This is a genomic window from Methylocaldum sp. GT1BB, assembly GCF_051027545.1.
Lineage (GTDB): Bacteria > Pseudomonadota > Gammaproteobacteria > Methylococcales > Methylococcaceae > Methylocaldum.
The window spans coordinates 2065264-2122934 of the sequence record NZ_CP194902.1 but is presented as its reverse complement, the minus strand read 5'-3'; the positions used below and the strand labels follow the sequence as shown (position 1 = coordinate 2122934).

General features: G+C 57.3%; 45 protein-coding genes and 1 pseudogene (2 of these 46 only partly in view). 30 read left to right on the top strand and 16 right to left on the bottom strand.

Annotated elements, in window-relative coordinates; genetic code table 11:
- The 10 genes from flhA to ACR2TX_RS10780 form a co-directional block, all read right to left on the bottom strand.
- On the bottom strand, positions 1-1878 hold the 5' portion of the coding sequence (gene flhA, locus ACR2TX_RS10825; RefSeq protein WP_086135000.1) for a flagellar biosynthesis protein FlhA. Its footprint begins 216 nt before the window's first position; 1878 of the gene's 2094 nt are visible here — the first part of the coding sequence; the start codon lies at positions 1876-1878; the stop codon falls past the left edge of the window.
- A 105-nt stretch (positions 1879-1983) separates the two neighbouring features.
- Complete coding sequence (flhB, locus tag ACR2TX_RS10820; RefSeq protein ID WP_434111617.1) at positions 1984-3126, bottom strand: flagellar biosynthesis protein FlhB; 1143 nt, start codon at positions 3124-3126, stop codon at positions 1984-1986.
- Between the two features lie 235 nt (positions 3127-3361).
- Positions 3362-4132: a flagellar biosynthetic protein FliR gene (fliR, locus tag ACR2TX_RS10815; protein WP_434132131.1), complete on the bottom strand. Its 771-nt coding sequence runs from the start codon at positions 4130-4132 to the stop codon at positions 3362-3364.
- Positions 4133-4137: 5 nt separating this feature from the next.
- On the bottom strand, positions 4138-4407 hold the full coding sequence (gene fliQ / locus ACR2TX_RS10810; protein ID WP_077730352.1) for a flagellar biosynthesis protein FliQ: 270 nt from the start codon (positions 4405-4407) through the stop codon (positions 4138-4140).
- 724 nt (positions 4408-5131) lie between these two features.
- A complete protein-coding gene (gene fliP / locus ACR2TX_RS10805) occupies positions 5132-5860 on the bottom strand; it encodes a flagellar type III secretion system pore protein FliP (RefSeq protein WP_077730412.1) in 729 nt (242 codons plus the stop codon).
- A gap of 35 nt (positions 5861-5895) precedes the next feature.
- Entirely contained in the window at positions 5896-6315 is a 420-nt protein-coding gene (gene fliO, locus ACR2TX_RS10800) for a flagellar biosynthetic protein FliO (RefSeq protein ID WP_434132129.1), read from the bottom strand.
- Positions 6312-6788, bottom strand: coding sequence for a flagellar motor switch protein FliN (fliN, locus tag ACR2TX_RS10795; RefSeq protein WP_086135748.1), 477 nt, complete (start codon positions 6786-6788; stop codon positions 6312-6314). The genes fliO and fliN overlap by 4 nt, the downstream gene beginning before the upstream one ends.
- Positions 6785-7819, bottom strand: a complete 1035-nt coding sequence (gene fliM / locus ACR2TX_RS10790; RefSeq protein WP_077730349.1) for a flagellar motor switch protein FliM — start codon at positions 7817-7819, stop codon at positions 6785-6787. Before fliM ends, fliN begins: the two co-directional genes overlap by 4 nt.
- A 2-nt stretch (positions 7820-7821) precedes the next feature.
- Positions 7822-8340: a flagellar basal body-associated FliL family protein gene (locus ACR2TX_RS10785; RefSeq protein ID WP_434132127.1), complete on the bottom strand. Its 519-nt coding sequence runs from the start codon at positions 8338-8340 to the stop codon at positions 7822-7824.
- 351 nt (positions 8341-8691) lie between these two features.
- Positions 8692-9435, bottom strand: a complete 744-nt coding sequence (locus ACR2TX_RS10780) for a hypothetical protein (RefSeq protein WP_086135750.1) — start codon at positions 9433-9435, stop codon at positions 8692-8694.
- Between the two features lie 194 nt (positions 9436-9629).
- On the opposite strand from ACR2TX_RS10780, the gene ACR2TX_RS10775 reads away from it, so the two are divergent.
- From ACR2TX_RS10775 to ACR2TX_RS10720, 12 genes and pseudogenes are all read left to right on the top strand, one after another.
- Positions 9630-10844, top strand: a complete 1215-nt coding sequence (locus ACR2TX_RS10775; protein WP_086135751.1) for an NAD(P)/FAD-dependent oxidoreductase — start codon at positions 9630-9632, stop codon at positions 10842-10844.
- A gap of 121 nt (positions 10845-10965) precedes the next feature.
- Positions 10966-14223, top strand: a complete 3258-nt coding sequence (gene recC / locus ACR2TX_RS10770) for an exodeoxyribonuclease V subunit gamma (RefSeq protein ID WP_434132124.1) — start codon at positions 10966-10968, stop codon at positions 14221-14223.
- Between the two features lie 211 nt (positions 14224-14434).
- Positions 14435-14875: a hypothetical protein gene (locus ACR2TX_RS10765; protein WP_434132121.1), complete on the top strand. Its 441-nt coding sequence runs from the start codon at positions 14435-14437 to the stop codon at positions 14873-14875.
- 44 nt (positions 14876-14919) lie between these two features.
- Positions 14920-15480: a hypothetical protein gene (locus tag ACR2TX_RS10760; RefSeq protein WP_434132120.1), complete on the top strand. Its 561-nt coding sequence runs from the start codon at positions 14920-14922 to the stop codon at positions 15478-15480.
- A gap of 130 nt (positions 15481-15610) precedes the next feature.
- Positions 15611-15857: pseudogene (locus tag ACR2TX_RS10755) on the top strand (REP-associated tyrosine transposase); the annotation flags it as partial.
- Positions 15858-16137: 280 nt separating this feature from the next.
- Entirely contained in the window at positions 16138-17133 is a 996-nt protein-coding gene (locus ACR2TX_RS10750; protein WP_434132118.1) for a DUF4892 domain-containing protein, read from the top strand.
- A 383-nt stretch (positions 17134-17516) separates the two neighbouring features.
- A complete protein-coding gene (recB, locus tag ACR2TX_RS10745) occupies positions 17517-21182 on the top strand; it encodes an exodeoxyribonuclease V subunit beta (RefSeq protein WP_434132116.1) in 3666 nt (1221 codons plus the stop codon).
- Between the two features lie 114 nt (positions 21183-21296).
- Complete coding sequence (recD, locus tag ACR2TX_RS10740) at positions 21297-23168, top strand: exodeoxyribonuclease V subunit alpha (protein ID WP_434132114.1); 1872 nt, start codon at positions 21297-21299, stop codon at positions 23166-23168.
- 140 nt (positions 23169-23308) lie between these two features.
- Positions 23309-23923 (top strand): methylthioribulose 1-phosphate dehydratase, encoded by a 615-nt coding sequence (locus ACR2TX_RS10735; protein ID WP_434111605.1) that lies wholly within the window; start codon positions 23309-23311, stop codon positions 23921-23923.
- Positions 23920-24480 (top strand): 1,2-dihydroxy-3-keto-5-methylthiopentene dioxygenase, encoded by a 561-nt coding sequence (locus ACR2TX_RS10730; protein ID WP_077730340.1) that lies wholly within the window; start codon positions 23920-23922, stop codon positions 24478-24480. Before ACR2TX_RS10735 ends, ACR2TX_RS10730 begins: the two co-directional genes overlap by 4 nt.
- On the top strand, positions 24477-25157 hold the full coding sequence (mtnC, locus tag ACR2TX_RS10725) for an acireductone synthase (RefSeq protein ID WP_434111601.1): 681 nt from the start codon (positions 24477-24479) through the stop codon (positions 25155-25157). Before ACR2TX_RS10730 ends, mtnC begins: the two co-directional genes overlap by 4 nt.
- A gap of 382 nt (positions 25158-25539) precedes the next feature.
- Positions 25540-26043 (top strand): YcbK family protein, encoded by a 504-nt coding sequence (locus tag ACR2TX_RS10720; RefSeq protein WP_240502509.1) that lies wholly within the window; start codon positions 25540-25542, stop codon positions 26041-26043.
- A gap of 70 nt (positions 26044-26113) precedes the next feature.
- Here ACR2TX_RS10720 and ACR2TX_RS10715 read toward each other — a convergent pair whose 3' ends face one another.
- Positions 26114-27817 (bottom strand): L,D-transpeptidase family protein, encoded by a 1704-nt coding sequence (locus ACR2TX_RS10715; protein WP_077730337.1) that lies wholly within the window; start codon positions 27815-27817, stop codon positions 26114-26116.
- A gap of 222 nt (positions 27818-28039) precedes the next feature.
- Here ACR2TX_RS10715 and ACR2TX_RS10710 point away from each other — a divergent pair, with 222 nt between their 5' ends.
- From ACR2TX_RS10710 to lysS, 9 genes are all read left to right on the top strand, one after another.
- On the top strand, positions 28040-28501 hold the full coding sequence (locus ACR2TX_RS10710) for an SUF system Fe-S cluster assembly regulator (protein ID WP_077730336.1): 462 nt from the start codon (positions 28040-28042) through the stop codon (positions 28499-28501).
- An 18-nt stretch (positions 28502-28519) separates the two neighbouring features.
- Complete coding sequence (gene sufB, locus ACR2TX_RS10705; protein ID WP_086134254.1) at positions 28520-29965, top strand: Fe-S cluster assembly protein SufB; 1446 nt, start codon at positions 28520-28522, stop codon at positions 29963-29965.
- 47 nt (positions 29966-30012) lie between these two features.
- On the top strand, positions 30013-30771 hold the full coding sequence (gene sufC / locus ACR2TX_RS10700) for a Fe-S cluster assembly ATPase SufC (RefSeq protein ID WP_434132113.1): 759 nt from the start codon (positions 30013-30015) through the stop codon (positions 30769-30771).
- 1 nt (position 30772) lies between these two features.
- A complete protein-coding gene (sufD, locus tag ACR2TX_RS10695) occupies positions 30773-32092 on the top strand; it encodes a Fe-S cluster assembly protein SufD (protein WP_434132110.1) in 1320 nt (439 codons plus the stop codon).
- Positions 32089-33402, top strand: coding sequence for an aminotransferase class V-fold PLP-dependent enzyme (locus tag ACR2TX_RS10690; protein ID WP_434132107.1), 1314 nt, complete (start codon positions 32089-32091; stop codon positions 33400-33402). Before sufD ends, ACR2TX_RS10690 begins: the two co-directional genes overlap by 4 nt.
- Complete coding sequence (gene sufU, locus ACR2TX_RS10685; RefSeq protein ID WP_347257771.1) at positions 33402-33857, top strand: Fe-S cluster assembly sulfur transfer protein SufU; 456 nt, start codon at positions 33402-33404, stop codon at positions 33855-33857. The genes ACR2TX_RS10690 and sufU overlap by 1 nt, the downstream gene beginning before the upstream one ends.
- A gap of 15 nt (positions 33858-33872) precedes the next feature.
- On the top strand, positions 33873-34193 hold the full coding sequence (locus tag ACR2TX_RS10680; protein ID WP_077730331.1) for a non-heme iron oxygenase ferredoxin subunit: 321 nt from the start codon (positions 33873-33875) through the stop codon (positions 34191-34193).
- A gap of 94 nt (positions 34194-34287) precedes the next feature.
- Positions 34288-35386 (top strand): peptide chain release factor 2 gene (gene prfB, locus ACR2TX_RS10675; protein WP_133719003.1). Its coding sequence is split into 2 segments (ribosomal slippage): positions 34288-34362 and positions 34364-35386, totalling 1098 coding nucleotides; the frame shifts between segments, so codons are not numbered across the junction.
- 101 nt (positions 35387-35487) lie between these two features.
- Positions 35488-36978 carry a lysine--tRNA ligase gene (gene lysS, locus ACR2TX_RS10670; RefSeq protein ID WP_156879663.1) on the top strand — a complete coding sequence of 497 codons (1491 nt, stop codon included), beginning with the start codon at positions 35488-35490 and terminating at the stop codon, positions 36976-36978.
- A gap of 74 nt (positions 36979-37052) precedes the next feature.
- Here lysS and ACR2TX_RS10665 read toward each other — a convergent pair whose 3' ends face one another.
- From ACR2TX_RS10665 to ACR2TX_RS10650, 4 genes are all read right to left on the bottom strand, one after another.
- Positions 37053-37925, bottom strand: coding sequence for a substrate-binding domain-containing protein (locus tag ACR2TX_RS10665; protein WP_077730328.1), 873 nt, complete (start codon positions 37923-37925; stop codon positions 37053-37055).
- 138 nt (positions 37926-38063) lie between these two features.
- The gene (locus ACR2TX_RS10660) at positions 38064-39929 is read right to left on the bottom strand and encodes a methanol/ethanol family PQQ-dependent dehydrogenase (RefSeq protein WP_077730327.1); all 1866 of its coding nucleotides are present in this window, start codon (positions 39927-39929) and stop codon (positions 38064-38066) included.
- A 295-nt stretch (positions 39930-40224) separates the two neighbouring features.
- Positions 40225-43002: a formate dehydrogenase subunit alpha gene (fdhF, locus tag ACR2TX_RS10655; RefSeq protein ID WP_077730326.1), complete on the bottom strand. Its 2778-nt coding sequence runs from the start codon at positions 43000-43002 to the stop codon at positions 40225-40227.
- Between the two features lie 27 nt (positions 43003-43029).
- A complete protein-coding gene (locus ACR2TX_RS10650; RefSeq protein WP_077730409.1) occupies positions 43030-44727 on the bottom strand; it encodes an NAD(P)H-dependent oxidoreductase subunit E in 1698 nt (565 codons plus the stop codon).
- A gap of 202 nt (positions 44728-44929) precedes the next feature.
- On the opposite strand from ACR2TX_RS10650, the gene ACR2TX_RS10645 reads away from it, so the two are divergent.
- Genes ACR2TX_RS10645 through ACR2TX_RS10635 form a run of 3 tightly spaced genes read left to right on the top strand, consistent with a single transcriptional unit; the run spans position 44930 to position 47614 of the window.
- Positions 44930-45835, top strand: a complete 906-nt coding sequence (locus ACR2TX_RS10645) for a LysR family transcriptional regulator (RefSeq protein ID WP_077730325.1) — start codon at positions 44930-44932, stop codon at positions 45833-45835.
- Positions 45835-46764 (top strand): quinoprotein relay system zinc metallohydrolase 2, encoded by a 930-nt coding sequence (locus tag ACR2TX_RS10640; RefSeq protein ID WP_156879664.1) that lies wholly within the window; start codon positions 45835-45837, stop codon positions 46762-46764. Before ACR2TX_RS10645 ends, ACR2TX_RS10640 begins: the two co-directional genes overlap by 1 nt.
- A gap of 31 nt (positions 46765-46795) precedes the next feature.
- The gene (locus ACR2TX_RS10635; protein ID WP_086134247.1) at positions 46796-47614 is read left to right on the top strand and encodes a quinoprotein dehydrogenase-associated SoxYZ-like carrier; all 819 of its coding nucleotides are present in this window, start codon (positions 46796-46798) and stop codon (positions 47612-47614) included.
- Positions 47615-47677: 63 nt separating this feature from the next.
- On the opposite strand, the gene glgX is transcribed toward ACR2TX_RS10635, so the two are convergent.
- Positions 47678-49774, bottom strand: a complete 2097-nt coding sequence (glgX, locus tag ACR2TX_RS10630; protein WP_280858750.1) for a glycogen debranching protein GlgX — start codon at positions 49772-49774, stop codon at positions 47678-47680.
- A gap of 356 nt (positions 49775-50130) precedes the next feature.
- On the opposite strand from glgX, the gene ACR2TX_RS10625 reads away from it, so the two are divergent.
- From ACR2TX_RS10625 to guaA, 6 genes are all read left to right on the top strand, one after another.
- Positions 50131-50361, top strand: a complete 231-nt coding sequence (locus ACR2TX_RS10625) for a hypothetical protein (protein WP_139841078.1) — start codon at positions 50131-50133, stop codon at positions 50359-50361.
- A 294-nt stretch (positions 50362-50655) separates the two neighbouring features.
- Positions 50656-51435: a bacterial ammonia monooxygenase, subunit AmoC gene (amoC, locus tag ACR2TX_RS10620; RefSeq protein WP_077730321.1), complete on the top strand. Its 780-nt coding sequence runs from the start codon at positions 50656-50658 to the stop codon at positions 51433-51435.
- 709 nt (positions 51436-52144) lie between these two features.
- Positions 52145-54292 carry a YgiQ family radical SAM protein gene (locus ACR2TX_RS10615; protein ID WP_077730320.1) on the top strand — a complete coding sequence of 716 codons (2148 nt, stop codon included), beginning with the start codon at positions 52145-52147 and terminating at the stop codon, positions 54290-54292.
- Between the two features lie 31 nt (positions 54293-54323).
- Positions 54324-55325 carry a hypothetical protein gene (locus tag ACR2TX_RS10610; protein ID WP_077730319.1) on the top strand — a complete coding sequence of 334 codons (1002 nt, stop codon included), beginning with the start codon at positions 54324-54326 and terminating at the stop codon, positions 55323-55325.
- 107 nt (positions 55326-55432) lie between these two features.
- Complete coding sequence (gene guaB, locus ACR2TX_RS10605) at positions 55433-56896, top strand: IMP dehydrogenase (RefSeq protein WP_077730318.1); 1464 nt, start codon at positions 55433-55435, stop codon at positions 56894-56896.
- Positions 56897-56916: 20 nt separating this feature from the next.
- On the top strand, positions 56917-57671 hold the start of the coding sequence (gene guaA / locus ACR2TX_RS10600) for a glutamine-hydrolyzing GMP synthase (protein WP_077730317.1). 823 nt of this gene lie beyond the right edge of the window; only the first 755 of its 1578 coding nucleotides appear in the window; the start codon lies at positions 56917-56919; its stop codon lies beyond the right edge, outside the window.

Genomic DNA, 57671 nt, shown 5'->3' with positions numbered 1-57671 from the left:
CGGTTCGATGCCGGCGCCCTCGTGTCCGGCCGTTTGCAGTATTTTTTGCAACAACTGTTCCAGGTCCGGATCCAGGGTCAGAACCGGGATTTCCTTCTCCATGCCACTGATTTTCTGGACGATTAGCCGTCCGAGTGCGGCACGCACCACCGCCGTCAAAACGCCGGGATCTTGGCTTCTGCCGCCGAACTCCGCCAAAGTTTCGGCGATGGTCCGCATATCGCGAATCGGCACGTTCTCCTGAAGAAGGTTTTGCAGCACCTTGACGATGACGCTGAGAGGCAGGGTTTTCGGCGTGAGATCCTCGACCAGCCGCGGCATCGATTTGGCGAGCAGGTCGAGTAACTGCTGCGTCTCCTGATGTCCGAGCAGCTGGTGGGCGTGGGACTGCAACAAATGGCTGAGATGGGTGACCACCACGGTACCGGGATCGACCACGGTATAACCGAGCGTCTGGGCGTGGTCGCGCTGATCCGGTTCTATCCAGACGGCCTCCAGTCCGAAAGCCGGGTCCTTGCCCTCGACGCCCTTCAGCGTTCCGTAAACCCGCCCCGGATTGATGGCCATCAGGCGATCCGGAAACACTTCTGCCTCCCCGACGGTGACGCCGAGCAGGCTGATGCGGTAGGCGTTGGGAGTCAGGTCCAGGTTGTCCCGGATGTGCACCGAGGGGATCAGGAATCCGAGATCCTGGGACAGCTTCTTGCGCACGCCCTTAATCTTCGACATGAGCTGCCCGCCCTGATTCTTGTCGACCAGAGGGATGAGCCGATAGCCCACTTCCAGCCCGATGAGATCGACCGGCACGACATCGTCCCAGCCGAGCTCTTTCACTTCGGGCGCGGCGGCCGAGGGCCTGGCCGCGACGCGCGCTTCCGCCAATTCGCGCTCGCGCCGCTGACGCTTGGAAATGGAATAGGACGACGCGCCCATGGCGCCGGCCAGGAGCAAAAAGGCAAGATTCGGCATGCCGGGAATCAGGCCCAAGAGTCCGACCACGCCGGCGGAAAGCGCAAGAGGCCTCGGATCGGCAAAAAATTGAGCGCTGAACTGGGCGCCGATGTTCTCGTTGCTGCTGGACACACGGGTCACGATCATGGCCGACCCGACCGACAGCAACAGCGAGGGGATCTGAGCCACCAATCCGTCGCCGATGGTCAGCAGCGTGTAATTGTGCAGGGCTTCGGAAAACGCCAGATCGTGCTGCAGCATGCCGACGATCAGCCCGCCGACCACGTTGATGAGCAAGATGAGGATGCCGGCTATGGCATCGCCCCGGACGAACTTGCTGGCACCGTCCATCGATCCGTAGAAGTCCGCCTCGCGCGAGACCTCCTGGCGTCTCGTCCGGGCTTCATCCTGATTGATAAGACCGGCATTGAGATCGGCATCGATCGCCATCTGCTTGCCGGGCATCGCATCCAGGGTGAACCGCGCGCTGACTTCCGACACGCGCCCGGCGCCCTTGGTAACGACCACGAAATTGATGATGACCAGAATGATGAACACCACCAGACCCACGGCGTAGTTGCCGCCGATCACGAATTCGCCGAATGCCTCGATCACCTTGCCGGCCGCGTCGGGACCCTTATGCCCTTCCAGCAGGACCACGCGGGTCGAGGCCACGTTGAGGCTCAGTCGGAGGAGCGTGGCGACCAGCAGGACCGACGGAAACACGGCGAAATCCAGCGGGCGCAGCGTATAAATCGTCACCAGCAGGATCAGCAGCGAAAACGCGATGTTGAAGGTGAACAGCAGATCGAGAATGAACGGCGGCAGCGGCAGCACCATCATCATCATCATGAGAAGAATGACGAGAGGAGCCCCCAAGCCGAGTTTGCCGGCGACTTTGATTCGTTCCAAAACTGTTGCGGCCATGACGAAACCCGTGCGTAACCTTCAGTGACAGCGACAGCAATCACGTTTCGTGCCGACCGGCCGCAGAGCCGGACCCTCCGAAAAAAAATACAGGCAGTATGCGGCTTACGCGTCGGCAGCCTTGCGCAAGAATTCTTCCGGGATCTTGAATTCGGTCGGCGGCGTCGGAATGTCGCCGCCGAAAACCCGGGCCGCCTTGAGTTGATAGACGTAAGCCAAAACCTGGGCAACCGCGAAATAGAGACCGGCGGGAATTTCGCGGTCGAGATCGGTGGACGCATAGAGCGCGCGGGCGAGCGGCGGCGCGGACAGGAGCGGCACACCGGCACCCACGGCCAAATTCCGGATTTGGGCCGCCACCAGGTCCGCGCCCTTGGCGACGACTTTGGGCGCTTTCATGCCGGACTGGTCGTATCTCAGGGCCACTGCGTAATGGGTCGGGTTGGTCACGATGACATCGGCCTTCGGCACCTCGTCCATCATTCGGCGCCGCGCCAGCTCCATCTGTAAGCTGCGAATCCGGCTTTTGACTTCCGGTTTGCCTTCGACTTCGCGCATTTCGTCCTTGACTTCCTGGCGCGTCATTTTCAGCTGGCGCTTGTGGTTCCAGAGCTGAAAGGGCACGTCCACGATCGCGATCAGCCCCAGCGAAGCGCATAGCCACAAAATAAACGTCATGACGAGGCGCGCGGTTTGATTCGCCGCCGGAAGCAAAGCCTCGCGACCGAGACCGACGAGATCGTCGAAATAAGCCGTCAGCAGTCCGGCGGTCACAAAACCGATCAAGAGAAATTTCAGAACCGACTTCACGACTTCCGCGAGGGCCTGAACCGAGACCATGCGAGCCAGGCCCTTCATGGGATTGAGCTTTTCCGGCTTGGGCATCAGGTTCTCGCCGCTGAAATTCCAGCCGCCCAGCGCCATGGGAGCGGCCAGGGCAGCCAGAACGGCAAGACCGAGGATCGGGAGCAGAACCTGGCCCGCGGCCAGCAAGTCTCGGCCGAGATGGGCAAGCGGCGCCGCAGGATCGAAAAGGTCGCGGCGACTCAGACGAAAGTCTCCCTCCATGATTTGCCACAGGCTTTGCGCCATGCCGCCGCCAAAGACGAATATCGCTACCGAACCGGTCAGCAGAAGAACAAGAGTGTTCAATTCGCGGGAACGCGGAATCTGACCTTTTTTCCGAGCATCGCTCAGGCGTTTACTGGTAGGGTCCTCTGTTCGTTCCTGATCGGATTCCTCGGCCATGACACCTTATTTCAAATCGCTTTCAATTACGGAATTAACTTTTGTAAGGGTGGGTTATTCCAAATCGCTTTCAACAGGAATTCATTTTTGTAGGATGGGTAGAGCGAAGCGAAACCCATCGATGGTGGGTTAGTCCGCGAGGCCGTAACCCACCGAGCGACCTCGGATCGGTGGGTTACGCTGCGCTAACCCACCCTACGATTAATGCCCATTCGAATACCGAATCGAATTAGTCCTACTGCAGAATCGCAGTCATCACTTGATACCCGTCATCGAGAAAGCCGGAAAAGAGGCTTAAAACGTCCGGCAGGCTGATGCCGATCAGAAACAGTCCCAACCCCAAGCTGACCGGGAATCCGACCGAGAAAATATTGAGCTGGGGCGCCGCACGGCTGGCTACGCCGAACCCCAGATTAACCAACAGCAAGGCCGTTACCAGCGGCAAGGAAAACAGAACTCCCGCAGCAAACAAGCGGCTCGCCCAGAGCGCCAGCCGCCGCATTCCGTCGGCACTCAAACCTTCGAACCCGACCGGCAGCATTTGAAAGCTGTCGACCAGCAGCCGGATCAGTATCAGATGTCCGTCCATGGCCAGGAACAGCAGCGTCGCCAAGATTTGGTAAAACTGGGCGATGACCGGAACCTGCACGCCGGTCTGCGGATCGACCATGGACGCAAAACCCAGTCCCATGCTGTAGGCGACGCTCTGCCCGCCGAAAACGACGGCTTCGAAAACCAGGTGCAGAACGAGACCGATTGCGAGACCAATCAGGAATTGCTGAACGGCGATCCAGAAACCGGACAAGCTGAATAGTTCCGCATCGGGCATGACCGGCAACATCGGCGAGATCAGCCAGGTGACGGACGCCGCCAGCATGACGCGGACACGGACCGGCACCATATGGCCGGTAAAGATCGGTATCGCAAGAAACAGCGCGCTAACGCGCAAGAAAGGCCATGCGATGCCGGCGACCAGAGTCAGGAGCTGGCTTTCGCTGAACTGCACAGACTTCAACCGATCAGGCTGGGTATGCTGCGAATCAACGACCGGGTGTAATCGATCAGCAGTTGCAGCATCCAGGGTCCGGCCAGCATCAGCACGATGGCCATGGCGATGAGCTTGGGCACGAACGTAAGGGTCATCTCGTTGATCTGGGTGGCGGCCTGGAACAGGGCGATCACGAGTCCGACGGCAAGGGCCACCAGCAGCATGGGCGCGCTGATCTGCATGGTGACGGTCATGGCTTGCTGGCCCAGGGCGGCAATGGTTTCGGGTGTCATTTACTGTTCGTAATGAAAGTCAAACCAAATCGTCACCCCGGCAAGGAATGCCGGGGTCCAGGTTACAGGGACGTAGACGCCTCGCCATCCTTGGCCTCTGGATTCATGCCGCACAGTCCCTGTGCGGCACCCTACGGGCGCTTCGCGTGCAAATCGGCAATCCTCTGCCGATTTGTCATGCCGGGCCATCCTGTGCGGCACCCTACGGGCGCTTCGCGTGCAAATCGGCAATCCTGCCGATTTGTCATGCCGGGCCATCCTGCCCGGCACCCTCCGAGCGGCTCTCGCCGTGCAAACCGGCTGTCCTGCCGGTTTGTCATACCGGGCCATCCTGCCCGGCACCCTCCGAGCGGCTCTCGCCGTGCAAATCGGCAATCCTGCCGGTTTGCACGGCACAAATTTGCCTGGAGCAAATTTGGACGTGCGGAGCACGGTCCGAAGGACGAGCCCCAGGGAAGGGGCGAGCAATCCGTGCCGGAATGACGGGTAATCCCGGCATCTCTTCCCTATAGCATTTTCTGATTCGGTGTAAGGGAGCCCCATAGGTAGGTCGGCAATCCCTTGCCGACGTACTGGCTCGGCAAAGGGCTTTGTCGGAAGGGCAGCTCTGGCGCTCCCAGAGATGCCGTTTGCGATTGGGAAGGGATTGCCGACCTACGTTCTTCCCACCCCACACGAAGCCGTACACCGGGATGAAAAACGCTCTAATACCTGCTGTAAAGACCTACTCGACGAAAAAACTCGCCGCGAGCGTCTCGACCACCAGCGCCCAACCGTCCACCAGGACGAACAGCAAAAGCTTGAAGGGAAGCGAAACGATCATGGGCGACAGCATCATCATGCCCATCGACATCAGTATGGTGGCCACCACCAGATCGATGATCAGAAACGGCAGGAACAAAAGAAATCCCATTTGAAAAGCCGTCTTCAGCTCGCTGGTCATGAAGGCCGGCACCAGCAAGGAAAATGGCGTCGCCTCGGGACTGGCGATGTCCTGCTTGCCGGATATGCGCGCGAAAAGCTCCAAATCGGTTTCCCGCGTCTGCTTGAGCATGAACTGGCGGAACGGAACCGCGGCTCGTTCGAGGGCCGCGCCCGGCGCCAGCTGTTCTTTCATATAAGGCTGCAGGGCCTGTTCGTTCACCTGCTCGAACACCGGCAGCATGGTAAACAGGGTCAGAAACAGCGAAATGCCGAGCAGTACCTGATTGTTGGGCGTCTGACCGGCGCCTAGTGCCTGCCGCAAGATCGCCAGGACGATCATGATGCGGGTAAACGAGGTCATGCTGAGCAACAGCGAGGGCAGCACGGTCAGCGCCGTCATCAGCGCCAGAACCTGTATCGTGACCGTGTAGGTCTGGCTGCCCTGGCCGTTGGCGGCCACGGTGAAAGCCTCGATGCCGGGAGCGCCTTGCGCCGAGGGAATCGACAACGCAAATAGAGCCGCGATCATCCCGAGAAACGTCAGAGCGAAGTACGGCCGACGGTTCATGATCGCCGCCCCGTCAACTCGTGCAAGCGTTCGGCGAACGAGGCCCCGGCCGACGGCATTCCGCTCTCGACCGGGATGATTTCCGAATTTTCCAGGATGCACAGGGTCTCGACCCGTCCTGGCGCTACCCCCAGCACCAGTTGTTTCCCACCTGCCTGCAACAACACGACCCGCTCCCGAGATCCCAGCGAAACCGCGGCCAACACGCGAAAGCTTCCCGGCGCGAGCCGGGAAAAGCTGCCGAATCGCCGCAGCAGCCAGGCCAGAGTGAAAATGACCGCCAATACCGCCAGCAATCCGGTCAGACTCTTCGCCATATCCACCGAAGGCAAGGCCTTGGGTACGGCGGAAGCGGCGTCGGCCAGCAGAACCGGCGACATCAGCGACGAAACCACCGCAAAGACATGGGCCTTCATTTCAGCTTTCTCACCCGCTCCGCGGGACTGATGACATCGGTGAGACGAATACCGAACTTGTCGTTCACCACCACCACTTCGCCGTGAGCGATCAGCGTGCCGTTCACCAGCACATCCATGGGTTCGCCCGCCAGCCGGTCCAACTCGACGACCGAGCCCTGGGTCAGCTGCAACAAATTGCGGATGTTGATCTTAGTGCGCCCTATCTCCATCGCGATGGTCACCGGAACGTCCAGCAGCACGTCCAGGTTGATGTCCTCGATTTTTGCCACGTCGGCCGCCGGCGGAGATCTCCCGAGATCTTCGAAGGTCGCGGGTTCGGGTTTCGGAGCCGCCGGCTGGCGGGGAGGCTCCGCCATTTTTTTGGCAGCCTCTTGCTGCTCCAGCAGGGCGGCGGCCCAATCGTCGGCTAGATCTTCGGATTCGTCGCCCCCGTCAGCGCCTTCGATCGATTCTTCCAATTCGTCGCTCATGCTCGTTCAACTCCGCTTCCCAATACCCCGATTAAGCGTTCTTTATCCCCGCTTGCGCGGCTGATCTTCTCCAGAATCTGCACTGCGTAATTGCCCCGCGAGATCCCGACCTTGCCGCGAAATACGGGGATGTCGTCGACGACGACCGTAATGGTCTCCGGCATTTCGATCGGAATCACGTCGCCGGCTCTCAACCGCAACATGTCCTCCAACGACAAGGTCTTTTCGACCAAGGTGCTGTGCATCTCGATTTCGGCATCCAGGATTTCCGCTTGCAGAGCCGTGCGCCAACGGTCGTCCGAATCATCGCTTCTATCCCCCTGAATACCGGCATCCAGAAGTTCCCTGATCGGCTCGATCATGGAATACGGCAGGGTAATGTGCAGATCGCCTCCCCCGCCTTCCACTTCGATATGTATGGTGGAGACCACGACGACCTCGGCGGGACTCACGATGTTGGCGAACTGCGGGTTCACTTCCGAACCCAGATACTCGAACTCGATCGGCATGACCGGCGCCCAGGCTTCTTTCATGTCCTTGAAAATCAGCTCGAGCAGCATCTGAATGACCCGCATCTCGGTCGGCGTGAACTCGCGTCCCTCGATCTTGTTGTAGAACTGACCGCTGCCGCCGAAAAAATTGTCCACGACGGTGAACACCAGGGTCGGCTCCATGACCATCAAACCACGCCCACGCAAGGGGTTGAGCCGGATGACGTTCAGATTGGTCGGAACGAACAGGCTGTGCACGTATTCCGAGAACTTCAGGACCTGAACGCCCAATACCGAAATCTCCGCGGAGCGCCGCAGCAAATTGAACAGACTGATGCGGAAATGACGGACGAAGCGGTCGTTGATCATCTCCAGAGTGGGCATCCGCCCGCGCACGATGCGGTCCTGACTGGTGAAGTCGTAGGTCCGTACCTCGCCGCTTCGAAAATCGATCTCCGATTCGGTTCCGATATCTCCGTCGTCGACGCCGTGCAGAAGCGCGTCGATTTCTTCCTGAGTCAAAAGATCATGAACGGCCATGGCTATTGCATGATGAATCCGGTGAAAAAAACCTCTTCGGCGCCTTCCTTGTGGCCCGTTTGCTTAGAAACTACCGCGTTGATTTCCTCGAGCAGCTTGCCCCTGAGCGCCTCTTTGCCTTCGGCCGTCTTGAGCCCCGCCGGCTCCTGGCCGCTCAGCAGCAAAAGCACGTTGTTGCGGATCATCGGCGAATGCTTTTTCACCGCGTCGATCACGGCTTGATTTTTCGAAGCGACGCTAAGGCCAACCTGGAGCAGGCGGGCATCCGGATTGCTCTTGAAATTGACCACGAAAGCCGGGTCGATAGCGAAATAGATCATCGGCAGCGTGAGCGCCCCGCCGTCACGGGATTCCGCAGCCGCCTCATTCTCGTTCTGCTTCGGTGGGAAGATCCCCCAAAAATAAAGCGCTGCGAACACGGCAAGGAGCGTTCCCAGCATCGCTCCGAGAACGATAAAAATAACGCTCTTGGATGACTTCTTCTTTTCTTCGCCTAAATCCAGTTTGTCTTGTTGCGCCATCGCGGTTTTCCAAAGTTTTCTGCTGCCTTCAGCAACAATGATGCCCACAAAAAAAGCTTAGCACCGACAAGGCATTAGCAAGCCCTGAACGCTTTTCGTCGCACTACGGCAAGACAAAAGCCAGCAAGGCGCCAAAATTCGGACGCTTGGAAACGAAAGGAGACTGATGGCTGAATGCTCCAAGAGCGAGATCAACGCCGGCAGCACTACGGCCGATACGCGGAGAGAGCAACTGCGGCAAGGGAACGGGTATTCAGATACAGAGCCAGAAAAGGGGGGATCGGCATAATCTGTATCAGCCGGCTAAGCCGATCCCTTAGGCATTATGAAATCGAGATTAGTAATCCATGCTTAATTGGCAAGCGTTCCGGTAATACTCGTGAATACATTTTGGCCGGTACAGGCATTGATCGTACCCTTTACAGTAAGGGTGCCGCCTGTAACGCCACTGAACATTCCAGTATTTCCGGGAGCGGTAATTGGCCCCACCGTGAGCACGGGCGCCTTGACATACATGATTTCCGTGACCGCCCATTTACAAGGATATGCTACCGGAGAAAAGCTGACAGGCGTATCGCCATCGGTGCTCAACCGCGACAGTTCCGAACCCGACGAATCGGTACACGTGATGACATGGCGAAGATGGCCGGGCACCACGAGAGGCTGTCCTGTCGGAAGCATGACGGGCGCTCCGGAGCCGTCCGTAAAAACCTGTAGATCGTATCCTTTCCCCAAGACGGCGCATACCAACGTAGTCTTGTTATCTACTTTTACGGCCATTTCTCCGAGCTGGGTATCTCCCTCGTAATTCGGCGCTATCGCCGGCCAATCGATATCGTCATTTCCCAAATCGTCGTAATGAATCGAGGCTTCCATAACCGTTTGAGTGCGCCCTACTCCCGATTTGATCACGATATCCGCAGAAGCAGAGGCCGAAAAGATCATCCCGGTAGCGACGCAAACGGTAATTACAGACGGTTTCTTAAACATTATTGTTTCCTTGTAATTGATGAACAAACTAAAGCGCGACTGAACTCCCAAAGCGTGTTGTTCCTCCGCTACATGAAGATAGCAGGTTAAATTGGCCTCAGCCATTACAAAGACTTACCTAATCCGGGCGGGGCGACGTTCGCGCAGGCCGACAGCCGGTCCAAAACCGGAATACATTGTCAAAGGACCTCCATGCAAGGCAGAATTGGGCGGACAAGCCAAATCATTGAGAATGAATCTGAAAATAAGAAATCTCGATTAATAAATTCTAAAACTCATCCACCCAAGAGGAAGACCCCATGGATAGCAAGATTCATCATCGTGTCGTAGTGATCGGCGGCGGCGCCGCCGGGCTCGGCATCGCCGCCCGTCTGCTGCATGCCGGGATAACGGATGTCGCCATCATCGAGCCGTCCGAGAAGCATTATTACCAGCCCTTCTGGACGTTCGTCGGAGGCGGCGTCGTCACTCGCGAGCAGTCGGTCAAACCGATGGCCGAGTTGATCCCCAAAGGCGCCACCTGGATACGCGATGCCGCCGCGGAGTTCGATCCCGCCAACAATTCGCTGAAAACCGAGGGCGGCAAGGAAATCGGCTACGACTACCTGGTCGTCTGTCCGGGGCTACAGATCGACTGGGACAAGATCCCGGGCGTAAAGGAAGCGGTAGGCAAGGACGGGGTGTGCAGCAATTACAGCTACGACACCGTGAACACCACCTGGGAAAACATCCGGAACTTCAAGGGCGGCAACGCCGTGTTCACTTTTCCGCCGCCGCCCATCAAATGCGCCGGCGCACCGCAGAAAATCATGTATTTGGCGGAGGATTATTTCCGCAAGCACGGCCTGCGTGACAAATCCCGCGTCGTCTACTACTGCGCCACGCCCACCATCTTCAGCGCGCCCAAATACGCCGCCAGCCTGATGGAACAGGTGGTGAAACCGCGCAATATCGAAGTTCATTTCAAGCACAATCTGGTGGAACTGCGCCCGGCGTCGAAAGAGGCCGTGTTCAAGAATCTCGATACCGGAGAGAGCGTCGTTCAGCCCTACGACATGATCCACGTGGTTCCGCCCATGAGCGCTCCCGACTTCCTCAAGAAAAGTCCGCTCGGGAACGAAGGCGGGTGGGTGGACGTAAATAAGGACACCTTGCAGCACGTCCGCTACCCCAACGTGTTCAGCCTGGGCGATGCCAGCAGCCTGCCCACGTCCAAGACGGCGGCGGCAGTCCGGGCGCAAAGCCCGATCCTGACCGCGAATCTCCTGTCGGTCATGAATGGTGGACAGCCGGTAGCCAAATACGACGGCTATACTTCGTGCCCGCTGATCACCGGTTACGGCAAGCTGATCCTGGCCGAATTCGACTACGACCTGAAGCCCAAGGAAACCTTTCCTTTCGACCAGGGCAAGGAGCGCTACAGCATGTATCTGTTGAAGCGTTACATCATCCCGGTGATTTACTGGCAAGGTCTGGTCAAGGGTTATCAATGGCCTCACTTGGGCAAGGCGTAAACCCACCGCAGCGGTAAGCCGTACACGACAGGAAAAGGCCCGTTCGACGAGGCTTCGAACGGGCCTTTTTTCTGCCATGCGAAGTGTTGATCGAGCGACTACAAGAACGAAGCGACTGCCCGTGCTCCACCTCAACCAATCCGACAAGCTGGAATTCCTCGCCGAACTCTTGACGGCGGACAGCACACCGCCGACCTCCCCTTTCGAACCGGAAATCGTCATCGTTCAAAGCCTTGGCATGGGACGCTGGCTGTCCCTGCGCCTTGCGGACAATCTCGGCATCTGCGCCAACGTCCGTTTTCTGCTGCCGGCCTCGTTCATCTGGGACCTGCTTCGGCAATTCCTCGGCGAACTCCCGAGGCGTTCGGCATTCTCTTCCGAGGTACTCACCTTCCGCATCTTCGACTGGCTGGGGAGAACCGCAAATCTGGAGCGAACTCCGCGCCTGTCCGGGTATCTCCAAAACGGAGACGAACTCCGCCGGTTCCAACTCGCTAAGCGGATCGCCGATCTGTTCGATCAATATCTGATGTACCGGGCCGACTGGATAGCCGCCTGGGAACGCGGCGAAACGCTCGCCTTGGACGGCGACGAGGACTGGCAAGCCCTATTGTGGCGCGACCTGAGCATGGGGGAAGCTGCGCCCCATCGCGCCCGTTTCATGAACGAACTGCTGACGGCGCTCGAATCCGACTCGGCGGCCGATCGGCTTCCGCGGCGCATCGCCATCTTCGGCGTTTCCTCGCTGCCGCCGGCCTTTCTGGACGTGCTGAATGCGCTCGCCAGGCATACCGAGATCAATCTATACGCGCTCAATCCCTGCCGCGAATACTGGGGCGAAATCCGGGATGAACGGGAAATCGGCCGCGTGGCCGGAGAACGCTCGCCGGAAGATCTGTACCTGGAAGTGGGGCATCCCTTGCTGGCATCGCTAGGGAAACAAGGCCGCGAATTTTTCGATTCCGTGGCCGAGCATTCCGAGCTGCACAGCTTGTTTCGGGCGGAACCGCCGCGCGATTCGCTGCTGCACATACTCCAGGCCGACATCCTGGAACTGATCGACCGCCGCAGTGCCGGGCGCTTGGCCCTACGGCCGGATGACCGCTCGCTGCAAGTCCATGCCTGCCACAGTCCGATGCGCGAAGTCGAAGTCCTGCGCGATCAGCTTCTGGCACTGTTCGACGCCTATCCTGAATTGAAACCGAGCGACGTGGCCGTGCTGACGCCGGACATCGAGCAATACACGCCTTACATCGAAGCGGTATTCGCCGAAAGCCACGATGCGCCGCAAATCCCCTTCAGCATCGCCGACCGCGGTTTGACCCACGAACAGCCGCTCCTGGAGACTTTTCTCTCGCTGCTCGATTTGCCGGAGAGCCGATTCGCGGCGGACACGACGCTCGGCTTTTTGGAGCAACCCGCCATACAGCGCCGTTTCCGGCTATGCGAAGACGATCTCCCCGTGATCCACCACTGGGCGCGGGCGGTCGGCACCCGCTGGGGACGGGACGGGACCCACAAGACCGAATACCGGCTGCCGGACATTCCGCGCCACACCTGGCGCGACGGCCTGAAGCGCCTGATGCTGGGCTATGCCCTGCCGCAGGAACTGGCGGGCGACGGCTTTCCGCTGTTCGCCGAAACCCTGCCTTACGACGACATCGAAGGCAGCCGGGTCTTGATCCTGGAGCGGTTCGCGGAATTTCTGGAAACCCTGTTCGAATGGGCGGACCGGTTCAAGGCGAAGCAGCCGGTGACGGAGTGGATCGAACGATTGAACGCGTTCATCGATCGGCTGTTCGATCCGCGGGACGAGGACGAAACGCTGCTGCTCCAGCTGCGCGGCACCCTCGATCTGCTGCGGGAACTCTCGGAACAAGCCGGCTTCCGCGAGCCGGTCGGGATACGGGTGATCAAGCGCTGGCTCGCCGACCGCCTGTGTCAGCCATCGAGCGCCGGCGGCTTTTTGACCGGCGCGGTCACCTTCTGCGCGATGGTGCCGATGCGCAGCCTGCCGTTCAAGGTCATCGCCGTGCTCGGCCTGAACCACGACAGCTTTCCGCGTCAGCGCCATCCCCCCGATTTCGACCTGATGGCAAAGCATCCCCGCCGCGGCGACCGCTCCCGCCGGCTGGACGACCGCTATCTCTTTCTGGAAACGCTGCTGTCGGCGCGCGGGGTGCTTTATCTGAGCTATGTGGGCCGCAGCGTTCGCGATAATACCGAGTTGCCGCCCTCCCCGCTGGTGTCCGAGCTCATCGACGTCGCGAAACAAAGCTGCGAGCTGGCCGAAGGCGACATCGAGTCCCATCTCGTTACCCAGCACCCGCTGCAACCGTTCGATCCCGGCTATTTCAAGGACGATCCCCGGTTGCCGGGCTTTTCGTCGACCTGGCTTGCCGCGGCCCGACTGATCGGCCGGGGCGACAAGGAACCCGCGCCCTTATTTTCCGGCCCGCTGTCTGAGCCCGAAGAGGAATGGCGCATCGTCGATCCGGAAAGCCTTGCTTATTTCTTCAGCAACCCCGCCCGTTATCTTCTGCGGCGGCGGCTGAACCTGGTTCTGGAAGACACTGCGGCAGAATTCGAAGTGCGCGAACCTTTTGCGCTCGATTACCGAACGAGAAACCAGGTCCGCCAGAACCTGCTGAATGCCTTGGCGCAGGACCGAAAACCGCAGAGCGCGCTGCTGCTCGCCGACGCCCAGGGCCTTTTGCCCCACGGCCGCTTCGGCGAAGCGCTGCACGGCCAGGAGCAACGGCTGGTCGAAAGTTTCGCCGTCAAACTGCTCCCGGACCTCGTCAAACCGCGCTTCGAACCTCTGCCGGTGGATTTTGAAGCGAACGGCCTGCGCCTCATCGGCTCCCTCGCCGAAGTCGGCGCTAGCGGCCTGACCGACTACAGCTTCGAAGAGCCGAGCCCCCGTCAGCTCTTCGACCTCTGGCTCCGGCACCTGATGCTTTGCCTGATCGCCCCGGAAAACGTGACGCCGCAATCCATCCTGCACACACCCAAGCAAACCCTCACATTCGAAGCGGTCGCCGATCCCGAAAACGAACTCGCAAAACTGCTCAGCGCCTACTGGCAGGGTCTATCCGCCCCGCTGCCCTTCTTCCCCAAATCGAGTTATGCCTACGCCCGCTGCATGCACGACCCGCCGGCCAGACTTGGCGGCGATTCGGAGGCTATCCGGTTCAACGCCCTGAGACAGGCGCAGAGTATTTGGGAGGGTTCGGAATTCCAGTCCGGCGAAAGCGTGAATTCCTATTACCAGACGGTTTACCGGGGCAGCGATCCGTTGGATGAAAGATTCGAGGTATTGGCTGTCGAGCTTATGAGCCCGATGTTGGCGGCGATGACGAAAGAGGCATCTCGATGATTGTGCCTGGAGATCGTAGCCTGGGTTGAGGAACGAAACCCGGTGATTGAGGCATGGAAACGCTGGGTTTGCGCAAGGCTCCAATCCAGCCTATGGGCTAGACATCAAAATTGACGTAAAGCAACACATTAACTATTTTCGTATTCCGGATTCGACTTCGTTTTTGAGGTTGACTTTTAGTTGGGGAAAAAAGATTAAAGGATAATCATTTATGCCAGATATTGCAGTAATAAGTGGCATTTTATCCAGCATCAAAACGGCAAGTGACATAGCGAAGCTTATCAAAGATGCTGGTATTACCTTAGATGAGGCTGAACAAAAACTAAAGCTAGCTACTCTAGTTGACTCCCTTGTTGAAGCACGAACCCAGCTAGCTAAAGTAAGAGAAGAAATAGTTAGGAAGAATGAGATTATTTTCAAATTAGAAAAAGAGCTCGAATATGCAAATAAATTCGATGAACTGCTATTAACCCTCACCTTTAATTCACCATTTTATATTAGTAACGAAAATCAAGAACTATATTGTCCCAAGTGCATAGAAGGCGATAGAAAAGCCATACATTTAGTAAAAACTGCAAATTTAGAAATGCGAAGGCGAGTTTGGGCTTGCCCCCAATGTAAAACTAATTTTACTGATATGAGAGATAAATAATGCATAACAAAAGCTGCAGCTGACCAAATTCCACGGCGCTTTTTGTGTTTAAACAGCACAAAAAATCACGGCTCCATCAAGCAGCCGAGCATGGCGTTAGGCTATCAAACGCAGAATCTACCACAATGAGAAGTACCTCCGAGCGCCTTCAGACTGCGCAAAACAAGTATAACGAGTTTGCCGAAAACGTTGTCTATCCCTTGATTGGTTTAAGCGATTCAGAAGAAGAATTGGGATTTTCTGAAATCGCAAAGCGGATAGAAGACGTTAATTTACGACAGCAATATCGTGAACTTGCTATTGAATTACTTGACGCCAACATTGAGCACTATCAGGCCGATGCTATATCTATTGTTGTTCCCAACCGGAACAATACTTTAGTTATAGTTTCAACTCTGGCAATCGCGGCATTGGCACTGCATTTCCGTGACGCCGTCATGGCACTTATCTCTGCGGCACTATGGTACTGGTTCGCCGCCGAAACCTCTCGTCGAAGCTATGAGCAGAAAGTCCGGCAAGCAAAAGAGCACAATAAAAATATTGCGGAATGGGCAGATATGGTGCATGGATGGAGGAAGGAGCGTGATGAGTTGCTGTATCTATAGCCTAACATTCACATCCAGCCCGCGTATTGCGCCGCCATGGAGCGATGATTGGAAAACCCATCGTGAGTCCTATACTTCCTCGGCCTGCTATTGTTCTTCCAGGTTATTGCTCTTCGGAAGATGAATTCCGATGGCCGACTATCGACGTTATCGCGTACCTGGTGGTACCTATTTTTTTTCACGGTCCACCCGCTCGAACGTTACCCGAAAATTGGCTCGTCCGGCACATCGACCGAATCCGAACTGTGGTGCGGGAGGTTCGGGCCAAGTGGCCATTCCATATCGACGCCTGGGCCGTCTTGCCGGATCACCTGCACAGCGTATGGACGCTGCCACGCGGCGATGACGATTTCATCAATCGGTGGCGGTTGATCAAACAAGGGCCGTAGAATGCGGTGAGAAACGAACCGCCCTTCGACTAGGCTCAGGACAGGCATCGACCGCGAACGATGCGCCTCCTATCGTCGGCACATCCTACGAACTGCCGCTGAACAATCAGTCACCGCACAAATGATCTAATCTTGTTTTCAACCGGACGAGGACGGCGCCGACCAAGGCTTGGATTTCATGCTGGTGGCGGCCATTTTTGCCGGCGGATGCGCTGGAAACTCGGATAATTACAAATGCCCGATCGGGCGGAAAAATCGAGGTGAACTCATGAGATTGCCATTGGGGATTTCGTTTTTGTTTTTGGCGGTTCCGGCCCTCTTTGCCGGGACGGTGCAAGCCGAGAAAACCGATTTGGCCGGTTCCGCCGACCATGCCCTGGTCGGACGTTACGAGGGGTCGGTTGTCACGTTTTACGAAACGAAAGCCTACGAAGAATTGAAGCTGCCGTTCAAACCGCTGGAGCGTGGCCAAAAAGACAAGCCCGAGGCATGGCAGATCGGCGTGTCCGGGAAGCTCACCTCGATTCGATATGAAGGCCCCGCGGATCGCTCGATCCTGGAGGTCATGCGCAATTACGAGGCGGCATTGAGCTCGAAGGGATTCACGATTCGTTTCTTCTGCAAGGGCGCGAAGGAATGTTCGCCCGGCGGATCGGTCCCAACCTTCTGGGAGGCCGGGAACGGCCAGACCGGCATGCCGACGACCTGGGATACCACCGTCTATTTGCTGGCTGAGCGGGATGCGCCGGAAGGCCGGGTTACCGTCGGGATGCTCGGGGTCGAGACCAAGGCGACCAAATCCCGGCCTCTGACGCCGCATGTTGCCGTGACGGTCGTCGAATCGAAGCCGATGGAGGCCGACAAGATCGCGCTGGTCAAGGCCAGCGAAATGCAGCAGGCGCTGGAGCGCGACGGCCGGATCGCGATCTACGGCATCTACTTCGATTTCGACAAGGCGGAGATCAAGCCGGAATCGGAACCGCAAATCGCGCAATTGGCGGCGCTTCTGAAAGAAAACCCTAAGTTAAAGGTCCTCATCGTCGGACACACGGACGGCAAGGGCACGTTCGACTACAATCTCTCGCTTTCCCAGAAACGAGCCCAGGCCGTGGCAGACACTCTGGTGTCGGCCCATGGCATCGCTCGCGACCGCCTGACACCCGCGGGCGCCGGCATGATAGCGCCTGTCGCTTCGAATAAGACGGAAGAAGGACGTGCGAAAAACCGGCGCGTCGAGATCGTCGAACACTACTCCGGCGGATAAAGGCAAATACTACCCTCCTTCCACACGGCGTCAGCTTTCCCGGTCGTCTTGGGGACACCAAGACGACCCTTCTAATCGCAAACGGTTGCTTTAGAGCGTTTTCATCTCGCTCGTCCGGCAAAACAGGCTTGGCGGAAGTCGTTGGCGCCTTCGGCTCGGGTGAATGGATTCAAGCACTCGTAGGTCGGCAATCCTTTGCCGACGAAGACGCTCGGCCGAGACGTGGTGTCGGGAAAGGATTCCCGACCTACTCGCGAATGCCCGTACAGTCGGTATGAAAATGCTCTAGCCGCAATCTTTCTCGTCGTTGCCGGAGAAGTGCTTCGTGGCGTAGGATGCGGCTCGTTCCTCACCGCGCTCTACGGCATTAAACGAAATCGCCCATGCTCCCTTCCAGCCAGCTATCCACCGACCATACCCCAGAGTTCGACATCTACGACGCCGAGCTCGCCGGGCTGAATCTGGTCGAAGCCAGCGCCGGGACGGGCAAGACCTGGACGATTTCGGGGCTTTACGTTCGGCTGATTCTGGAGCTTGGCCTCAGCGTCGATCAGATCCTGGTGGTGACGTACACCAAGGCGGCGACCGCCGAGCTTCAGGATCGTATCCGCAGGCGGTTGAGGGAGGTCCTTTCCGCCTTCGAAACCGGCGAAAGCGACGACGATTTCTGCCGCCGCATCCTCGAACTGTACGGCGACCGGACCGAGATCGCCAGGCGCCTTCTCGGCTATGCGATCAGCGGGTTCGACGAGGCCGCGGTCTACACCATCCACGGATTCTGCCAGCGCCTCTTGAACGAAAGCGCGTTCGAGTCGGGAGCGGATTTCGATTGCGAGCTGATGCCGGACGAAACCGATTTGCTGCGGGAAATCGTCGACGATTTCTGGCGGCGGGAGGTCTATCTCGCCTCCGCAGCTTGGGCCGATTATCTGGCCCAAACAAATCAATCGCCCGATGTCTGGCTGAGCGAAATTCAGCCCCATGTAGGCAAGCCGTTCCTGAAAATCGCCGGGCCCGTCGAACCGGCTGACGAGGAGGACGACATCGCGCGGTTCGGGCAGGCGGTACTCGGAGCGGCGGAAGTCTGGCATGCCGAAAGGACTGCCATCGAGGCGCTGCTGCTGGATTATCCGAATTTCAACCGAACCCGCGTCAAACCCGAAAGCTTGCGGAACTGGCTAGCCGAAACGGCCGAATTTTTCGGCCGATGGCCGGCATCGGAACAGACTCCGCAGCCGGTCGTTTTACCCGAAGTCCCGCCCTTGCTCGATCTGCCGGAAGGTCTTCAACGTCTGACGCCCGAAGCCCTTGCCTCTGCCGTCAAGAAAGCTTGCGAGCCACCGCGGCATCCTTTTTTTCAACGTTGCCGGTCCGTGGTCGAGGCGGACGAGGCCCTGCGCCTAAATTTCGAAGCCCGGCTTCAATGCCTCAAGCGGCGCCTGATCGAGTTCTGCGACGCCGAACTGGACCAGCGCAAGAGCGCGCTGCAAGTCGTCTGCTACAACGACCTGCTGAACCGACTGGCCAGCGCGCTGGATTCGGAACACGGCGAACGCCTGGCGGAAACCGTCAGCCGCCGCTACCGGGCCGCCCTGATTGACGAATTCCAGGACACCGACCCGATCCAATACCGCATCTTCCGCCGCATCTACGGAGACGGCGGCTCGCCGGTGTTCTTCGTCGGCGATCCCAAGCAGGCGATCTACGGGTTTCGCGGCGCGGACATCTTCAGCTACCTCGAAGCGCGGAGCAACGAAGGCATCACCCGCCGCACGCTGAAGACCAATCAGCGCTCCGAGCGCGATCTCATCGCCGCGGTCAATGCGTTGTTCGTCGGCCATCCGAAGCCGTTCCTGCTCGACGAGATCCCCTACCCTGAGGTAAGGCCCGCCGCGCGGCTGCGTGCCGTTCTGGATATCGAAGGCGACGGCGAGGAGCCGTTCCGCTTCCTTTTGCTGCCGCCGGAGCAAGACGACAAAGGAAAGGAAAAACCCTATTCGAAAGGCGCGGCAAGCCGATTGACCGCCTTGGCGACCGCCTTCGAAATCGCCCGGCTGCTCAACGCCGCAAGCGAGGGCAAGGCGCGCCTGGGCGAGCGAAACCTCAACGGGGGCGACATCGCCGTACTGGTCTCCACCCACGTCCAGGCACGCTTGATCGAGGACGCGCTGTTGGCCTGCGGCGTGCCCAGCGTGCGGCAGGGGCAGGAGAACGTGTTCTCGACTCCCGAAGCGGCGGAACTCGAACGGATCTTGCAGGCGGTCGCCCAGCCCGGGCGGGAGCCGCTGATCAAGGCCGCGCTGGCGACGGAACTCATGAATCATACTGCCAACGCGATATTGGAACTGCAAAAGGACGAGAATGCTTGGGAAGCGATCTTCGACCGCTTCCAGACCTATCATCACGTCTGGCTGAGCGAAGGCTTCATGCCGATGTTCCGCCGCTGGTTCGAAGACGCGCGCATCACCGATCATTTGCCGCAATTCCGAGACGGCGAGCGGCGGCTGACCAATCTCCTGCACTTGGCCGAACTGCTGCAGGTAGAGAGCCGCAAAAAATCGTGTATCGATACGCTGCTGGGCTGGTTCGGCCGCGCCATCCGGAGCCCCTCCAAGAACGACGAAACCGCCCTGCTACGCCTGGAAAGCGACGCCAAGCGCGTGAAGATCGTGACCATACACACCAGCAAGGGGCTCGAATACCCGATCGTATTCTGTCCGTTTCTCTGGGACGGACGGCTGCGGCAGCGAAAGGCTCAGTCGGTGCTTCTGCACGCCGACGGCGAATCGGTACTGGACCTCGGCTCGGCGAAGCTGGAGGAAAACCGCCGTCAGGCCGTTCAGGAAGAAATGTCGGAAAATCTGCGTCTTCTTTACGTGGCGCTCACGCGCGCCGTTTACCGCTGCTATGTCGTCTGGGGCAATGTCCGGAACGGGCGGGACAAAAGCGAAGGCTTTCACTCGACCGCCATGGCCTGGCTGCTGCACGGCGGCTCGACGGCGCCGGAGGACGATCCGCTGGCGGCATTGGAGACAAGACTGCTGGAAGCTGATACCGGGTTTATCGCCGCCGACATCCGCGGCCTCGCGAAACGGGCGCCCGGCTGCGTTAGCCTAGGCTCCGTCGAAACCCGTCCGGTCCGCTACCGCGGCTCGGAACGGGAGGACGATTCAACCCTGGCCGTTCGCCCCTTCCGGCGTCCGCCGCTTTACCCGAACTGGCGCATGAGCAGCTTTTCGGCCTTGACCACCGGGCGGCACAGCGAAGCGCCGGATTACGACGTTCTGCCGGAATCCGAGTTACCGGAAGCGCCGGGCGATTCGATATTCGCCTTTCCGCGTGGCGCTCGGGCCGGATCTTGCCTGCACGCGATTCTGGAGGAGTGGGATTTTGCCTGCCGGGATTCCGAACGGCTAGCCGAACTCGTCCGCCGCAAATTGAAAGCTCACGGCATCGGAGATGGCTGGACGCCGACCGTACGGCAGACCATCGAAACCGCCCTCGAAACACCGCTCGACGACAGCGGGCTCAAGCTGTCCGATGTGCCGGAAGAAAAGCGCCTGGTCGAAATGGAATTCACTTATGCGTTGCGGGGGGGCGATTCCGAAGCTTTGCGGAAACTTCTCGCCGATCCGCGATTTCAACGCGACCGCCGCTATGCCGAAGCCGCCCGGCTGCTCGACTTCAAGCATATCGAAGGCTATATGAAAGGCTTTATCGATCTGGTGTTTGAAGCGTCCGGCCGCTATTACCTGCTCGACTGGAAATCCAACTGGCTCGGCAACACCCAGGCCGATTACGCTCCGGACCGCCTCGCCGCCGCCATGGCGCGCGAGCATTATTATCTCCAGTTCCTCATCTACACCGTCGCCCTGCACCGATATCTCAAGCAAAGGCTGCCGAGCTACGACTATGAAACCCATTTTGGCGGAGCGTATTACCTATTTCTGAGGGGTATTGGGCCGCAGAGAAAAACCGGAATCTTTTGGGACAGGCCGACTGAGGCATTGATCGAGGCTTTGGACAGCCTCTTGATGGGGACGTCGTAGCGCAAAACTGCGGCTCGACAACACCCCCGTCTAGTCGCTTGGCCAACGCCGATACTGTTCATAAAGAAAAATACGGCGAAAATAGGCCATCTCCCCATTTCGAATAATAAGGTCATGAACTCCGAAGCCCGCGCTGCCTCGTTGCGTTCTTCCGCACGTTCCTTACCGGCCGCACCGGCCTCGGCCGCCCAGAAACTCTTGAAGCTTTCGACGCTCGGAAAGCAGTTCGCCACTTACTTGGGCCGGCTCGACGGCAATCCCGACGAAGCGGTCATCTGGGCGGCACAGCTGGCTTACCAGGCCGTCGCGGAAGGTCATATCTGTATTCGTCTGTGCGACTATGCCGGCTCCGAGGTAGCCCCCGACGACGGCGAGGGCATCGTTACGCTGCCCGGTCTCGCCGATTGGCTGGCGCTGCTCCGAAAGTCCAAGCTGGTCGGGGCTCCCGGCAGCTTCGCGCCGCTCATCCTCGACGCGGACAACCGCCTCTATCTGACGCGTTACTGGCATTACGAGAAGACATTGGCGGACAACTTGATATCTCTCGCAGAGAGCCCATGCCCGGAAATCGATTTGGCCGAGCTTCGCGCCGAACTGGACCGGCTTTTCGCGCACAACACCGAGGTGCCCGATCGGCAGAAGCTGGCTGCGGCCGTGGCGACGTTGCGGCGGTTCTGCGTCATCTCCGGAGGCCCCGGAACGGGAAAGACCTCTACCGTGGTTCGCATACTCGCCGCACTCCAATCCCAGGCCGGAGAAAAGCCGCTGCGCATCACGCTGAGCGCGCCCACCGGCAAAGCGGCGGCGCGGCTTCAGGAATCCATACGCGAACAGAAAGCGAAACTGCCGGTGCCGCAAGCCGTACTCGACGCTCTCCCCGAAACCGCCTCCACGTTGCATCGGCTGCTGGGCGCCAAGCCCGACTCCGTTTACTTTCGCCATAACCGGAAAAATCCGCTGCCGCTGGACGTATTGGTGGTGGATGAGGCATCGATGATCGACCTGGCGCTGATGGCCAAGCTGATCGACGCCTTGCCGAAAGGCGCGCGGCTGATTTTGCTGGGGGACAAGGATCAATTGGCGTCGGTGGAACCCGGCGCGGTGTTCGGCGATCTGTGCGAATCGTCCGGCTACAGCCCGGCATTTTGCGATCAACTTTACGCAGCCTCGGGTGTCAAGATTCCGTCGGGCGATCTGTTCACACCGGCCCTGTCCGATTGTATCGCGCTCCTCACCCACAGCCATCGCTTCGGGTCGGAGAGCGGCATCGGCCAATTGGCGCGAATGATCAATGCCGGGCGCGCGAAAGAAGCGGTCGCGTTGCTCGCCGGCGGCCGCCACCCCGAGATTCATTGGGAGCGGACACGGGTCGGCGGAGTGGATTTGGTCCGAAGGATGGAAGGCGGCTATCGAGCTTTCTTCGAAGCCGTCGACTCGGGCGACGAAGCAAAGGACGTTCTGCGCCTTTTCGGCCGTTTTCGGGTACTGACCGCTCATCGGGAAGGCGATAGCGGAGCGGCGGGCATAAACCGCAGGTTCGAGGAACAACTTTACGTGCAACGGCGATTGCGCCGGGGAAGCCGATGGTATCCCGGTCGTCCGGTGATCGTGACCCGCAACGATTACGACCTCCGGCTGTTCAACGGCGATATCGGCATCGCGCTGGAAACCGGCGCAGGACTTCGGGTCTTTTTCGAGGATGCGGACGGCCACATCCGGGGATTTTCGCCGACACGCCTTCCCGAACACGAAACCGTGTACGCCATGACCGTTCACAAAAGCCAGGGTTCCGAATTCGACGAGATCGTGCTGGCGCTACCGGACCTTGAAAGCCCGGTACTGGACCGCCCGTTGATTTACACGGCCGTTACCCGAGCGCGGCATCGAGCGGAAATACACGGCTCGCAGAAAATTCTGGAAGACGCCATCAAGCGCGTTCCCGGGCGATCCTCCGGACTTCGCGAGCGGCTTTGGACCTGTATTTAGCCCACATTTCTCATACCCCTTCGTCGCGAACTCGGGCTGCGAAGCAGATTTTCTCAACAATCTCTGAGAAATCTTCCGGATTGAGCCGGCCCATCGGGACGACTACAATGGCGAGCTTTGCTGCACGGCAGACATCATCCATGCACGACGAATTCCAGCAGCGCGCCCGTGAACTGATCGAAGCCGGGCGCTATATTCACGGCCGGGGCTGGGCACCCGCAACCAGCGGAAACTTTTCCGCCCGCCTCGGCGACGGACGCGTCGCCATCACCGTATCCGGACGCCACAAAGGCGAACTGACCCCCGACGACATCATGCTGATCGATGCCGAAGGCCGATCGCTGGACGGAAAAAAACCCTCCGCCGAAACCTTGCTGCATACCTCGATCTATCGCCGCTATCCGGATGTCGGTGCCGTGCTGCACCCGCACACCCCGAGCGCCACCTTGCTTTCGCGATTCTTCCGCGACGAACTGGTGCTGGAGAACTACGAACTGCTGAAAGCCCTGCCGGGAATCGACACGCATGAAACTCGAATCGTTATCCCGATATTCCCCAATGATCAGAACATTCCGCGGCTGGCGCTGAAAGTGGACGAATACATCGAACTCCATGGCAACATCTACGGTTATGTAATCGCAGGTCACGGATTTTATACCTGGGGAGCCTCGGTGAAGGACGCTCTGCGTCATGTCGACGCGCTGGAATTTTTATTTGATATCGAGAGTCGCTTACACGGAGTAAGAACGCCATGAGCTTACTGACCATTCATCCCGAAAATCGGCCGGAAAATGCCGAGGTGATCCGAGAACCGGAAACCATCGCCACGAAGCTTTGGGAAATCGGTGTGCTGTTCGAGCGCTGGACCGCCGACCAGGAACTGTCTCCCGACGCCGATCAGGAGTCCATTATCGCGGCCTATCGTCCATCCATCGATCGGCTGATCGACCGCTACGAATTTCGCTCGGTCGACGTCATCAGCGTACGCCCGGACCATCCGCAGAAGGCGGAACTGCGCACCAAGTTTCTCAGCGAACATACTCACGACGATTTCGAGGTGCGTTTCTTCGTCGATGGAAAAGGCCTCTTTTATCTGCATCCCAACGACAAGGTATACGTGCTGCTGTGCGAGCAAGGCGACCTCATCAGCGTCCCGGCGCATGTCAAGCACTGGTTCGACATGGGCGAGAATCCGAATCTGAAGGCAATCCGCTTATTCACTTCTCCAGAAGGCTGGGTCGCTCGATTCACCGGCGCCAATATTGCCGACACCTTTCCCAAACTCGAACAATTTTTGACCCAGTACGTATGATTAGCGCGATTTTGACTGACATCGAGGGAACTACATCATCGATATCCTTTGTCAAAGATGTATTGTTCCCCTACTCCCGCGAGCGTATGATGAGTTTCGTCGCTCATCATGCCGATAATCCGGATGTAGCGAAGCTGTTGGACGAGGTGCGTTCACTCTGCGGAATGGAGTTGAGCACGGTACAAGTCGCAGAACAGCTGATTCGCTGGATCGATGAGGATCGAAAGTCACCGCCCCTCAAAGCATTGCAGGGGATGATATGGGAAGAGGGATACCGCAAACGGGATTATTGCGGTCACATCTATGAGGACGCCGTGCGCAAGCTAAGGGAATGGAAAGCTCAGGGCATCGATCTCTATGTATTTTCCTCGGGATCCGTCCACGCCCAAAAACTCCTGTTCGGACACACCGAATACGGCGATTTGACGCCGCTGTTTTCCGGTTATTTCGACACTCGGATCGGCCCCAAGCAAGATGCCGATTCCTACCGGGAGATTGCTCGGCAGATTGGCTTGCCGCCCGCCTCCATCCTGTTCCTCTCGGACGTTGAAGGGGAATTGGACGCTGCAAAATCCGCCGGTTTTTTGACGTGCCAGTTGGTTCGTGAAAGCACTGATTCGGGTCGGACTGCCCATGATCGGGCAGCGGATTTTGATGCCATCAATATTTCTTTATGAGAAAAGAAGCATTTAACGACCAGACCGGGACAGTATCGACAGAGCCGCCGAGCTTTGAATCACAGGCACTTAGCGGCTACTCACGAATGGCGCGATTTATGCTTTAAATGAGGAGGTAGTTTTAAAGCTTGATTCCGTAAGGCACGAAAAGTAAAGTTCGCGTTTTTCGGTGGGCGGGTTGCCGTTCACCCGGGCATCGACGAGTTCCCCGCCTCCGCGCATTGGTGGCGGAGAAGGGACTACGGAGAATTCTTCGATGCCTATGCGAAGACCTTATTTAAAAAAGGGAACTTAGCATATGAGCACTAACACAAATTCTCATAATAGGCATCGAATATCCGACGCCAGCATATCCCGGCGAGCATTTTTGACGCGTGCCGGAATGGCTGCTGTCGGAGCTTTGCTTTTACCCTCGACCGATGCGCTTGCGAAAATCTTCAGTAAAGATCGCAAGCTCTCATTTCATAATTTAAATACCGGCGAAGAACTGACGCTCCTTTGTAGCCCGCAACAGTATTACGACCGCCGAACTTTGAGGCAGTTCAACTATTTTCTGCGGGACCATCGTACAGATAGCGTCCATCCGATGGATTCCGGCCTGATCGATTTGCTCTATGCGGTTTCGGTATTCACCGGGAGCCGCGGCACGTTTCAGGTGGTCTCGGGATACCGTTCTCCGGAAACGAACCGGATGCTGCGCAAGACCAGCCATGGCGTGGCCGAACACAGCCTGCACATGGAAGGCAAGGCGATCGATATTCGCATGAGCGATATCAGTACGCGCACGATCCAGAAGGCAGCGCTCGCCCTACAACAGGGCGGCGTCGGCTATTACCGCCGCTCCGATTTCGTTCATTTGGATACCGGCAGAGTCCGTTCCTGGTAGCCTTGCCCGATAATAGATTCAGCGCTCCAAATCCGATTTAGAGCGCTTTCTCCGCTCGCTCCCCTCCTCGTCATGAGGGGTAAGGGAAGCCCTTCGCCAGCAGGTCGCTGAGAATCAGGTCGTGGCCGTAGATGTCATCGTAAAAGCTCACGGTGCCTGACTCGTCCGCCAACACCGTCGAATAGAAGATGTAAACCGGTACGGCCTGCTTCAAGGTGACGGTTTTCGGCTTGTCTCTAGTCATGGCCGATTCGATCCGTTCGCGGGTCCATTCACCCTGGTCTGCCAGAATGAATTCCGCCAGAGCAACCGGATCTTCCACTCGGATACAGCCGTGGCTGAAATCGCGCCTGGCTTTCTTGAACAATCCCTTGGACGGTGTGCTGTGCAGATAAATGTTATTGTGGTTAGGGAACGCGAACTTGACCAAACCCAAGGCGTTTTTGGGGCCCGGCTTCTGCCGCAACTTGAGAGTACCAGTCGTCAGCATCTCGATATTTCTGAAGCTTGGCTCATAAACGGGCGCATTCGGCGAGAAATTCGGGACCAGCTCCAGGCTGTTCTTCGCCAAGTATCCGGGGTTACTGAGAATTTGCGGCAGCATTTCCTTGACCGTGATCTTGTACGGCAGATTCCAGTACGGCCGAAAGACGATATACGTCATATCCGAGTGAAAGACGGGCGTATGACGTCCGTCGACGGACTCCCCGACGATGACGTTCATCTGAAGATCGGACGTTCCGAAAGCGGAGCCGTTTCGAAAACCGAACAGCTGGAATGACGGAATGTTGACGACAAGATAGTTGCCGCGGATTTGTTCGGGCAACCAGCGAAGACGCTCCAGCCCGAGCTGAATTTGCCGCAATCGGTCGGCCAGCGGGAAATTAAGCTGATTCAGCGTACCTTTTCCGATAATGCCGTCCGCCGTCAACCCGTGGCGCTGCTGAAAACGCTTGACCGCTTGCGCAAGCTCGGGTCCGTAAACCAGGGAGCCGGCGGAACCCTGTTTGATTTCGTTCAAATCCCCAAGAGCGAGCAACAAATGTCTCAGCGCCGGCACATCCTTATGGCGATCTCCCGGACTGAATTTCGCCGGAAAAGAAAACTGGACCGGGGTCATTTCCTTTGCTAACCGCTGATACTGAGGCAGCGCCGCCTTGAGCCGCTCATAGATAGGAAACTTGGGCTCCAAAGCATCGATCATCGCCGCCGGTTGCTGGCTCTGAGCGATTTTCTGAATCAGATTCGGCAGATCCACCCTCTTGGGCTCGACGTTGAGTCCGTAATCGATGTTATTCGGATTGATGCGCCCGACATACAGATTCGATACGTAACGCATGGCCACGAGGCTCAGAGCCACATCAAAGGAAGCGACTTCCCGCGGATTTGCGGACGTCGTATCGAACTCGCTCAACCACTTGCCCAACAGCTCGGCGTCATAATCCGCAGCGTTCAACCCTTTGCTGTCCGCCTCCGCCAAGCTCGCCACCAGCGTCTCTGCCTGCGGCGTCGGCCTTCCTTCGTTCAGCCATAAAGGCGTAAGGCCGTTCTGGTAATACAACTGCTCCAGTTGCGCCTTGTAGTCAGGAAACTTGCCCCAGCGCAGCTTCGGATGCGTACCCTCCTTGAGAAGACTTTGTATGTGGACGGCGGGCGTATCCGGGATGAGCTCAGGAGCTTCGGCCTGAACGGCGGACGCAGCAACGGTGCCGAGAGCTAAAACGGTTACAGCAAACTGAAAAAAAATCCCCAAGGTTGGGCAAACTTTGTTCATCTCATTTTTTCCTTGCTGGCAATAAAAGTGCCTTAATGGCGCAATTACGTGCGGGTTCGCAACAGTATAACGCCGAATGATGGCGCCTTGAGCTCCAACATTGTGCAACCGCAATCTGTATATCCTTCGAGGTCCAGAAAACAGCCGGGTTCAACAAAAGCCTACTACTTTACTTGGGATTTATATAGGACTAAAATGGTCCTTAATTAGAAAGGTAGCGCCATGCTTCGCATCAGCAAACTAACCGATTACGCCATCATCGTTTTGGGACATATGGCCGGAGAACCCGAACGCACTTATGCCGCGACCGATTTGGCCGATTCGACCGGAGTCGCGATCCCGACGGTGAGCAAGATTCTGAAGAGTTTGACCAAAGCCGACATCCTCAAATCCACGCGCGGCGCCAAAGGCGGATATCAGTTGACCCGATCGCCGGACAAGACCAGCGTGGCGACTATCATTTACGCCCTCGAAGGACCGATCGCCTTGACAGAATGCGGCCTCGACCACGATCAGTGCCAGCAGTCGTCGTCATGCCAGATTCGTGGCCATTGGGGCGTCATCAACCGGGCGATCCGAACCGCCCTGGAGTCGGTCAGCCTGGCCGATATGGTCATGCCCTTGACTAAAGCGTCCGAGGAAATCCATATCCCGGTCAGCACCCTTCACTATCAGCCGAGATAAAGGCGCGGAGTAAACATCATGTCTGCGACAGCGAAAACCCTGGATAAACTCATCAAAAAGGACTATGCGCCGGGCTTCGTCACCGACCTGGAGGCGGATACCCTTCCACCCGGCCTCAACGAGGACGTGATACGCGCCATCTCGGCCAAAAAGAACGAGCCCGAGTTCATGCTCGAATGGCGGCTGGAAGCCTACCGTCACTGGCTGAACATGGAAGAGCCGACGTGGGCTTTCGTCCACTATGGACCGGTCGATTATCAGGCCATCAGCTACTACTCGGCGCCGAAGTCCCAGGAACAGCCGAAGAGCCTGGACGAGGTGGACCCGAAGCTGCTGGAAACCTACAACAAGCTCGGCATCCCGCTTTACGAGCAGGAAAGGCTGGCCGGCGTAGCCATCGACGCCGTGTTCGACAGCGTATCGGTGGCGACGACTTTCAAGGAAAAGCTGGCGGCAGCGGGCGTGATTTTCTGCTCCATGTCGGAAGCGATCCAGAACCATCCCGACCTGGTGCGCCAATACCTCGGCAGCGTAGTGCCGCCCGGCGACAACTTCTTCGCGGCGCTCAATTCGGCGGTGTTCTCCGACGGCTCCTTCGTCTACATCCCGAAAGGCGTGCGCTGCCCGATGGAACTGTCCACCTATTTCCGCATCAACGCCGCGAAAACGGGCCAGTTCGAACGCACTCTCATCATTGCCGAAGATAGCAGCTACGTCAGCTATCTCGAAGGCTGCACCGCTCCGATGCGGGATGAAAACCAACTGCATGCCGCGGTGGTGGAATTGGTGGCCCTGGACAACGCGGAGATCAAATATTCGACGGTGCAGAACTGGTATCCGGGCGACGAAGAAGGCCGCGGCGGCATCTACAACTTCGTCACCAAGCGGGGCGATTGCCGGGGCCGCAAATCCAAGATTTCCTGGACCCAGGTGGAAACCGGGTCTGCCATCACCTGGAAATACCCGAGCTGCATCCTGCGCGGCGACGAATCGGTGGGCGAGTTCTATTCGGTTGCGGTAACCAATCATTGCCAGCAGGCCGACACCGGCACCAAGATGATCCATCTCGGCAAGAACACCAAGAGCACCATCATTTCCAAGGGGATTTCCGCCGGCCGCGCCCAGAACAGCTATCGCGGACTGGTGAAGATTCTGAAAAGCGCCGAGAATGCGCGCAATTACACCCAGTGCGACTCGCTGCTGATCGGCGATCGTTGCGGCGCGCATACCTTCCCCTACATCGAGGTCAAGCAACCCACGGCTCAGGTGGAACACGAAGCCAGCACCTCCAAGATCAGCGAGGACCAGCTGTTCTTCTGCATGCAGCGCGGCTTGTCCGCCGAAGACGCCGTATCGATGATCGTGAACGGCTTCTGCAAGCAAGTGTTCAAGGAGCTGCCCATGGAATTCGCCGTGGAAGCCCAGGCGCTCTTGGGAATCAGTTTGGAAGGCAGCGTAGGCTAGTATCCCGGTCGATCCATCCAACAGAATAAACCTCAGGTAAGTCAGTTATGCTCAAAATCGAGAATCTCCACGTCCGGGTCGACGACAAACCCATCCTCAAAGGCATCAGCCTGGACATCAAACCAGGCGAGGTCCATGCCATCATGGGACCGAACGGCTCCGGCAAGAGCACGCTGTCCCACGTGCTGGCCGGTCGCGCGGGTTATGAAGTCACCGATGGAACCGTGAGCTATCTCGGTCGGAATCTTCTGGAGATGAAACCCGAGGAGCGCGCCCGTGAAGGCGTTTTTCTCGCCTTTCAATACCCGGTGGAAATCGCCGGCGTCAGCAATATTTATCTCTTGAAGGCCGCCCTGAACGCCATCCGCAAACATCGGGGCCTGAGCGAAGTCGACGCCATGGACTTCCTGAAACTGGTCAAGGAGAAGATCAAGGCAGTAAATCTGGACGAGCAGTTCCTATACCGCGGCGTCAACGAAGGCTTCTCCGGCGGCGAAAAGAAGCGCAACGAAATCCTCCAGATGGCGGTGCTCGAACCGAGCCTGTGCATTCTCGACGAAACCGACTCCGGGCTCGACATCGACGCGCTCAAGCTGGTGGCGGACGGCGTGAATGCCCTGCGTTCTCCGGACCGCTCCTTCATCCTGGTCACCCATTACCAGCGCCTGCTGAACTACATCAAGCCGGATCAGGTTCACGTGCTCGCCCACGGCCGGATCATGAAATCGGGCGATGCCAGCCTGGCGCTGGAACTGGAAAAGAAAGGCTACGGCTGGGTCGATCAACTGACGTCTGCGGGTGCCTGATATGAGCGCGGCTCAGCACTACGTCGAACACTATCGCGAATTGGCATCGAAGCTGCCGGGCGAGCATCTGCCGTGGCTGCGCCGGCTGCGGGAAGAGGCCCAAAGCCGCTTCTCCGCCAGCGGCTTTCCCTCGCCGCGCGAGGAAGAGTGGAAATACACCAATGTCGCCACCCTGGAGAAGAAGCTGTTCGTGCCGACTGTGGGCGCGCCCGCAGGCGCGACGGATACGAACGCTCTGGCGCGGCTCCGTCTGGAAGGTGCCTGGTTGCTGGTCTTCGTCGACGGCGTTTATTCCGCCGAACATTCCGTGACTGCCAACCTTCCCGAGGGCGTAATCGCGACATCTCTGGCCAACGCGCTGGAACAGTATCCCGATCTGATCGAGGGCTTACTCAACCAAGTGGTTCCGGAAGTAGCTCACGGCTTTATCGCCTTCACCACCGCGTATTTCAGAGACGGCGCATTCGTGCACATCCCGGCCGGCAAGGTTCTGGACAGACCCTTGCAGGTGATCCATTTCTCGACACGCCCGGACGGACTGTCTGTGACCCGCAATCTCGTCGCGCTGGAGCAGAATGCCGAAGCCAGCCTCGTTGAAACGTATGCGGGTATCGGAGACTCAAGCTATCTCACGGCCTCGGTCACCGAAATCTCGGTGGGCGAGAATGCGGGATTCGACCATTACAAGCTTCAGAGCGAGACCGCCAAGAGCTATCACTTCGGCGGCATTTACGCGCGAGAGGCGCGCTCGGCCCGACTCCGCCAGCATCATCTTGCTTTCGGCGGCCTTTTGGCTCGTACCGAGATTCACGCTCAATTGGGCCATGCGGCGGAGTGCGAACTGGACGGACTGTTCCTCGCGACCGGACGGCGGCATCTGGACACCCAGACCCTGATCCATCACCGGGCACCCTGCGGCACCAGCCGCGAAACCTACCGCGGCATCGCCGGGGATCGCGCGCGGGGCGTCTTTTCCGGGCGCATCGTCGTTCACCCGGAAGCCCAGAAAACCGACGCCGAAATGAGCAACCGCAACCTGCTCTTGTCGGAAGACGCCGAGATCGACAGCAAGCCGCAGCTGGAAATTCACGCGGACGACGTGAAATGCGCTCACGGCGTGACGGTAGGGCAACTCGATCCGGAGGCCATTTTTTACCTCGAATCGCGCGGCGTGGATGAACCGACGGCGCGCAATATGCTTACCTTCGCCTTTGCCAATGAAATGGTCGAAAAGATACGGTTAAGCAGTCTCAAAAGACTGGTTCAAAGCGAACTGTTGTCTTTTCTGCCGCAATCCGACATCCGAAAGGATTGGCTATGAACAAGGTTTCCGCTTCCCAAGCCGCTATGACGCAGAACGCAGCACATTCCGCTCCAAGCGCGGCCAGCCTGAAAACTCGGCCGAACTCGGTCGGTTATAACGTCGCGAAACTTCGCGAGGACTTTCCGATTCTCCGCCAAACGGTGAACGGTAAACCGCTGGTCTATCTAGATAACGCCGCCACCACGCAAAAGCCCACAGCAGTTATCGATTGCATCCGCCGGGTTTACGAGAACGACTACTCCAATGTTCACCGCGGCGTGCATACCCTGAGCCAGCGCTCGACCGATCTCTTCGAAGGTGCGCGCGAGAAGCTACAGCAGTTTCTCAATGCCAAGCACAGCCACGAAATCATGTTCGTGCGGGGCACCACCGAAGCCATCAATCTGGTTGCCCAAAGTTTCGGCCGCAGCACCTTGAAAGAAGGCGACGAAATCCTCATCACCGCCATGGAGCATCACTCCAACATCGTCCCCTGGCAGATGCTGTGCGAACAAACCGGCGCAAAGCTGAAGGTCGCTCCGATCGACCGAACCGGCGAACTTCTGCTGGACGAGTTCGAGCAACTCCTGTCGCCGCGCACCCGGCTGGTCTCGGTCTGCCACATGTCCAATGCGCTGGGAACGATCAACCCGGTCAAAGCCATCATCGAATTGGCCCATAGTCGAGAGATTCCGGTGCTTCTCGACGGCGCGCAGGCGGCGCCTCACATGGTGGTGGACGTCCAGGACCTGGACTGCGATTTCTACGCCCTGTCCGGGCACAAGCTGTACGGTCCGACCGGCATCGGCATTCTCTACGGCAAGGAAAAATGGCTCGAGGCCATGCCGCCTTACCAAGGCGGCGGCGACATGATCCGCCGCGTCACTTTCGAGAGAACCGAGTACAACGCCCTGCCCTTCAAATTCGAAGCGGGCACGCCGAACATCGTGGACGCGATTGCCCTGGGCACGGCGGTGGAATATCTCGAGACCATAGGCATGGATGCCATCGCCGAGTACGAGAACCAGTTGTTGCAGTACGCCACGGAACGAGCCCTCGAAATTCCGCAATTGACTATCGTCGGCACCGCAGAACGGAAAGGCGCCATCCTGTCGTTTACGCTGGAGCGCATACACCCCCACGACATCGGCACGATTCTGGATCACCTCGGCATCGCCATCCGGGCAGGACACCATTGCGCCATGCCGGTGATGGACTTCTTCGGCGTGCCCGCGACCGCCCGCGCCTCCTTCGGGCTCTACAATACCTTCGAGGAAATCGATATCCTGGTGGACGGTATTCGCAAAGTCATCGAGGTGTTCGGCTAATGCTGGATCAGATCAGGGATCTCTATCAGGAAGTCGTATTCGACCATAACCGCAACCCGCGCAATTTCCGGGTGATGGAAGACGCCAACCGCAAGATCGAGGGGTTCAACCCCTTGTGCGGCGACAAAATCACGCTTTACGTCAAAGTCAACGACGGCGTAATCGAGGACGTGAGCTTCCAAGGCTCGGGCTGCGCCATTTCGACGGCCTCGGCCTCGCTCATGACCGAAATCGTCAAAGGCCACACCGAGGACGAGGCCCAGCACTTGTTCGATCTGTTCCATCGCATCACCACCGGCAAGAACGACGACGCCGTGAACCTGGAAGAAATCGGCAAACTGGCGGTCCTGTCGGGCGTACGCGCCTACCCGGCCCGGGTGAAATGCGCCACCCTGGCCTGGCATTCGTTGCAAGCGGCTCTCAAGAACGAAGCCGACACCGTCAGTACCGAATAAAGAGAGAGTCGTTTCATGTCCGACTGGATCGATGTCGCCCGTGAAGGCAGTCTTCAAAACGGCGAGCATGTCGTCGTGGATGTCGACGGAACCGACGTCGCCGTGTTCATGATCGACGGCGAGTATTATGCCGTCGAGGATGTCTGTACCCACGATGGCGCCGAGATCGCGAGCGGCCGGCTGGAAGGCTGCGAAATCGTCTGCCCTCGCCATGGCGCCCGCTTCTGCCTAAAGACCGGCAAAGTCCTCAAGCCCCCGGCCTATGAGGACCTCCCGTGCTTTCCGGTCCGCATCGCAAACGGCATGATTCAGGTGCGAGACGAGCGCTGGGACTGATGCCGAGTTGAGCCGCACGCTTCCGCTCGTTTTTCTTCTCGCTCATCTGTAGTACTATCGCGGTTTTTTCGCCGGATACTGAAAACCATTCACCATGCGCGAACTCAATCCCCTCTACAACCAAATCAAAGACTTGAAGAGCCGCCAGGCAGCTCTTAGGGGGTACCTTTGACTTCGATACCAAACGGGAGCGGCTGGACGAAGTTTTAAAGGAACTGGAAGACCCAAAGATCTGGGACGACCCCGAAAGAGCCCAAAATCTGGGACGCGAGCGCACGCAGCTCGAGTCGGTCGTCAACAACCTGGTCAGCATCGAGCAGGGCGTGAACGACGCCGAGGAACTCCTCGAACTGGCGGTGGAAGAAGACGACGAAGCAACCGTGGACACCGTGGCTGCCGATCTCGAACGCTTCGAAAAGCTGGTAGCCGATCTCGAGTTCCGGCGCATGTTCGCCGGCGAAATGGACCCGAACAATGCCTTCCTCGACATTCAGGCGGGGTCCGGCGGCACCGAGGCCCAGGACTGGGCGGAAATGCTGGAACGCATGTATCTTCGCTGGGGCGAACGCCGCGGCTTCAAGACCGAACTGATCGAAGAGTCGCCCGGTGACGTTGCCGGCATCAAGAGCGCTACCATCCGCTTCGAGGGCGAATATGCCTACGGCTGGCTGCGAACCGAAACCGGCGTGCACCGTCTGGTCCGAAAATCACCGTTCGACTCCGGCAATCGTCGGCATACCTCGTTCTCCTCGGTATTCGTTTCGCCCGAAGTGGACGACACGATCGATATCGAAATCAATCCGGCCGATCTCCGCACCGACGTATACCGGGCCAGCGGCGCCGGCGGACAGCACGTCAACCGAACCGAATCCGCCGTGCGCATCACGCACGTTCCCAGCGGCATCGTGGTACAGTGCCAGACCGAACGGTCCCAGCACGCCAACCGCGACCGATGCATGAAACAGCTTCGGGCGAAGCTCTACGAGATGGAGATGCTGAAGCGCAACGCGGAAAAGCAAAAACTGGAAGATTCCAAGTCCGACATCGGCTGGGGCAGCCAGATTCGCTCGTACGTACTGGACCAATCAAGGATCAAGGATTTGCGCACCGGGGTCGAAACCGGCAACCCGCAAGCCGTGCTGGACGGCGATCTGGACATGTTCATCGAAGCCAGCTTGAAAAGCGGCCTGTGAGGCTTAAAGGCGGTCGGAGTATGCCCGGCCCGCCGCAAACAGCCTGGTTTACTCCGCTCAAGCGGAGCTTTCCCTGAAACATTTTCGTAACAAGAAACGGTATGACCGAACAACTCGACGAAAACAAACTCATCGCTCAGAGGCGGGAAAAACTGACTGAATTGCGTCGGAGCGGCATTGCCTTCCCCAACGATTTCCGGCGCAACACACTGGTACAGGCACTTCATGACCAATACGGGGACGAGGATGGCGCCATCCTCGAAACGCGCAACATCCGGGTGAAAGCCGCCGGGCGACTGATGGGCAAGCGACTGATGGGCAAGGCGAGCTTTGCCCATATTCAGGACATGTCCGGCCGCATTCAGATTTTCCTGCAGAAGGATGCCCTGCCGGAAGGCGAATATGAAGCCTTCAAGCACTGGGACATCGGCGATATCATCGGCGTCGAGGGAACGGCGTTTCGAACCAAGACCGGCGAGCTGTCCATACGAGCCACGGGCATTCGCCTTCTTACCAAATCACTGCGCCCCTTGCCGGAGAAATTTCACGGCCTAACGGACGAAGAAACCCGCCACCGGCAGCGCTATGTCGACCTCGTCATGAATGAGGATTCGCGGCGAGTGTTCAAGATGCGCAGCACCATCGTTCAGTTTATTCGGCAGTTTCTGCTCGAGCGGGACTTCCTCGAAGTGGAAACCCCGATGATGCAAGTGATTCCGGGAGGAGCTCGGGCCAAGCCGTTCATCACCCATCACAACGCGCTCGATATGGATTTGTATCTTCGTATCGCGCCGGAGCTTTACCTGAAGCGCCTCGTCGTCGGCGGGTTCGAAAAGGTTTTCGAGATCAACCGCAGCTTCCGCAACGAAGGATTGTCCACCAAGCACAATCCGGAGTTCACGATGCTGGAGTTCTATCAGGCCTATGCAGACTACCGGGACTTGATGGACTTGTCCGAGGAAATGCTACGCGGCCTAGCCGTTAAGCTCTTCGGAAGCGCCACCGTCGTACACGAGAGTCAAAGTTACGATTTGGCGCAGCCGTTCGAACGGCTGACCGTACTCGAATCGATTCTTCGCTACAATCCGGACCTGACGGCTGAGGATCTCGCCGATCGCGATCGGGCGGCCCAAGTTGCGGAGCGCCTGGGTTATCTCGTCACCCCAGGCGATGGTCTAGGCAAACTCCAGACTGAGATTTTCGAGAAAACCGTAGAGCATCGACTGATGGGTCCGGTATTCATCACGGAATATCCCACCGAAACATCGCCCCTGGCCCGCCGCAACGATCAGAATGCATTCGTGACCGACCGATTCGAGCTGTTCATCGGAGGACGGGAAATCGCCAATGGCTTCTCGGAGCTGAACGACCCGGAAGATCAAGCGGAGCGGTTCAAAAAACAGGTTGCAGACAAGGATGCCGGGGACGAAGAAGCGATGCACTACGATGCGGACTATATCCGCGCTTTGGAATACGGGCTGCCGCCGACCGCGGGCGAGGGCATCGGCATAGACCGGTTAGTAATGTTCTTCACCGATTCGCCCTCGATCCGCGACGTCATTCTCTTCCCGCACATGCGGCGAGAAAGCTGAAAAACCCCGGTTTACCGGAACCGTCATAACGAGGCAGGGGCAAGGCTTCACCGCCCTGCCCCTCCCGCCATATCTTATTTTTTTCTTTTATTTGCCGCTTCGATCAGGTTTCCATTCTGATCGACCAAGGGCACGCGATACTCGTGTAGTAACGCTTCGATCTTCTTCGCGTTTCGTTCGATCAAAGAGTTCAACTCCTCTTTCCGCTCCTTGTCGGGAAAGCGGACGGCCATCGAGATAGGGAAGTCGAATTTGACCGACTCTTCCGACTTCATGGGTATCATCCCGAAAGCCCCGGGTTTCCCTTGAGTGACGAGGTAACCGGCGATCGGCCCCCAAACGATGACCATATCGATTTTCCCTTCAGAGAAATCCTTCGCAAGAATCTGAGCGGTATTGACCGACGCATCTCCCGACATGCTTTGATAAGGTATCCCTTGATCGGCGAGTTGATGATTGAATAGCCAGGTTGTGCCTGGCGCTCCATCGAACATGGCGATGCGCAGCTTGCTCTTCCGTTCGTCCGGAAGACGTTCAAGATCTTCGGGCGATTTGATGTCGTCCCAGCCGCGATTTTTCCGGTAAACCAAGGCATACGTCGAACGGTAATAAGGCTTGGTGGTCGCGGCGAGCTCATATCCGGTAGGCACGCCCATCACCACGTCGCACTTGTATTCGTCGGAGTCCGGCAATTGCGCTTTTAAAGTATTCCGAATGAAGCCGATCCGCTGCGGGAACCAGGTGTATTCGACTTTTTTTCCCAACTCCTTAGCGAACAGCTCGGCAATTTTGTTCTCGAAACCATGACCGTTCTTATCTGAGAAAGGTGGATTGTTCGGGTCTGCGCAAACCTTGAAAGCATCTTTATCCGCTTGAGCCACGGAAAAAGGCATCAACAATGACGCCAAAAGCACCACTGCCCGACGGGTATCGCACCTAACGGTCATGAAGGACTCCTTTATAGCTTGAACAAACGTCTTTAAGACCAAGAGTAAACGTAAAAATTCGGCATTCAAAACCACTACAAAAAGAACGCCCCGGCTGACGAATCAGCCAGGGCGTACTATACAACTAACGCTTTAGATTTATTTGTTAGGCAGAGCGAATACGGTGAATACACCGCCCAGTTTGGTGTAGTTGCTGAGGCTACGGTATGCGCCTACAGCACCCAACCCTTCGCTTTCGCCTTCGAGGCCAGCGGCCATACCGATACCGGCCCAGCCACCGAGACCCGACATAACGCCAACATACTGCTTGCCTTTGTAGCTCCAGGTGTTGACGTTGCCGATGATGCCCGACGGGGTCTTGAACTTGTAAAGTTCTTGGCCGGTCTTGGCGTCAACCGCTTTCAAGTAGCCTTCCAAGGTGCCGTAGAACACGACATCGCCAGCGGTTGCAACCGCGCCACTCCATACGGAGAACGGTTCGTCCTTAGCCCAAACGATCTTGCCGGTCGTCGGATCCCAGGCGGTGAATACGCCGAGGTTATGCGAACCGTTCTTCTCGCCGGTCTTGGCGTCAACACCGGCCGGGAACATGGTGAGAGTCGCGCCGACGTACGGCTGACCTGCCGTGTACTCGACTTCGAAAGGCTCGTAGTTCATGCACACGTGGTTGCCCGGAATATAGACCAAATTGGTCCGGGGCGAGAACGCGATCGGCTGCTGGTCCTTGCTACCCAGAGCGGCCGGGCAGATCCCTGTGGTGTTGTGGTCGGGACCGCCCTTGTGCGTGCTGTATTGGTCGACCACCTGCGGACGGCCGGTCTTCATGTCGACGTGGCTGGCCCAGTTGACGGCCTTGTCGAATTTCTCGGCAACCAGAAGCTCGCCGGTTTCACGGTCGAGCGTATAGCCGAAACCGTTACGATCGAAGTGGACGATCAACTTGTCGTGCTCCTTGCCGTTCTTGTCGGTCATTTTCAGATCGATCAAGGGCGTCTCATTGATGCCGTCATAGTCCCATTCGTCGTGCGGGGTCATCTGATAAACCCACTTGGCCACGCCGGTATCCGCATCGCGAGCCCAGAGGGTCATCGACCATTTGTTGTCGCCGGGACGCTGACTCGGATTCCAGGTACCGGGGTTGCCGGAGCCGTAGTAGACCAGATTGAGTTTCGGATCGTAGCTGTACCAGCCCCAGGTGGTGCCACCGCCGAGCTTCCACTGATCGCCTTCCCAGGTTTTCACGCTGGAGTCCTTGCCGACCGGCGCCATTTTGCCGTCGGTCCAGGTCATGGTCTTTTCCGGATCGACCTTGATGTCGGAATCCGGACCCATGCTGTAGGCTTTCCAAGCCAAGGTACCGTCTTTGATGTTGTAAGCCGCGAGGAAACCGCGCACACCAAACTCGCCGCCGGCGATACCGGTGATGACCTTATCCTTTACCACCAGCGGAGCGTTGGTGCTGGTCATGCCGAGCTTGGGTTCGCCGTTCTTGGTCTTCCACACCACTTTGCCGGTCTTGGCGTCCAAGGCAACCAGCGTAGCGTCACCCTGAGCCAGGAAGATCTTGCCGTCGCCGTACGCGAGACCACGGTTTACCACGTCGCAGCACATGACCGAGATAACCTGGTTGGGATCGACATCCTTATCGGGTGAGTAAGAGTACTCCCAGATTACGGACTGAGTGCCTTGATCCAGCGCATAAACCTTGTGCGGGTAAGGCGTCTGAATATAGATCACATCATTGATGACGAGAGGGCCACCTTCGTGACCACGCAGCATGCCGGTCGAGAAAGTCCAGACAGGCTGAAGATCCTTTACGTTCTTATTATTGATCTGGTCCAGCGCGCTGTAGCGCATGCCATAGTAATCCCCGCCCCAACTCGCGAAGTTCTTGGGGTCCTTCGTGAGGGCTTCGACTTCGGTATTGGCTTGGGAAATCCCCGGGGCTGCCAGCAACGATGCGACCGACGTTGCGACCAGCCAACTTTTCACGGGTTTTTTCATCTCTTTTCCTCCTCGTATTCTGTATACACAGAGTACGTTTTGTTAACGATAAGTTACCCTAAAAACAATAGGACGGATTTTATGTTGCGTAAGGAAACATTCCCTAAGGTACTCGTGGAAATTCCCCGACAAGCCCGTCTGCGTGCGTAAGTTGAAGTATTTCGGATTAAAAGTCAATAATGCAAGAACTGCTGCGAAGCCCGGCACAGCACGGTTAGACGGGTTTTTTGGGCAACACGCAAGAAAGCCCTGACGACAAATCCGCCGTCAGGGCTGCCCTAGATCAATCTATCGATTAACTGATCCGTTCGGACAACTTGCCGCCGGGTGTAACTTTGACGGCGCAGAACTTGAATTCAGGTATTTTACCGTAGGGATCCAACGCCTCGTTGGTGATCAGATTGGCCGAGGCTTCGTTGTAACAGAAGGCCATGAATAAGCTTCCCGGCTGCAACCCAGTATCGACCCTCGCATAGGCGGAGATCTTGCCGCGCCTCGATTCGATGGTAATCAATTCGCCTGGCTTGCCGCCCAAGGCTTCCAAGTCGAGCGGATGAATCGAGACAACCGGATCGGGCTCGATCGCATCCAGAACGCTCGCATGCCGGGTCATACTGCCGGTATGCCAGTGCTCGAGCTGCCGGCCGGTAATGAAGACAAACGGATAGTCATTGTCGGGCAGTTCGTTCGCGCGGCTGAATACCGCAGGAACGAACAATCCCTTGCCGCCCTTGCGCGGAAACTCATCCACAAAAATGACCGGTTCACCGGGATCACCCTCTTGCTCGCACGGGTAGATGACGGAGTCGTCCCGCTCCAGCCGGTCCCAGGTAATACCGGCGATGCTGCCCATCGCCTGGCGCATTTCGTTGAACACATCCTTAGGGCCGGAGTAATTCCAGTCCAACCCCATACGCCGCGCGATTTCCTGAATGATCCACCAGTCCTGTCGAGCGTCGCCCGGCGGGTCGATGGCTTGCCGTCCCAACTGAACACGGCGATCCGTATTGGTAAAGGTCCCGGTCTTTTCTGGGAAAGCCGAGGCCGGCAGAATCACGTCGGCGAAGCCGGCCGTTTCGGTCAGGAAGATGTCCTGCACCACGCAGTGCTCCAGCATCGCCAAGGCTTCGCGGGCGTGGTTCTGATTGGGATCGGACATGGCCGGGTTTTCACCCTCGATATAGAGACCGTTCAGCTTGCCATCATGGATGGCATGGATGATTTCGACCACGGTAAGGCCTGGCTTGGGGTCGAGTTGAGTACTCCACAGCTTTTCGAACTTTGCGCGGACTTCGGCATCGCCGACCGGCTGATAATCCGGATAGACCATGGGGATAAGCCCCACATCGGACGCACCCTGCACGTTGTTTTGTCCGCGCAGCGGATGCAAACCGGTGCCCGGACGGCCGATCTGGCCGGTCATCAGAGCGAGAGAGATCAAGCAACGGGCATTGTCGGTACCGTGGACGTGCTGGGACACCCCCATTCCCCAGAGGATCATCGCCGCCTTGGACTTGGCATAAAGACGAGCCACCTCCTTGATGGTTTCCGCTGGGATGCCGCACACGGGAGCCATCAGGTCAGGATTGTAGTCCTTCAGGTGCTCTCTCAGCTGTTCGAAGCCTTCGGTGTGCTTTCGGATGTATTCCTCGTTGTATAGGCCTTCCGCAACGATGGTATGCATGATCGCGTTGAGCAAGGCCACGTCGGTATCCGGACGGAACTGCAGCGAATAGGTCGCGAAGCGACAAATTTCCGTGCGGATCGGATCCATCACGATGAGCTTGGTGCCGTTCCGCACCGCATTCTTGAACCACGTGGCCGCAACCGGGTGATTGACCGTGGGATTGGACCCGATGAGGACGATGACCTCGGCCTTCGCGACATCTTCCACCGGATTCGATACCGCGCCGGAACCGATGCACTCCAGCAAAGCCGCAACCGACGAGGCATGACACAAGCGGGTGCAATGATCGACGTTATTGGTGCCGAAGCCGGTACGCACCAGTTTCTGGAACAAATAAGCCTCTTCGTTGCTGCCTTTGGCCGAGCCAAAGCCGGCCAAAGCTTGGGGGCCCTTCTCGTCACGAATCTTGCGGAGTCCGGAAGCGGCGAAATCCAGTGCTTCCTCCCAGGTCGCCTCACGGAAGACCTGCTCGATGTCCTTAGGATCGAGCAGTTCCGTGGTCTTCGCCACGCCTTCCTTGCGGATCAGAGGCTTGGTCAGGCGCAAGGGATTGTGGACGTAATCGAAACCGAACCGACCCTTGACGCAGAGACGGCTGTGATTGGTATCGCCGTCGCGTCCATCGACGTAAAGGATCTTGTTGTCCTTGACGTTGAAGGTCAGAAGACACCCGACGCCGCAGTAAGGGCAGGTGGAATCGATCTTCTTGTCGGGTTCGACCAGGCCGACATTCTTGGACGGCATCAAGGCACCGGTCGGGCACGCCTGCACGCATTCACCGCAGGCCACGCAGGTACTCTCGCCCATCGGGTCGTCCTGATCGAAAACGATCTTGGAGTGATGCCCGCGGAACGCGTAGCCGATCACGTCATTCATCTGCTCTTCGCGGCAGGCCCGCACGCAACGCGTGCACTGGATGCAGGCGTCCAGATTCACGGCGATGGCGGGGTGCGAAAAATCGGGAGCCGGCTGCCCTCGACCGGGGAATCGAGGGTTCCCGACCTCCATCTTGTCTGCCCAGAAATCCAGCTCGGAATGAGGGTTATAAGGCGATTTGCCTTGCTCCGGCATATCGGAGAGCAGAAGCTCCAGCACCAGCTTTTGAGAAGTGCGAGCCCTCTCGCTCGTGCTCGATACATCCATCCCTTCCTGCGGATAACGGCAACAGGACGGCGCCAGGACACGTTCGCCCTTGATCTCCACCACGCAGGCGCGACAATTGCCGTCCGGCCGGTAGCCGTCTTTGTAACACAGATGCGGGATCTCCTTACCCTGCCGCTTGGCCGCCTGAAGGATAGTTTCGCCTTCGAAAGCCTGAATGTCTTCGCCGTCGAGCTTGAATCCGACGGTCTTCGCTGTCTTTAAATCTTTGGGATTGGCAACCATATCTCGTTCCTACGGATTTCAGCTCGCTTACTTTTCAAGCTCTTGGGGGAAATACTTGAACACGCACTGCAAGGGATTTGCCGCCGCCTGACCAAGGCCGCAGATGGATGCATCGGTCATCACCTTGGAGATGTCGTCCAGCAAGGGCTTGTCCCATTGGTCCTTTTGCATGAGCCTGACCGCCTTGCCGGTACCGACCCGGCAAGGCGTGCATTGACCGCACGATTCTTCCTCGAAAAACTTCATGGCGTTGATCGCCATCGCCTTGGCGCTGTCCTGGTTGGACAGGATGACGACGGCAGCGGAGCCGATAAAACAGCCGTACTGATTCAAGGTGTCGAAATCCAGCGGAATATCGCCCATGGATGCCGGCAGAATTCCGCCGGAAGCGCCGCCGGGGAAGTAGCCGTAGAACTCGTGTCCCGGCAGCATGCCGCCGCAGTATTCGTCGATCAGCTCGCGCACGGTGATACCGGCGGGGGCCAGATGAACCCCCGGTTTCTGCACGCGCCCGCTGACCGAGAACGAACGCAATCCTTTACGGCCGTGCCGCCCGAACGAAGAGAACCACTCGGGTCCCTTCTCCAGAATGTCGCGCACCCAGAACACCGTCTCCATGTTGTGCTCCAGCGTGGGACGGCCGAACAAACCGACTTCGGCAACGAAGGGAGGACGGAGCCGCGGCATGCCGCGCTTGCCCTCGATGGATTCGATCATTGCCGACTCCTCGCCACAGATGTAGGCGCCGGCCCCCCGCCGTAGATGAATCGGCGGAATCAGGTGTGTTGCGGAAGGCGGATTGCTCTGCAGCTTGGCCAGTTCTTCGGTAAGAATCTTGCGGCAGGCGGCATACTCGTCGCGAAGATAGATATAGATCTCGCTGATGTCGACCGCCCACGCGGCGATCAGCATACCTTCGAGAAAACGGTGAGGATCGCTTTCCAGGTAATGGCGATCCTTGAAAGTGCCCGGCTCGCCCTCGTCGATGTTCACTGCCATGAGCCTCGGCCCCGGATAGCTACTGACGATCCGCCACTTGCGTCCCGCCGGAAAACCGGCGCCGCCAAGACCGCGCAAACCGGAATGCTCCATGGCATTAATCGCCCACTCGCGGTTGCGCTTGCCTTCGATGCATGCCTTCAGGGTTTGGTATCCGCCCTGAGCGATATACTGGGAATAATCGATGTAAGCCGGGACCTCGGCTTCGACCGCCCTGCTGACAACCGCCTGCTGTACTGTTTCTTCGTTGGCATTATCGATCGGATTTTGCCCCACCACGGCAACCGGCGCATGCTGGCAACGTCCGACGCATGGTGCCGGAATCACGCGGACCCCTTCTCCCAGCCCTTTTTGAAGTGCTTCCAGCAACGGCTTGGCGCCGGCCATTTCACAGGAAACCGACTCGCAAACGCGCACCGTCAAGGGCGGCGGAGGCGTCTCGTTCTCTTTGACCACATCGAAATGATGGTAGAAGGTAGCGACCTCATACACCTCGGCTGGAGAAAGCTTCATCTCATGGGCCAAGGCAACGACATGTTTTGCGGAAATATACTTGTAGGCATCCTGAATCTTATGCAGATGCTCGATCAGCAAATCCCGGCGACGCGGCGCTTCGCCGAGCAAGGCACGAATCTCCTCCAAGGCCTTGAGGTCGATCGGGCGCCCCTTGGGCGCCATCCTCTTATTTTTCTTGACTTTCTTAAAAGCAACCGGAGCTGTGGTCATACGGTGCATACCTTTAATATAGTGCTTCGGAAACAGCCGTTCTCGGGCCCAGCGCCCTCAACATCGGCAGAAACAACGCGTTCTAGCGGGTAGTCGAATCGGTGTACGCGACTGTAGCGGATGGGTCCATCAAATTCAAATCGATATTCATGAATTTTCCATTACTTTTCATGATGTTACGCATATTTATGCAGAATCATGTATGAACTTGCAGTCTCTCCTGACCTTTGCGATCGTGGCAAAGCTGAAAAGCATCACTCGAGCCGCTGAACAGCTGAATCTAGGCCAACCGGCCGTCTCCGGGCAGCTGAAGTTACTTCAGGATGCCGTCGGAGAACCGCTGTACGAGCGAGTCGGCCATCAAATCGTTTTGACACCGGCAGGCCAAGGTCTACTCGAATACGCCGAACGCATGGAACGCGACTATCGCGAGGCGAAGGACTACATCCGCCGCTTACAGCAGGTCAACGTCGGAACCTTGCGCATCGGCTCGACGATGACCATCGCCAGCTATTACCTACCCGAATACGTCGTGAGACTCCAAACCGACTACCCCGGCGTGCATGTGTATATCAATACCGGCAATACCCAAGAAATCGTGCAAAATCTTCCGGAGTTGGATTTGGCTTTCATCGAAGGCCCGGTCGCGACCGAGCAGTTATCCGCGCCATTCCGCATGCTGCCGTGGAAAGAGGACGAAATCGTGCTGATCGTCCCCCAGAATCATGAAATCGCGGAAATTTATCCGGAGGCCGTTCCTCTCGATGTTTTTACCCGCTACCAAATCATCTGGCGCGAACCGGGATCGGGTGCGAGGCAAGTCGTCGAAACCGCGTTGGCCGAAGCGCATATTACGGCGCCGGTCAATATCGAGGTGATGGGCGTCGCGGGCGTGAAAGAGTCTGTCCGGGCCGGACTCGGTATCGGTTTTGCCTCCATTCAGGCCATGCGCCATGAAAATAACAGCTTGGTATCACGGCGGATCAACCCGCCCGATGGCCTCCGCTGGCAGTTGAACATCATCGCGCCCGAAGCGAAAATGCGGTCGCGGGCCAGCCGCGCTTTGCTCGATCTATTGATCGCCAACGAAAAAGACACAAGACCTTAATGAAAGTTCCAGTCATTGCGCTCATCCTGTCGCTCACCGCGCTAAACGCCCCCGCCCAGACCGACATCCCCAAACTCTCGCTTCAGCAGGTCGCGCCGGGCATTTACGTTCACCAGGGCGTCCACGAACTGCCGGATAGCCACAACCGCGGCGAGATCGCCAATATCGGCTTCATAGTCGGCCAGCGTTGCGTGGCGGTGATTGATACCGGGGGCAGCCCGGAGCAAGGCCATGCCTTGAGAAGCGCCATCGAATCCATCACCACGATTCCGATCTGCTACGTCATCAACACCCACGTCCATCCGGATCACATCTACGGCAATATCGCATTCAAACAGCCCGGCGTCAGTTTCATCGGCCATCACAAGCTTGCCGAAGCCATGGCCATGCGCGCGCCCTTTTATCAAGAAAAGGCCGAGCGCGATCTCGGCTTCAGTTTAAAGATCGAGAACTTCGTGCCGCCCGATCATTCGGTTCGGGACACGCTCGTGCTAGAGCTCGGCGCCAGAACGCTGCTTTTGAGGGCACACAAGACATCCCACACCGACAACGATCTCAGCATTTACGATGCTCAAACCAAGACCCTTTGGCTTGCCGATCTCCTGTTCATGGGGCATTTACCCGTGGTTGACGGAAGCCTCAATGGCTGGCTCGCGACGATCGAGCAACTCAAAACGATCGATGCCAAGCTGGCGATACCGGGACACGGCCCGGTTTCGGCCGATTGGCCTGAGGCGCTGGAGCCCGAGGAGCGCTACCTCAGGACTTTGCAGTCCGAGATCAGAGCGTTCATCAAAGATGGCAAAACCATGGAGGATGCCATGGAGAACGTCGGTTTATCGGCCCGCGATGACTGGCAACTGTTCGACGAGTTCCATAAGAGGAATATTTCCACTGCATTCGCCGAACTGGAGTGGGAAGACGACTAAATCCCCGAACACTTACCCGGAGAGTAACTCAATGAAACAATTGATAGCGTTAAACAAAGGCCTATGGTTAGCCTTGGCCTACTTACTAGCAGTAACCGGCTCCGCGTTCGCCGCCGGCGAGGAAGAAGCGGCCTGGAACGGCGGACTCAGACAAAAATTTTTCGGCGACCGCGCAATCGAAGAGGGCAACCAAATCATCGAATTGACCGCCCCTTATCGCGCAGAAGATCCGGCCTTGGTACCGATCCAGATCAACAGCAAGATTCCGCAGACCAAGGATCGATACATCAAGACCGTGACCTTGATCATCGACAACAACCCGGTTCCATTCTCCGCCAACTTCCACTTCACACCGGACAGCGGAAAAGCCGACCTGGCCATGCGGGTACGCGTCAACGCCTACACCCATATTCGCGCCATCGCCGAGACCAATGACGGCAAGCTCCATATGAACAAAGTGTTCGTCAAAGCGAGCGGCGGCTGCTCGGCCCCCATAGGCACCGATCTTGAGGCAGCCATGGCACGCATGGGCAAGATGAAGTTCAAGCTGGACAATGAAAAAGCAGCCTTGCAACAGCCGAATTTGGCTCAACTGCTCATCAGTCATCCGAACATCACCGGCCTGCAGATGGATCAATTGACCCGGATGATCAAGCCGGCTCACTTCGTGGAAGAACTAAAAGTCAGCTTCAACGACAAACCGGTTCTCACGGCACAGACCGATATCGCCATCAGCGCCGACCCGAATTTCCGCTTCTATTTCGTGCCGGAAACGGCCGGAGAGTTGAAAGCCGAAATTCGAGACAATAAAGGAAATCAGTTTTCGGCCACTCAAACGGTAACGCCGTGAATGTTTCGTACATGTCTTAGAAACGCAAGACGGCCGGGACAGCCGGCCGTTTTCATTTTCAGACTAGCGATTACGCTCCGCAAGCAACACGATCATACTGCGCTCCTCGATCCGAATGGATGAGTTTCCGCCGAACGGGATGCCGTCGCCCGGCCGGCAAATATCGAAAGGCGGCGCGGCACTGGTATCGATCACCCTAAGCCAAGCCGAATCGTGCGGCAGATCCGGCAGTACGAAGTTTGTCGCATAGGTCAGCGGATTGAAGAGCAGACAAAGGTCTTGCCCTCCTTCTTTTTCCGCATAAATCCGACATCCCACCGCGCTCTCCGAATGCCAGTCGGGAACCTGCCCGGACGGATTGAACCAGCTCACGTCTTCTGGCCTATAGAACCTTTCCGACGACAGAACCGGGTGACGCGCGCGAAAGGCAATCATATTCCGCACGAATTCGAAGAATTCTTGATTCCGCGCCAGCAACCTCCAGTCGTACCAGGAAATCTCGTTGTCCTGGCAATAAGCGTTGTTGTTGCCTAGTTGAGTGCGACAGAACTCATCTCCGCCCAAAATCATCGGCACCCCGCGGGAAACGAAAAGCGTGGCGATGAAGTTCTTCATCTGCCTGAGCCGAATTCGATTGATGATCGGATCGTCGGTCGGACCTTCCACGCCGTAGTTGGCGCTGTGATTATCGTTCGAACCGTCCCGATTCTCTTCGCCATTGGCCAGATTGTGTTTGTACTCGTAGCTCACCAGATCGTTCAGCGTAAACCCGTCGTGACAGGTCACGAAGTTGATGCTGTTAACCGTCGCCTTCCCGCTATGCTCGTAAAGATCGGCGCTGCCGCATAATCGGCTGGCAAAAGCTCCGGCCGTGCCGAGATCGCCGCGCCAGTAGCGCCGCACGTCGTCACGATATTGGCCGTTCCACTCCGACCAGCGCTCTCCGGGAAAACGTCCGACCAAGTAGGCGCCGCCCGCATCCCAAGCCTCGGCGATCAGCTTTACGTCGCGCAGAATCGGGTCCTCGGCAATCTGCTCCAAGAGCGGCGCGTTGGCCACCAGATGGCCGTTGCGGTCTCGCCCCAAAATAGAGGCCAGATCGAAGCGGAAACCGTCCACGTGCATTTCCACGACCCAATACCGCAGACAGTCGAGAATGTAGTTGCGAACCACGGGATGGTTGCAGTTCATGGTATTGCCGCAACCGGAGAAATTCTTGTAGCGACTTTTATCGTCTTCCAGCAAGTAATAAATGCTGTTGTCCAGACCGCGGAAGTTGAGCGTCGGTCCGGTTTCATCGCCTTCCGCCGTGTGGTTGAACACAACATCGAGCAGCACCTCGATTCCGGCTTTGTGCAGGGCTTTGACCATCGTCTTGAATTCGTCGACCTGACAGCCGGGATACAGACGACTGCCATACCCCTCGAAAGGCGCGAAAAAAGCGATAGTGTTGTAGCCCCAGTAATTGCGGAGCCTCTCTCGGGTCAGAGGATTAACCGCGGTAACCTCATTAGGATTGAACTCCTGCAAAGGCATTAGCTCAACGGCCGTGATCCCGATCCGTTTGAAGTACGAAATTTTTTCGATAAGACCAAGATAACTGCCCGGCGACCTGACGCCGGACGATGGGTGCACCGTCAAACCGCGTACATGCGTTTCGTAAATCACCAGGCTAGACCATGGATGATAAAGTGGTCGATCGTCCTCCCAGTCAAAGCCGTTGCCGGTAACAAGATTTTTGGCGGCCACCGGGTTTTCTCGCTCGGAATCAGCGAGCGCAGTTGGTTTGGCATGAGGAGAAAAACCGGCAAAATTCCACTGTAGCGGCGTGGCAAGCGCCGTCGCGTATGGATCCAGCAGCATTTTCGTCGAATCGAAACGATGTCCTTGTTCAGGTGCAAAAGGCCCATCGACGCGAAAGGCGTAAACTAGATTCCTTCCTGCCCCCAGGACACAGATATGCCACATGTCGCCGGTCTTATGATGTTGCGAATCGAGCTCGATGACTTGAAACGGCTTGCTGGCATGCACATCTTCGAACAAAAGCAACCAAACGCGGGTCGCATGCCGACTAAACAGGGAGAAATTCACCCCGCCTTTGTGCAAATGAACTCCATGCGGAATAGGAGATCCCGCCGAATAGGAATAACGGGGCTTCATAGAGGGAATAACTGTGGTCGCATGATTGACGGATTTCATAAAACACGGATCGACGGTCTTGCGGTGGACTTGCATCAGTACCAATAGCTGCGCCGGTACTACCGCCTCGCCGATCAAGCGCCTCCCTTCTCATGGCTGGCTTATGAATGAGCCACAAACAATCCGCTTTACATTAGGCCGATCTTATCATCCTGATCACGGAACGAAAAACCCGCCCACTTCCGCATAATGGACAAACCGAATACGCAAAGTACACGAGTCGAGCCCGTCGCCACGCTGGCAGATCACCTCTTTTAGCTTGTTTTTCAAACGGTACTTGGATTTACGAACTTGCGGAAGATGGCGACGGCACCGTATTGACCATCACTGAACGAGAAAACATCCATAGCCCGCTGGCTCGATTCTTCGAACGCTTCGTGATCAGCTACTACGGTGTCATGGACGTCTATCTGATTGCCGCTGGTGATAAAGCTGGGCGACCCAGCCAGACCCCGCAACATCTCAGCGTAAAAATCGACGATCCGAGCCTGTCAGCCCGATCCGATCGGCACCAAATCCTGCCATCAACTTCGTCGAAAAATAATTGACACATCCTAGTTGACATCACCTATAAGCCGAGCATAAAGTATTGACTCGATACCATTGGCTGCGGTTGGGCGTTCCGACAAACCTGCCGTACGCCGAAAAGTATCGGGATAGGCCCTGTATTTAGGGTTTCGAAGGGCTTCTCCGTATTTTCAACGCAGAAGCCGCACAGTTAAAAATTTCTTCCTACGGATCGGAATTTTTTTGTGCAGCTTTACTCTAAATCGGGGTCAGAGATGTCACGTACGTACTCTGGCATTCATTGGTAATTAACAACAAGCAATGGAGGTAAAACTATGGCTGCTACAACAGCAGGTGGCGTGGAAGCAAAAGAGCAACCCTTACTTAACGTAAAGTGGCTGACTTTTGCGTTCATGCTGTACACGGTCTTTTATTTTTGGGTTCGGTGGTATGAAGGGGTCTACGGCTGGTCCGCCGGTCTGGATTCGTTCGCACCGGAATTCGAGACGTACTGGATGAACTTCCTGTACACCGAAATCGTACTGGAAGTGGTCACCGCCTCGATTCTGTGGGGCTACCTGTGGAAGACCCGTGACCGCAACCTGGCGGCACTGGCGCCGCGGGAAGAACTGCGCCGGAACATGACGCACCTGATTTGGCTGTTTGCGTATGCATGGGCCATTTACTGGGGTGCGAGCTACTTCACCGAGCAGGACGGCACCTGGCACCAGACGATTGTTCGCGACACCGACTTCACGCCGTCGCACATCATCGAGTTCTACCTGAGCTATCCGATCTACATCATCACGGGTGGTGGCGCGTTCCTGTATGCGCATACCCGCCTGCCGTACTTCTCGACGTCGAAAGGCTTGTCGCTGGCGTACCTGATTCTGTGGACCGGTCCGTTCATGATTCTGCCGAACGTCGGCTTGAACGAATGGGGTCACACCTTCTGGTTTATGGAAGAGTTGTTCGTAGCGCCCTTGCACTACGGCTTCGTGATCTTCGGCTGGCTGGCATTGGCCATCATGGGCGTGTTGCTGCAGGTGTTTGCGAGCATCTCGAACCTGATCGGCAAAGACCTCTGCCCGGATATACCACCGGCACAACGCTAACGGCGTCTTAGCTTAGTTTTCTAAGCACTGTTTGCGTCTACAGCCACTGCCTGGAGCCACGCTCTCAGGCAGTGGCTTTTTAATGCGTGAAGGAAATAAGCATTGATTACGTATTCTTAACAATTTATTTGCTTATATTAAATTCGCTTGCTAGGATTTTCTTGAGCACGCATTCAGTAGGCGTTTTGCGGATCTCTACTTTACCGCCACTCTACCGATCGATGCCGCATGGTACACTGCCCCCGCTTGCTGGATGCCATCTATCTATGAGCAAATTGCAAAATACATCTAAGCGTCTTCTTCGAGTCGTCGTCGGTGGACGTTGGGGTGTGTTTGCTTGGAGCCTATCCGGAGCAAGCGCGCTAGCCGTTGTTCTTTGGGGGCTCAAAGCCGTCGCTATTCCTTTATTGATGCTTAAAACGGCATCATGGGGCATCTGGGGACTGGGCGTTATCCGCGAATCCAAGGCACGCGCGCCATTAAGACCTTAGCCTCTCCCTTAGAAACCATTCGATTTTCGTTACAGGCTTCGCCCATCTTTCGTTCTTGGATTTTTGTGAACGAAAAGCCGGCCGATCGGCTTTTTAGCGCCTAAGGCGGGATTTTCGCGTTAGAATCCCCAGTTAAATTCTCAGGTACTGTACGGGGAGTCGTGCTCTCGATTCTCTCCTGTTCGATTCCTTTCATTTGTCTTCTTCGCTAGTTCGCGATGAACATTACTCCCGATCTTTTTTCTTACCGAAAATACTGGGCCAAGCGCTTCGGAACAGCACCGCAACTCCCCATGAGCCGCGGCGACATGGACGCCTTGGGCTGGGACTCGTGCGACATCATTATTGTAACGGGCGATGCTTACGTGGATCACCCAAGCTTCGGCATGGCGATCATCGGCCGGCTGCTGGAGGCTCAGGGCTTTCGAGTCGGCATTATCGCGCAGCCGGATTGGACATCCGCCGACGATTTTCGAGAACTCGGCAAGCCCAACCTGTTTTTCGGCGTCACCGGCGGCAACATGGATTCCATGGTCAATCGCTACACGTCGGACCGCCGCGTCCGTTCGAACGACGCTTACACACCCGACGGAGCCCCCGACAGACGCCCGGACCGTTGTGTCACTGTCTATTCGCAGCGGTGCCGAGAAGCCTTCAAGGATGTGCCGATCGTTCTGGGCGGGATCGAGGCGAGCCTCCGCCGGATCGCCCATTACGATTATTGGTCCGACACAGTGCGCCGCTCGGTTTTGCTCGATGCCAAGGGGGATCTTCTCGTATACGGCAATGGCGAACGCCAGGTGGTGGAGATCGCCCACAGGCTTGCAGCGGGAGAATCCATCGACCAATTGACCGATATTCGCGGAACCGTGTTCATCCGCAAACAGACACCCGCAGGATGGACCGAACTCGACTCCACATCCGTGGATGCGCCTGGAAATCAGGCTCCCAAACTGAATCCTTATCACGGGGAATCACCCGGATGTACGAAGGAAACTTCCGGCAGTAAGTCCGAAGCGCTGATCCGCCTGACCAAACGCCGAACTTCCGGCGATCGATTGGTCATCCGCCTGCCGGCATATGAAGCGGTCAAAGCCGATCCCGTCCTCTATGCTCACGCCTCGCGCGTTTTGCACCAGGAGACCAATCCCGGTAACGCTCGGGCGCTCGTGCAGCGACACGGGGACCGCGACGTCTGGATCAACCCGCCGCCCATTCCGCTCGGCACCAAGGAGATGGACGGCGTCTACGGCCTGCCCTATTCGCGCCTTCCCCACAAGTCTTACGGAACCGGCAAGATTCCCGCGTTCGAGATGATCCAGCATTCGGTGACCATCATGCGCGGCTGTTTCGGCGGCTGCACCTTCTGCTCGATCACGGAACACGAAGGGCGCATTATTCAAAGCCGTTCGGAAGACTCGATCATCCGGGAAATAGAGACCATTCGCGATACCTCGCCGGCCTTTACCGGAGTCATCTCCGATATTGGCGGACCGACCGCGAACATGTACCGGCTCGCCTGCAAGGACAAGGCGATCGAAGCTGCCTGCCGCCGGCCGTCTTGCGTATACCCCGGCATCTGTAAAAACCTGAATACCGACCACACGGCGCTAATCCGGCTTTACCGCCGCGCCCGCGCACTGCCGGGCATCAAGAAGATCTTGATTGCCTCGGGATTGCGATATGACCTCGCCGTGACTTCGCCTGAATATGTCAAAGAACTCGCAGCCCATCATGTCGGCGGTTATTTGAAGATCGCGCCGGAGCACACCGAACCGGGCCCCTTGTCCAAGATGCTGAAACCGGGCATCGGCACTTACGACCGGTTCAAGGCCTTGTTCGACAAATACTCGAAGGAGGCCGGAAAGGAGCAATACTTGATCCCCTACTTCATCGCCGCCCATCCGGGTACCACCGACGAAGACATGCTGAATCTCGCACTTTGGCTCAAGCGCAATGGATTTCGGGCCGATCAGGTTCAGGCCTTCCTCCCCTCCCCCATGGCCACCGCAACCGCCATGTATCATTCCGGAAAGAACCCGCTGCACCGCGTCACACGCACCAGCGAAACGGTGTTTGTTCCCAAGAATCTTAAGCAAAGGCGCCTGCACAAGGCTTTCCTCCGATACCACGACCCCAACAACTGGCCGATGCTCCGGGAAGCCCTGAAACGCATGGGACGCGCAGACCTGATCGGAAACGGCAAGCATCATCTGGTACCGACATGGCAGCCCGAAGGCACCGGAAATCAACACGAAGGCACTCGAATCGCCCGCAAGGCGCTGCCGTTCCGAACCCAGCACACCGGCCTGCCGACGACCAAGACAAAGACACCGCGCAAATCGAGACGGATGAGCAAATCTTAACGAATCACCGATACAACTGGACTTTTACTTTATGGAAAAACAACCCCGTTTTTCCTTAAGATTCGAACTACTTGACCTGCCCGAGAAAACTCAAAAATCAAAAACCACCTTGGAGGAAGAGATGCCGGACCTCAATTTGCTGGCCGCGACGCGGACCATTGAAAAATCAATGCCGTTCGTCCTTTATCGACTGCTGGCATGCTTAGCGATAGCGTTTGCCTATGTCTTTATGACGGCGGCCGGTGCCGGTACCGCTATCGGTCTGGGTTCCTTGAGCCAGAATCCAACCGCATTCGCTTCGGCCGGGGCCGTCGCCGGATTCATCGGATGCGCGTTTTTAATGTATAAGCTTCGCGCAACCTTTCTTTATCACATCAAGGCGGGAAATCTGGCTTTGTTGGCCGAGCAGTCCAAGGGACAATCCATTCCGGAAGGCAAAGCCCAGATCGATTATGCGAAACAGCTCGTAGCACGGCGCTTTCCCAGCGCTTCCGGATTGATGGAACTGGATCTCTCCGTTAAGGAAACCCTGCAAAAACTTCCGGAAACCTATTTAGGTCCCGCTCTAGACAAGATGAACAATCCGAGACTCTCCCAAGCGTTAACCTGGATCGCGGGTCGGATTTTTTCCGCCAACGATCTAGCGATTTTGGCTTGGCTTTTCTTCACGAATACGGCCGATCCTTGGCGCTCGGCTCGAAATGCGCTGGCGGCTCACATTCAGCACTTTTCGGCACTGTTCAAGAACCGTCTTTACTTGAGCCTTTTTGAGCTCTTGGGCTTTGCAGTCGCTTTTGCGGTACTTTTGATCCCGATCAAGAACATCGCCGGCGCGCTACCCGTATCCGTCGGCCTGTGGCAATACGTGTTTACCGCCGCGTTCGCCTGGACTCTGAAAGCCGCATTTTTTGAGCCCATAGCACAGGCTGCCATGGCACAGACCGTTTTCGCGTTGATTGGACAGGGAATCGATCCCGATTCGGAAATGGAGCTCAACCGAAGAGCCCCTGTGTTTTCGCAACACTCACATTAGAACCACACCGCAAGGTATTCGAGCTCCATCTTCAAACCTAGACCTGATATTGCAACATATAGATATCTACAATAGAATCTGTAAATTTTAGTTGGCGGGAGCAAACCATGCATGTCGTTCAAGAAGCGCTCACATTCGACGATGTCCTCCTTATTCCTGCTCACTCGGCCGTACTGCCGCGCGACGTCAGCTTAAAAACCCAACTTACCCGCAATATCAGCCTCAATATTCCTCTGCTATCCGCGGCCATGGACACGGTAACCGAATCCCGCCTGGCCATTACCATGGCCCAAGAGGGCGGAATCGGCATCATCCATAAGAACATGACGGTCGACCGTCAAGCCTATGAGGTTCAAAGCGTCAAGAAGTACGAAAGCGGGGTAATCAAAGAGCCGATCACGGTTTCTCCGAATACCACTATTCGCGAAGTCATGGAATTGACCCGCTCGAGAAGAATTTCCGGCGTGCCCGTTGTGGACGGTGAAAATCTCGTGGGCATCGTCACCAGCCGCGACCTGCGGTTCGAAACCCGCTACGACGAGCCGGTCACCAAGGCCATGACGCCAAAGGAAAAGCTGGTCACGGTGCAGGAAGGCGCCAGCAAGGAGGAAGCCATCCACCTCCTCCATAAACACCGGATCGAAAAAGTGCTGGTCGTTAACAACAACTTTCAGCTTCGGGGACTGATTACTGTCAAAGATATCCAAAAGGCCAAAGACTATCCGCAGGCGTGTAAAGACGAGCAGGAGCGCCTTCGTGTTGGCGCCGCCGTCGGCACCGGTCCCGGCACCGAAGAGCGAGTAGCCGCGCTGGTCGAAGCCGGCGTCGACGTCATAGTAGTCGACACGGCTCACGGACACTCCCAAGGCGTTTTGGACCGCGTGCGCTGGGTCAAGCAGAACTTCAAGCAAGTGCAGGTGATCGGCGGAAACATCGCCACCGGCGAAGCGGCAAGAGATTTGGTCAAGGCGGGAGCGGATGCGGTAAAAGTAGGCATCGGCCCCGGTTCCATCTGCACCACCCGCATCGTGGCCGGCGTAGGCATCCCGCAGGTAACGGCCGTGGCCAATGTCGCGGAAGCGCTCAAGGGATCCGGGATTCCTCTCATTGCTGACGGCGGTATCCGTTATTCCGGCGATGTAGCCAAGGCATTGGCCGCGGGCGCCTACTCGATCATGATCGGTGGACTGTTCGCCGGCACCGAAGAAGCCCCCGGCGAAGTGGAGCTGTACCAGGGGCGGTCATATAAATCCTATCGAGGAATGGGCTCGTTAGGCGCCATGGCCCAGCAGCAGGGTTCGAGCGATCGCTACTTCCAGGAAAGCACCGATGCCGAAAAGCTCGTCCCCGAGGGCATCGAAGGCCGTGTCCCCTATAAAGGCAGCCTGATCGCCATCATTCACCAACTGATCGGGGGCGTACGTTCGGCCATGGGCTACACGGGTTGCGACACCATCGAAGCCATGCGCAACAATGCCCGCTTCGTTCGAGTCACTACCGCCGGGGTTCGGGAAAGCCACGTACACGACGTGACGATTACCAAGGAAGCACCCAATTACTGGCTCGATTAGAAAGGCAAACGTACCTGTCCATGGCATTAAATATCCATTCCCAAAAAGTTTTAATTCTCGATTTCGGATCGCAATACACACAATTGATCGCACGCCGCATCCGGGAGATCGGCGTGTATTGCGAGATTCATCCGTACGATTGCAGCGAGCAATTCATTCGCGAGTATCAGCCTCAGGGCATCGTTCTCTCGGGAGGGCCGGAAACCGTCACACTGGCGGACACTCCCCGCGCCCCCGCCATGGTGTTCGATCTGGGCGTGCCGGTACTCGGCATCTGCTACGGCATGCAAACAATGGCCGAGCAGCTGGGCGGCCGAGTGGAAGCCTGCACCCACCGCGAGTTCGGTTATGCGCAGATTCGCGCCCACGGCCACTCCCGCCTGTTATACGACATCGAAGACCACACGACGCCGGAAGGTTACGGTCTGCTCGATGTTTGGATGAGCCATGGCGATCAGGTAACGGCATTACCGGCCGGCTTCAAACTTATCGCCTCTACCGAAAGCGCCCCCATTGCGGGCATGGCCGACGACGCACGCGGCTACTACGGCCTCCAGTTTCATCCGGAAGTGACCCATACCCGGCAGGGGAAGCGCATCCTCGAACGTTTTCTGCTGGATATTTGCGGCTGCGAAGCCCTATGGACGCCGCGTAATATCATCGAGGACAGTTTGCAGAACATTCGCGCCAAAGTAGGGAGCGACCGGGTGGTTCTCGGGCTTTCCGGCGGCGTGGACTCCTCGGTTGTCGCGGCACTCCTGCACAAAGCCATCGG

Bases quoted from the DNA above. Each gene is read 5' to 3' on its own strand.
- sufD (WP_434132110.1), top strand. From the start codon at position 30,773: ATGAGCGCGGCTCAGCACTACGTCGAACACTATCGCGAATTGGCATCG.
- sufC (WP_434132113.1), top strand. From the start codon at position 30,013: ATGCTCAAAATCGAGAATCTCCACGTCCGGGTCGACGACAAACCCATC.
- ACR2TX_RS10765 (WP_434132121.1), top strand. From the start codon at position 14,435: ATGCCAGATATTGCAGTAATAAGTGGCATTTTATCCAGCATCAAAACG.
- ACR2TX_RS10680 (WP_077730331.1), top strand. From the start codon at position 33,873: ATGTCCGACTGGATCGATGTCGCCCGTGAAGGCAGTCTTCAAAACGGC.
- recB (WP_434132116.1), top strand. From the start codon at position 17,517: ATGCTCCCTTCCAGCCAGCTATCCACCGACCATACCCCAGAGTTCGAC.
- glgX (WP_280858750.1), bottom strand. From the start codon at position 49,774: ATGAAGCCCCGTTATTCCTATTCGGCGGGATCTCCTATTCCGCATGGA.
- ACR2TX_RS10715 (WP_077730337.1), bottom strand. From the start codon at position 27,817: ATGAACAAAGTTTGCCCAACCTTGGGGATTTTTTTTCAGTTTGCTGTA.
- ACR2TX_RS10775 (WP_086135751.1), top strand. From the start codon at position 9,630: ATGGATAGCAAGATTCATCATCGTGTCGTAGTGATCGGCGGCGGCGCC.
- fliN (WP_086135748.1), bottom strand. From the start codon at position 6,788: ATGAGCGACGAATTGGAAGAATCGATCGAAGGCGCTGACGGGGGCGAC.
- recD (WP_434132114.1), top strand. From the start codon at position 21,297: ATGAACTCCGAAGCCCGCGCTGCCTCGTTGCGTTCTTCCGCACGTTCC.
- fliO (WP_434132129.1), bottom strand. From the start codon at position 6,315: ATGAAGGCCCATGTCTTTGCGGTGGTTTCGTCGCTGATGTCGCCGGTT.
- ACR2TX_RS10690 (WP_434132107.1), top strand. From the start codon at position 32,089: ATGAACAAGGTTTCCGCTTCCCAAGCCGCTATGACGCAGAACGCAGCA.
- lysS (WP_156879663.1), top strand. From the start codon at position 35,488: ATGACCGAACAACTCGACGAAAACAAACTCATCGCTCAGAGGCGGGAA.
- ACR2TX_RS10650 (WP_077730409.1), bottom strand. From the start codon at position 44,727: ATGACCACAGCTCCGGTTGCTTTTAAGAAAGTCAAGAAAAATAAGAGG.
- fliQ (WP_077730352.1), bottom strand. From the start codon at position 4,407: ATGACACCCGAAACCATTGCCGCCCTGGGCCAGCAAGCCATGACCGTC.
- flhB (WP_434111617.1), bottom strand. From the start codon at position 3,126: ATGGCCGAGGAATCCGATCAGGAACGAACAGAGGACCCTACCAGTAAA.
- ACR2TX_RS10660 (WP_077730327.1), bottom strand. From the start codon at position 39,929: ATGAAAAAACCCGTGAAAAGTTGGCTGGTCGCAACGTCGGTCGCATCG.
- fliM (WP_077730349.1), bottom strand. From the start codon at position 7,819: ATGGCCGTTCATGATCTTTTGACTCAGGAAGAAATCGACGCGCTTCTG.
- ACR2TX_RS10730 (WP_077730340.1), top strand. From the start codon at position 23,920: ATGAGCTTACTGACCATTCATCCCGAAAATCGGCCGGAAAATGCCGAG.
- ACR2TX_RS10645 (WP_077730325.1), top strand. From the start codon at position 44,930: ATGAACTTGCAGTCTCTCCTGACCTTTGCGATCGTGGCAAAGCTGAAA.
- ACR2TX_RS10785 (WP_434132127.1), bottom strand. From the start codon at position 8,340: ATGGCGCAACAAGACAAACTGGATTTAGGCGAAGAAAAGAAGAAGTCA.
- ACR2TX_RS10640 (WP_156879664.1), top strand. From the start codon at position 45,835: ATGAAAGTTCCAGTCATTGCGCTCATCCTGTCGCTCACCGCGCTAAAC.
- sufU (WP_347257771.1), top strand. From the start codon at position 33,402: ATGCTGGATCAGATCAGGGATCTCTATCAGGAAGTCGTATTCGACCAT.
- fliP (WP_077730412.1), bottom strand. From the start codon at position 5,860: ATGATCGCGGCTCTATTTGCGTTGTCGATTCCCTCGGCGCAAGGCGCT.
- ACR2TX_RS10735 (WP_434111605.1), top strand. From the start codon at position 23,309: ATGCACGACGAATTCCAGCAGCGCGCCCGTGAACTGATCGAAGCCGGG.
- ACR2TX_RS10665 (WP_077730328.1), bottom strand. From the start codon at position 37,925: ATGACCGTTAGGTGCGATACCCGTCGGGCAGTGGTGCTTTTGGCGTCA.
- ACR2TX_RS10635 (WP_086134247.1), top strand. From the start codon at position 46,796: ATGAAACAATTGATAGCGTTAAACAAAGGCCTATGGTTAGCCTTGGCC.
- ACR2TX_RS10780 (WP_086135750.1), bottom strand. From the start codon at position 9,435: ATGGCTGAGGCCAATTTAACCTGCTATCTTCATGTAGCGGAGGAACAA.
- fdhF (WP_077730326.1), bottom strand. From the start codon at position 43,002: ATGGTTGCCAATCCCAAAGATTTAAAGACAGCGAAGACCGTCGGATTC.
- ACR2TX_RS10610 (WP_077730319.1), top strand. From the start codon at position 54,324: ATGGAAAAACAACCCCGTTTTTCCTTAAGATTCGAACTACTTGACCTG.
- ACR2TX_RS10750 (WP_434132118.1), top strand. From the start codon at position 16,138: ATGAGATTGCCATTGGGGATTTCGTTTTTGTTTTTGGCGGTTCCGGCC.
- sufB (WP_086134254.1), top strand. From the start codon at position 28,520: ATGTCTGCGACAGCGAAAACCCTGGATAAACTCATCAAAAAGGACTAT.
- mtnC (WP_434111601.1), top strand. From the start codon at position 24,477: ATGATTAGCGCGATTTTGACTGACATCGAGGGAACTACATCATCGATA.
- amoC (WP_077730321.1), top strand. From the start codon at position 50,656: ATGGCTGCTACAACAGCAGGTGGCGTGGAAGCAAAAGAGCAACCCTTA.
- ACR2TX_RS10720 (WP_240502509.1), top strand. From the start codon at position 25,540: ATGGCTGCTGTCGGAGCTTTGCTTTTACCCTCGACCGATGCGCTTGCG.
- ACR2TX_RS10710 (WP_077730336.1), top strand. From the start codon at position 28,040: ATGCTTCGCATCAGCAAACTAACCGATTACGCCATCATCGTTTTGGGA.
- guaB (WP_077730318.1), top strand. From the start codon at position 55,433: ATGCATGTCGTTCAAGAAGCGCTCACATTCGACGATGTCCTCCTTATT.
- ACR2TX_RS10615 (WP_077730320.1), top strand. From the start codon at position 52,145: ATGAACATTACTCCCGATCTTTTTTCTTACCGAAAATACTGGGCCAAG.